Origin of the sequence: Tenacibaculum halocynthiae, from assembly GCF_964512825.1 — a bacterium.
In the GTDB taxonomy this organism is placed as follows: Bacteria; Bacteroidota; Bacteroidia; order Flavobacteriales; family Flavobacteriaceae; genus Polaribacter; species Polaribacter halocynthiae.
The window spans coordinates 115,344-171,964 of record NZ_CAZELG010000011.1 but is presented as its reverse complement, the minus strand read 5'-3'; the positions used below and the strand labels follow the sequence as shown (position 1 = coordinate 171,964).

General features: G+C 28.7%; 51 protein-coding genes (1 of these 51 only partly in view). 31 read left to right on the top strand and 20 right to left on the bottom strand.

The genetic code is table 11. The features are described from left to right. The 3 genes from ACKTTQ_RS03340 to ACKTTQ_RS03330 all read right to left on the bottom strand — a co-directional run. On the bottom strand, positions 1–2,397 hold a 2,397-nt coding region (locus ACKTTQ_RS03340; protein ID WP_408048386.1), incomplete at its 3' end, for a CshA/CshB family fibrillar adhesin-related protein. A 380-nt stretch (positions 2,398–2,777) separates the two neighbouring features. After that, positions 2,778–3,914, bottom strand: coding sequence for a cysteine desulfurase family protein (locus ACKTTQ_RS03335; RefSeq protein WP_408048385.1), 1,137 nt, complete (start codon positions 3,912–3,914; stop codon positions 2,778–2,780). A 15-nt stretch (positions 3,915–3,929) separates the two neighbouring features. Continuing rightward, a complete protein-coding gene (locus ACKTTQ_RS03330; protein WP_408048384.1) occupies positions 3,930–4,475 on the bottom strand; it encodes a Smr/MutS family protein in 546 nt (181 codons plus the stop codon). Positions 4,476–4,556: 81 nt separating this feature from the next. Here ACKTTQ_RS03330 and ACKTTQ_RS03325 point away from each other — a divergent pair, with 81 nt between their 5' ends. Further along, a complete protein-coding gene (locus ACKTTQ_RS03325) occupies positions 4,557–5,195 on the top strand; it encodes a low molecular weight phosphatase family protein (protein ID WP_113785720.1) in 639 nt (212 codons plus the stop codon). 25 nt (positions 5,196–5,220) lie between these two features. Here the strand turns inward: ACKTTQ_RS03325 and ppk2 (ACKTTQ_RS03320) are convergent, their stop codons facing one another. Further along, on the bottom strand, positions 5,221–6,003 hold the full coding sequence (gene ppk2, locus ACKTTQ_RS03320) for a polyphosphate kinase 2 (protein ID WP_093870725.1): 783 nt from the start codon (positions 6,001–6,003) through the stop codon (positions 5,221–5,223). A gap of 4 nt (positions 6,004–6,007) precedes the next feature. Then, complete coding sequence (ppk2, locus tag ACKTTQ_RS03315) at positions 6,008–6,865, bottom strand: polyphosphate kinase 2 (RefSeq protein ID WP_093870724.1); 858 nt, start codon at positions 6,863–6,865, stop codon at positions 6,008–6,010. A gap of 69 nt (positions 6,866–6,934) precedes the next feature. On the opposite strand from ppk2 (ACKTTQ_RS03315), the gene ACKTTQ_RS03310 reads away from it, so the two are divergent. Both ACKTTQ_RS03310 and dnaN read left to right on the top strand, forming a co-directional pair. Continuing rightward, positions 6,935–7,885 carry a lipid A deacylase LpxR family protein gene (locus ACKTTQ_RS03310; protein WP_299135818.1) on the top strand — a complete coding sequence of 317 codons (951 nt, stop codon included), beginning with the start codon at positions 6,935–6,937 and terminating at the stop codon, positions 7,883–7,885. Between the two features lie 71 nt (positions 7,886–7,956). After that, on the top strand, positions 7,957–9,075 hold the full coding sequence (gene dnaN / locus ACKTTQ_RS03305) for a DNA polymerase III subunit beta (RefSeq protein ID WP_093870723.1): 1,119 nt from the start codon (positions 7,957–7,959) through the stop codon (positions 9,073–9,075). 77 nt (positions 9,076–9,152) lie between these two features. On the opposite strand, the gene ACKTTQ_RS03300 is transcribed toward dnaN, so the two are convergent. Next, a complete protein-coding gene (locus ACKTTQ_RS03300) occupies positions 9,153–10,109 on the bottom strand; it encodes a hypothetical protein (RefSeq protein ID WP_408048383.1) in 957 nt (318 codons plus the stop codon). Between the two features lie 390 nt (positions 10,110–10,499). On the opposite strand from ACKTTQ_RS03300, the gene ACKTTQ_RS03295 reads away from it, so the two are divergent. The 7 genes from ACKTTQ_RS03295 to ACKTTQ_RS03265 all read left to right on the top strand — a co-directional run bounded on the left by ACKTTQ_RS03295 (position 10,500) and on the right by ACKTTQ_RS03265 (position 16,347). Next, positions 10,500–11,264 carry a ParA family protein gene (locus ACKTTQ_RS03295; RefSeq protein ID WP_093870721.1) on the top strand — a complete coding sequence of 255 codons (765 nt, stop codon included), beginning with the start codon at positions 10,500–10,502 and terminating at the stop codon, positions 11,262–11,264. A 7-nt stretch (positions 11,265–11,271) separates the two neighbouring features. Then, on the top strand, positions 11,272–12,159 hold the full coding sequence (locus ACKTTQ_RS03290; protein WP_093870720.1) for a ParB/RepB/Spo0J family partition protein: 888 nt from the start codon (positions 11,272–11,274) through the stop codon (positions 12,157–12,159). Beyond that, positions 12,160–12,741: a DUF5683 domain-containing protein gene (locus ACKTTQ_RS03285; RefSeq protein ID WP_093870719.1), complete on the top strand. Its 582-nt coding sequence runs from the start codon at positions 12,160–12,162 to the stop codon at positions 12,739–12,741. Between the two features lie 4 nt (positions 12,742–12,745). Beyond that, complete coding sequence (gene dapB, locus ACKTTQ_RS03280; protein ID WP_093870718.1) at positions 12,746–13,447, top strand: 4-hydroxy-tetrahydrodipicolinate reductase; 702 nt, start codon at positions 12,746–12,748, stop codon at positions 13,445–13,447. 74 nt (positions 13,448–13,521) lie between these two features. Next, on the top strand, positions 13,522–15,105 hold the full coding sequence (gene lepB / locus ACKTTQ_RS03275; RefSeq protein WP_408048382.1) for a signal peptidase I: 1,584 nt from the start codon (positions 13,522–13,524) through the stop codon (positions 15,103–15,105). Then, positions 15,105–15,722, top strand: coding sequence for a WbqC family protein (locus ACKTTQ_RS03270; protein ID WP_408048381.1), 618 nt, complete (start codon positions 15,105–15,107; stop codon positions 15,720–15,722). The genes lepB and ACKTTQ_RS03270 overlap by 1 nt, the downstream gene beginning before the upstream one ends. Positions 15,723–15,768: 46 nt before the next feature. Continuing rightward, a complete protein-coding gene (locus tag ACKTTQ_RS03265; RefSeq protein WP_143032784.1) occupies positions 15,769–16,347 on the top strand; it encodes a Crp/Fnr family transcriptional regulator in 579 nt (192 codons plus the stop codon). A gap of 135 nt (positions 16,348–16,482) precedes the next feature. Here the strand turns inward: ACKTTQ_RS03265 and ACKTTQ_RS03260 are convergent, their stop codons facing one another. The 4 genes from ACKTTQ_RS03260 to ACKTTQ_RS03245 are packed head-to-tail and all read right to left on the bottom strand — an operon-like array spanning position 16,483 to position 21,563. Beyond that, positions 16,483–17,982, bottom strand: a complete 1,500-nt coding sequence (locus ACKTTQ_RS03260) for a lipopolysaccharide biosynthesis protein (protein WP_093870714.1) — start codon at positions 17,980–17,982, stop codon at positions 16,483–16,485. A 1-nt stretch (position 17,983) separates the two neighbouring features. Beyond that, positions 17,984–19,069, bottom strand: coding sequence for a non-hydrolyzing UDP-N-acetylglucosamine 2-epimerase (gene wecB, locus ACKTTQ_RS03255; RefSeq protein WP_113785724.1), 1,086 nt, complete (start codon positions 19,067–19,069; stop codon positions 17,984–17,986). Next, the gene (locus ACKTTQ_RS03250) at positions 19,066–20,346 is read right to left on the bottom strand and encodes a glycosyltransferase family 4 protein (RefSeq protein WP_408048380.1); all 1,281 of its coding nucleotides are present in this window, start codon (positions 20,344–20,346) and stop codon (positions 19,066–19,068) included. Before ACKTTQ_RS03250 ends, wecB begins: the two co-directional genes overlap by 4 nt. Continuing rightward, complete coding sequence (locus ACKTTQ_RS03245) at positions 20,343–21,563, bottom strand: glycosyltransferase (RefSeq protein ID WP_408048379.1); 1,221 nt, start codon at positions 21,561–21,563, stop codon at positions 20,343–20,345. Before ACKTTQ_RS03245 ends, ACKTTQ_RS03250 begins: the two co-directional genes overlap by 4 nt. Before the next feature lie 445 nt (positions 21,564–22,008). Here ACKTTQ_RS03245 and ACKTTQ_RS03240 point away from each other — a divergent pair, with 445 nt between their 5' ends. Beyond that, complete coding sequence (locus ACKTTQ_RS03240) at positions 22,009–23,703, top strand: helix-turn-helix domain-containing protein (protein WP_408048378.1); 1,695 nt, start codon at positions 22,009–22,011, stop codon at positions 23,701–23,703. On the opposite strand, the gene ACKTTQ_RS03235 is transcribed toward ACKTTQ_RS03240, so the two are convergent. Further along, positions 23,700–26,108, bottom strand: a complete 2,409-nt coding sequence (locus ACKTTQ_RS03235; protein WP_408048377.1) for a YfhO family protein — start codon at positions 26,106–26,108, stop codon at positions 23,700–23,702. The genes ACKTTQ_RS03240 and ACKTTQ_RS03235 overlap by 4 nt on opposite strands. Positions 26,109–26,110: 2 nt before the next feature. Then, the gene (locus ACKTTQ_RS03230) at positions 26,111–26,386 is read right to left on the bottom strand and encodes a DUF4834 family protein (protein ID WP_233487098.1); all 276 of its coding nucleotides are present in this window, start codon (positions 26,384–26,386) and stop codon (positions 26,111–26,113) included. A gap of 144 nt (positions 26,387–26,530) precedes the next feature. Here ACKTTQ_RS03230 and ACKTTQ_RS03225 point away from each other — a divergent pair, with 144 nt between their 5' ends. The 7 genes from ACKTTQ_RS03225 to ACKTTQ_RS03195 all read left to right on the top strand — a co-directional run bounded on the left by ACKTTQ_RS03225 (position 26,531) and on the right by ACKTTQ_RS03195 (position 34,042). Then, on the top strand, positions 26,531–27,901 hold the full coding sequence (locus ACKTTQ_RS03225) for a transporter (protein ID WP_158530812.1): 1,371 nt from the start codon (positions 26,531–26,533) through the stop codon (positions 27,899–27,901). Between the two features lie 23 nt (positions 27,902–27,924). Then, positions 27,925–29,043, top strand: a complete 1,119-nt coding sequence (locus ACKTTQ_RS03220) for a GTP cyclohydrolase (RefSeq protein WP_408048376.1) — start codon at positions 27,925–27,927, stop codon at positions 29,041–29,043. Then, positions 29,043–29,753 (top strand): 16S rRNA (uracil(1498)-N(3))-methyltransferase, encoded by a 711-nt coding sequence (locus tag ACKTTQ_RS03215; RefSeq protein ID WP_408048375.1) that lies wholly within the window; start codon positions 29,043–29,045, stop codon positions 29,751–29,753. The genes ACKTTQ_RS03220 and ACKTTQ_RS03215 overlap by 1 nt, the downstream gene beginning before the upstream one ends. A gap of 142 nt (positions 29,754–29,895) precedes the next feature. Further along, on the top strand, positions 29,896–30,966 hold the full coding sequence (locus ACKTTQ_RS03210; protein WP_113785732.1) for a helix-turn-helix domain-containing protein: 1,071 nt from the start codon (positions 29,896–29,898) through the stop codon (positions 30,964–30,966). Between the two features lie 490 nt (positions 30,967–31,456). Then, positions 31,457–32,098, top strand: coding sequence for a DUF4159 domain-containing protein (locus tag ACKTTQ_RS03205; protein ID WP_113785733.1), 642 nt, complete (start codon positions 31,457–31,459; stop codon positions 32,096–32,098). Then, entirely contained in the window at positions 32,082–32,999 is a 918-nt protein-coding gene (locus ACKTTQ_RS03200) for a bile acid:sodium symporter family protein (RefSeq protein ID WP_408048374.1), read from the top strand. The genes ACKTTQ_RS03205 and ACKTTQ_RS03200 overlap by 17 nt, the downstream gene beginning before the upstream one ends. After that, complete coding sequence (locus tag ACKTTQ_RS03195; RefSeq protein ID WP_408048373.1) at positions 32,999–34,042, top strand: lysophospholipid acyltransferase family protein; 1,044 nt, start codon at positions 32,999–33,001, stop codon at positions 34,040–34,042. Before ACKTTQ_RS03200 ends, ACKTTQ_RS03195 begins: the two co-directional genes overlap by 1 nt. Here the strand turns inward: ACKTTQ_RS03195 and ACKTTQ_RS03190 are convergent. From ACKTTQ_RS03190 to ACKTTQ_RS03175, 4 genes are read right to left on the bottom strand one after another with little or no spacing between them, the layout of a single operon-like run. After that, positions 34,029–36,947 carry a glycoside hydrolase family 3 N-terminal domain-containing protein gene (locus tag ACKTTQ_RS03190; RefSeq protein ID WP_408048372.1) on the bottom strand — a complete coding sequence of 973 codons (2,919 nt, stop codon included), beginning with the start codon at positions 36,945–36,947 and terminating at the stop codon, positions 34,029–34,031. The genes ACKTTQ_RS03195 and ACKTTQ_RS03190 overlap by 14 nt on opposite strands. A 37-nt stretch (positions 36,948–36,984) precedes the next feature. Beyond that, positions 36,985–37,470 carry an ABC transporter ATPase gene (locus ACKTTQ_RS03185; RefSeq protein WP_408048371.1) on the bottom strand — a complete coding sequence of 162 codons (486 nt, stop codon included), beginning with the start codon at positions 37,468–37,470 and terminating at the stop codon, positions 36,985–36,987. A gap of 18 nt (positions 37,471–37,488) precedes the next feature. Further along, complete coding sequence (locus ACKTTQ_RS03180) at positions 37,489–38,316, bottom strand: exonuclease domain-containing protein (protein ID WP_408048370.1); 828 nt, start codon at positions 38,314–38,316, stop codon at positions 37,489–37,491. Positions 38,317–38,353: 37 nt separating this feature from the next. Then, positions 38,354–39,208 (bottom strand): PPK2 family polyphosphate kinase, encoded by an 855-nt coding sequence (locus ACKTTQ_RS03175; protein WP_299135794.1) that lies wholly within the window; start codon positions 39,206–39,208, stop codon positions 38,354–38,356. 146 nt (positions 39,209–39,354) lie between these two features. Between ACKTTQ_RS03175 and ACKTTQ_RS03170 the strand changes: the two genes are divergently transcribed. The 3 genes from ACKTTQ_RS03170 to ACKTTQ_RS03160 are packed head-to-tail and all read left to right on the top strand — an operon-like array spanning position 39,355 to position 40,756. Continuing rightward, positions 39,355–39,864, top strand: coding sequence for a flavodoxin family protein (locus tag ACKTTQ_RS03170; RefSeq protein WP_408048369.1), 510 nt, complete (start codon positions 39,355–39,357; stop codon positions 39,862–39,864). Positions 39,865–39,921: 57 nt separating this feature from the next. Further along, positions 39,922–40,251 (top strand): ArsR/SmtB family transcription factor, encoded by a 330-nt coding sequence (locus ACKTTQ_RS03165; protein WP_408048368.1) that lies wholly within the window; start codon positions 39,922–39,924, stop codon positions 40,249–40,251. Between the two features lie 31 nt (positions 40,252–40,282). Then, positions 40,283–40,756 (top strand): DUF6428 family protein, encoded by a 474-nt coding sequence (locus ACKTTQ_RS03160; RefSeq protein WP_113785740.1) that lies wholly within the window; start codon positions 40,283–40,285, stop codon positions 40,754–40,756. A gap of 57 nt (positions 40,757–40,813) precedes the next feature. On the opposite strand, the gene ACKTTQ_RS03155 is transcribed toward ACKTTQ_RS03160, so the two are convergent. The 3 genes from ACKTTQ_RS03155 to ACKTTQ_RS03145 form a co-directional block, all read right to left on the bottom strand. Continuing rightward, positions 40,814–41,740: an AraC family transcriptional regulator gene (locus tag ACKTTQ_RS03155; RefSeq protein ID WP_408048367.1), complete on the bottom strand. Its 927-nt coding sequence runs from the start codon at positions 41,738–41,740 to the stop codon at positions 40,814–40,816. Between the two features lie 349 nt (positions 41,741–42,089). Then, on the bottom strand, positions 42,090–42,401 hold the full coding sequence (locus ACKTTQ_RS03150) for a hypothetical protein (protein WP_408048366.1): 312 nt from the start codon (positions 42,399–42,401) through the stop codon (positions 42,090–42,092). Then, positions 42,394–43,698: an NAD(P)/FAD-dependent oxidoreductase gene (locus ACKTTQ_RS03145; protein ID WP_408048365.1), complete on the bottom strand. Its 1,305-nt coding sequence runs from the start codon at positions 43,696–43,698 to the stop codon at positions 42,394–42,396. Before ACKTTQ_RS03145 ends, ACKTTQ_RS03150 begins: the two co-directional genes overlap by 8 nt. Before the next feature lie 86 nt (positions 43,699–43,784). Here ACKTTQ_RS03145 and ACKTTQ_RS03140 point away from each other — a divergent pair, with 86 nt between their 5' ends. Continuing rightward, a complete protein-coding gene (locus ACKTTQ_RS03140; RefSeq protein ID WP_093870689.1) occupies positions 43,785–44,228 on the top strand; it encodes a DUF7738 domain-containing protein in 444 nt (147 codons plus the stop codon). 30 nt (positions 44,229–44,258) lie between these two features. Here the strand turns inward: ACKTTQ_RS03140 and ACKTTQ_RS03135 are convergent, their stop codons facing one another. Next, positions 44,259–45,014, bottom strand: coding sequence for a helix-turn-helix domain-containing protein (locus tag ACKTTQ_RS03135; RefSeq protein ID WP_408048364.1), 756 nt, complete (start codon positions 45,012–45,014; stop codon positions 44,259–44,261). A 241-nt stretch (positions 45,015–45,255) separates the two neighbouring features. Between ACKTTQ_RS03135 and ACKTTQ_RS03130 the strand changes: the two genes are divergently transcribed. The 9 genes from ACKTTQ_RS03130 to ACKTTQ_RS03090 form a co-directional block, all read left to right on the top strand. Then, on the top strand, positions 45,256–45,651 hold the full coding sequence (locus tag ACKTTQ_RS03130; RefSeq protein ID WP_093870684.1) for a type III secretion system chaperone family protein: 396 nt from the start codon (positions 45,256–45,258) through the stop codon (positions 45,649–45,651). Between the two features lie 12 nt (positions 45,652–45,663). Next, a complete protein-coding gene (locus tag ACKTTQ_RS03125) occupies positions 45,664–46,380 on the top strand; it encodes a PspA/IM30 family protein (protein WP_093870683.1) in 717 nt (238 codons plus the stop codon). A gap of 2 nt (positions 46,381–46,382) precedes the next feature. Beyond that, the gene (locus ACKTTQ_RS03120) at positions 46,383–47,081 is read left to right on the top strand and encodes a hypothetical protein (RefSeq protein WP_299135786.1); all 699 of its coding nucleotides are present in this window, start codon (positions 46,383–46,385) and stop codon (positions 47,079–47,081) included. A gap of 18 nt (positions 47,082–47,099) precedes the next feature. Then, positions 47,100–49,169, top strand: coding sequence for a flotillin family protein (locus tag ACKTTQ_RS03115; RefSeq protein ID WP_408048363.1), 2,070 nt, complete (start codon positions 47,100–47,102; stop codon positions 49,167–49,169). A gap of 118 nt (positions 49,170–49,287) precedes the next feature. After that, the gene (locus ACKTTQ_RS03110) at positions 49,288–54,144 is read left to right on the top strand and encodes a DNA repair ATPase (protein ID WP_408048362.1); all 4,857 of its coding nucleotides are present in this window, start codon (positions 49,288–49,290) and stop codon (positions 54,142–54,144) included. Positions 54,145–54,182: 38 nt separating this feature from the next. After that, the gene (locus ACKTTQ_RS03105; protein WP_408048361.1) at positions 54,183–54,737 is read left to right on the top strand and encodes a DUF4178 domain-containing protein; all 555 of its coding nucleotides are present in this window, start codon (positions 54,183–54,185) and stop codon (positions 54,735–54,737) included. Positions 54,738–54,739: 2 nt separating this feature from the next. Then, entirely contained in the window at positions 54,740–55,564 is an 825-nt protein-coding gene (locus tag ACKTTQ_RS03100) for a hypothetical protein (RefSeq protein WP_093870678.1), read from the top strand. A gap of 28 nt (positions 55,565–55,592) precedes the next feature. Next, positions 55,593–56,471: a DUF350 domain-containing protein gene (locus tag ACKTTQ_RS03095; protein ID WP_408048360.1), complete on the top strand. Its 879-nt coding sequence runs from the start codon at positions 55,593–55,595 to the stop codon at positions 56,469–56,471. Continuing rightward, a protein-coding gene (locus tag ACKTTQ_RS03090) for a polyamine aminopropyltransferase (RefSeq protein WP_113785752.1) crosses the window boundary here: on the top strand, positions 56,459–56,621 show its start. 1,400 nt of this gene lie beyond the right edge of the window; only the first 163 of its 1,563 coding nucleotides appear in the window; its start codon is at positions 56,459–56,461; its stop codon lies off the right edge, out of view. Before ACKTTQ_RS03095 ends, ACKTTQ_RS03090 begins: the two co-directional genes overlap by 13 nt.

Genomic DNA, 56,621 nt, shown 5'->3' with positions numbered 1-56,621 from the left:
ACTAATAATTTCAGTTCCATTAACTCCATTATAACCTCCTGTTCCTCCAGTTACTCGACCACTACTATCGAAACCAGTTCCGTCTAAAACTCCATCCTTAGTAGCGTCTGTTCCTCCAGATTCTACTGAATCAGGACACCCGTCATTATCACTATCTGTATCTCTTAAATTAGGGATTCCATCACTATCCGTATCACAAAGTAAACGAATACCAAAAGCAACACCTTCAAGCCCCCCTTGATTTATAGTAACATTTAAAACAGAAGCATTTTCAGAATAATAAATAGAATTATTACCTAACGTTGTTGATGTATCTATTAAAGTTTTTGAACCTGCACCAGAAAAAGAACCTCCAGTTCCAATTGATTCTAAAAGAGTCCAATCACCTCCATTCGTATTAAACTGAATTGACTCACTACCAGATGCTGTAGCTTCAGCATCTAATGCCAATAAATATAAAGGATAAGGATTACCAGATTTAGTTGCTGTAAACGTAACAGTGAAAGACACATCTGCTCCATTAACTGTTCCATAAAAAGCTTCAGTTGTTCCTGAAGTATTATACATATCCTTAAGGCTTGAACCACTCCATGTATTCATATCCGTTGGAATGAATGAACTTGTATTTCCAGTTGCATTTGAAAATGTAGCTGTTACAACTAAGCCATCCGGTAAATTAAATGTTTGAGAATCTCCATTTTGTATACCATTAGTAAAATCAGTTCCTGTCCAATTAAAAAAGTACAACTGATCTTGTAAAGTTCCCGAACCAGAAGTAGAATTAGCAACTAATGGTTGATCACAATATCCTTCAACAGCATCTAAAATACCGTCATTATCATCATCTAAATCACAACCATCTGGCACTGTATCTCCATCACTATTAATCGCATCATCATAACCATCACAAACATCAGAAGTATTAATTACTCCATCTCCATCATCATCACATTGGCCACCTGTTACACCAGAGTTTGTTGAACTAACATTAGTTTGACCAGCTCCAGCAGAACTAGGAATACCAGTAGAACCAACACCTCCAGTTAATCTACCATTACTATCAACACTTGATAATGTTAACCCTGTATTACTACCCTCTAAAGCATCAAAACAACCATCATTATCAGAATCTGTATCTAAATAGTTTGGTCTTCCGTCATTATCAGAATCTAAATGGGTGTTACAAAATGTAAAATTACTTAAACCTGTAAATTGAAATTGACTAGCTACAGGCGCTGTTGTTAAGTTTTTATATACAACTTCTAGTTTAATAATCCAGGCTTGAACCCCATTTATTACTACATCTCTATCACGACTAGCTGTTTGTCCTCTAAAAGCATTAGAAGCAAATGTTTGCCCATCTAATGTATATTCGGAAGCACTTAATGTATGAGTAGTACCGTCAGTTTTAGTTAAAATAAGTTCTACTTCATCAATAAAAGTTGTATTTGCACCACCTTCATCAACATCTATAAGAGTAAAACCTAAATTATACACTGGTTCATCAAACTCAAAACTATGTCTAGATTCTCCTCCGTTTTCTGCTTTTTGATATAAAGTATAAGAAGAACCCGAGCTCTCAAAATTATTAACTCTATACTCTTGTGTGGACAGCCCACCTCCATCTCTAGTTAACCTTACTCCTGTTCCATTAACAGTTAAATTAGCATTAGCAACAACTGGATCATCTCCTAAAGCAGGATCAGTTGTACTAGTACTCTCTGCATATAAATTATTCCAATTTAACGTAGAATTACTTGTTGCACAAATTCCTAATTCATTAATATCTAATATCCCATCATTATCATCATCGTAATCACAACCATCAGGTACTGTATCTCCATCAGCATTATTATTATCATCAAAACCATTACAAATATCAGAACCATCAGCTATTCCATCTCCATCTGTATCTGTTACAGGAGGAGTTGTACAAGAAACAGTTGATCGCCATCCTTGCCCAGTAACACTTCCATCCGAAGTAAAAACTACATGAAGAGAAGTACCTGAAGATGTTATTGTTGCAGGAGGGGTTGTACCACAATAACTATCTATTAAATTTGCAGGAATAGCACTTGTCCCATTATAAACAAACAAAGTATCGTAACACCCTCCAAAACCATCAACTTCAATATCCATAGCTGTGATATTTAAGATCACATTACCTCCATTATTTGAAGTAAACGTTACTGAATGATTTTCAAAGTTTGTGTAACCGCCAGTTGTACCACCTGAATCATAAAAAACCCCTGAACACGTAGTTATAGTAGTCCCACTAACTGCATCTATTTCATAAGTTTGCGCATATAAAACGTTTCCAAAAAACAACAATAACAAGAAAAAAAACTTATTAAACTTAGTTATTTCTTTTAAACATGAAAAGTAATACTTCTCCATATAAATTGAATTTAGTATATATTGTTACAACACTATATTTAGTGTTATTTTAATTTTAATAAATTACATGGAGGGCATAAAAAAGCCCCCAAAAAAATACATTTAGCCGATTGAACGACAAATCTATAGTTTGGGGGGACGTTTCTAATAAACGATGCAAATATAATTAACTTTTATTTACATTCTACATTTATTTAGAAACTTTTTATAAAAAAAAGCTACACTATAATGATAATGAAAAACTATAGTAACGAAATTTTACATATCTAAAAACTATTTAAACAGAACTCTTAAGACAACTCTAAGACCTTATTATGAAAAAACCAATAAGAAGTACCATTCACTTAAAAAAAACACCTTAAACACACCGTAATCGTGTTTTATTTTTTTAAAGCTTCAAAAAAACTTAAAACCGAAACTATATCTTCCTTTTTAGTGAATCTACTAAAAGAAAAACGCACTGAAGTTTTTTCAGCCTCATACTTATTCAAAAAATCATCCAAAACATGAGATCCTTTATCACTTCCACTTTGACAAGCACTTCCTCCAGAGACAGAAATCCCAAACAAATCTAAATTAAAAAGTAACAACTTATCTGTAAACGGAAACCTTACATTTAAAACAGTATACGTACTCTTATCCATATTACTAGATAATCCATTAAAATGAATTTCAGGAAATATTTTAATCAAGCCATCAATCAATTGTTTTTTAATTCCTTTAATATATATAGTATCTTTTTCAATTCTTCTCATCGCTATATCTAATCCCTTTTCCATTCCAAGAATTGAATGTACATTTTCTGTACTTGAGCGACTCCCTCTCTCTTGATCACCTCCATGGAACATAGGAAAAATACCAATATTTTTCTTCACATAAGCAAAACCAACTCCTTTAGGTCCATGAAATTTATGAGCGCTTGCCGTAATAAAATCTATAGGTACTTCCTTTAAATCCAATTCATAATGCCCAATCCCCTGAACAGTATCAGAATGAAATAACACTCCATTAATTTTACACAACTTAGCAACCTCTTTAATTGGCAACAAATTACCAATCTCATTATTCACCCACATTAAACTAACTAATGCTTTTGTATCTACACTCTCTAAAACACTCGCTAACTCATCTAAATCAACTCCACCATCATCATTCACTTTTAGATACACAACATCTACCCCATACTTACTTTCCAAAAATTCAATAGTATGTAAAACAGCATGATGTTCTATTTTAGTTGTAACAATAGTTTCTACTCCTAAATTAGCAACTGCATTTTGCAAAATTAAATTATCAGCTTCAGTACCTCCAGAGGTAAAAATAATTTCCCTTGCAGACACATTAAAGTGTTTCGCTATATTCTTTCTTGCTGTTTCAACAGAAACTTTTGCTGTTCTTCCAAACTGGTGTGTTGATGATGGGTTACCAAAATTAACACGCATTGAATCAGACATTAACTCTATCACCTCTGGCAACATAGGTGTAGTTGCTGCATTATCTAAATAAATTCTTTTCATTCTACAAAAGTAATACTAATTAGGGTTTTGATATACATAAACTTCAGTTGCTCCCATTCCATATTTTTGATAAGAAGCTTCATAATACTTGACTGGATACCTATTTAATAAATAATTCAATTCAGTTTTTAAAACTCCTTCACCAACACCATGAATAAATACAATTTTAGATATTTTCTTAGATAAACAATACTCTATTTTCTGCCTAGCCTTTTCTATCTGAAATGAAAGTATATCATAATTATCCATACCTTTTGTAGATTTTAATATTTTTTCAGCATGCAAATCAACCTCCATCACAACTTCATTTTTAGATTTAATAAAGTTATTTTTTTGGGGTTGCTCTTTACTTATCTTTTCTTTTAAAATAGTATTATTTATATTAAGATATTTACTTAACTCTTTTTGCTCTACTTCAATTTTTACTAACTCAGTTTTTAAAAACCGATACTCCATACCTTCTTCATCTTTCACCAAAACTAATTCATCCAGAAAACCAAAAACTTCTCCTCGTATAACATCATCTATAACAACTACTTTGTTTCCAATTTCAAAACACATAATTAACTATTATTTAATTTACCTTAACGCTTTAACTCTTATTTTTGGCGATATTTTAATTTGCAAAAGAACATTAAATAAATGATTAACACTAAAAACATAGACACAAAAATTTTCTTTGAAGAAGCAAAAAGAAATTTGGTTTTAAGTGACGAACGTAAAGAGCTATTGTTAAAAATTGCTGACACTATTATTGACGAGTATTTTGAACGCGATAAACTGAATCTAAATTTTATTTGCACTCACAACTCTAGAAGAAGTCAATTTGCTCAAGTATGGAGTTTTTTTGCTATTAATTATTTTTCAATTGAAAATATTTTTTCTTTCTCTGGCGGAACAGAAACTACTGCTTTTCATAGAAACACAGTAAGAGCTTTACAGAAAAATGGTTTTGAATTTAATGTTGATAATTTCTCACATCAAAACCCTAAATATTTAATTTCTTTTCATGGATGCAAAACACCTTTAATGGCTTTTTCAAAAGTTTTTGACAATTCACACAATGATTATCCTTATATTGCCATAACTACTTGTGACAGTGCTGATGAAAATTGCCCTTTTATTCCTGATGCAATTGAACGATTTCATTTACCCTTTACAGATCCAAAAATATCTGACGAAAGAGAAGATACTAAAGAAACCTATTTAGCATCTAGCAAACAAATAGCTGGAGAAATATTTTTCATTTTTGAAGAAGTAAAGAAAAACATAACAACCTAAAAATATTAAGGAATAAATTAATAGTTTATACCTTAATGTTTTTATCATAAGGAATACTTTTTAAAATGTGATTTATCACATTTACTCTTGCTATGGTTTTTCTATTAGCTCTAATTACCTTCCAAGGAGAAACCACCGTATTAGTTTTAGAGAACATTGTTCTTTTATACTCTGTATAATCATCCCAAAGCTCTTGTGCTTTTTCATCTACTGGTGTCATTTTCCATTGTTTCAATGGATCATTTTTAATATCATTAAATCTTTTTGCTTGTTCTCTTTTATTTATTGACATGTAAATTTTAACTAAACGAATACCTGACTCTAAAATCATTCGTTCAAAATCATTCACTTGATTCATAAACACTTCGTACTCTTTCTCTGTACAAAAACCATTTACTGGTTCAACCACCGCTCTGTTATACCAACTTCTATCAAAAAACACCATTTCGCCCGCCTTAGGAAATCGCTCTACATAACGCTGAAAATACCATTGAGTTCTTTCATCTTCATTTGGTTTGGGCAATGCAACTATTCGCATATGCCTAGGATTAATTCGTTCAGTAATCCTTCTAATAGCACCACCTTTTCCTGCAGCATCTCTACCTTCAAAAATAACTATAATACGTTCATCTTTCTCTATTGCCCAAGTTTGTAGCTTAATCAATTCTAACTGTAGCTTTTTTAACTTACGCTCATAATCCACATAACGAATTGCTCGCTCTATATTATAAGGTTCTTTTGACAAAATAGCTTTTAACCCTCTATTAGAATTAAGTTTATTAACGTCTTTCTGTGTTAAGTTTTCCATATAATTAATCTAAATGATTTACTGAACGGTAATAACGCATTACCACATTAGGGTCAGGGTTTAATATTGTATTAGCATCTTCTTTTCCTTCATAATTAAATTGAGACAATACATGACGCATACACTCTACTCTTGCTTTTTTCTTATCATTCGTTTTCACAACAATCCATGGACTATATGTTGTATGTGTTTTGCTAAACATCTGATCTTTATAAAACGTATACTTATCCCACAATTCTTGTCCTTTTTTATCTACAGGACTAAATTTCCACCTCTTTAGTGGATTTTTATTTCGAGAATCAAAACGCCTTAACTGTTCTTCTTTAGATATAGATAACCAAAATTTAATAATAGTAACTCCATCTTCATATAACATATGCTCAAATTCAGGAACCTGTACCAAGAATTTTTTATATTGATTTTCACTACAAAACCCCATAACTGGCTCTACTACTGCTCTATTATACCAACTTCTATCAAAAAAAACTATTTCACCAGGATTGGGTAGCTCCTTAATATACCTTTGAAAATACCACTGACCCTTCTCTACTTCTGTAGGTTTGTTCAATGCTACTAAACGCATAGATCTAGGATTTAAGTGCTCCATAAATCGACGAATACTTCCTCCTTTACCAGCAGCATCTCTACCTTCAAAAATTACAGCTACTCTTTTATTATTTTTAGCAACCCATTGCTGTAACTTAACCAGTTCTATTTGAAGTTTTTTAAGCTCATTCTCATAATTTATTTTAACATCAACCTTCTCAATAGAAACTCCTTTTTCTTTAATCAACTCCCTTAATTCATCATTCGTAGAAACACTTTGAAAATCTGTTATAGTCAATTTTGGTTTTTCTTCCATATATAATAAAAAAATATAATATTTGCAGTTAAATTGTAGTATTGCTAAAATAAGATGATATTTACTTTTATGAAAAAAATTATTGCTTTTTTATTGATCTTATCTTCTCTTACCTCATTTTCACAACGTAAGTATAAAAAAGAGTTTAGTTTTTCTAACGATAATGACCTTTATATATCTTTAAGTCAAGATAGGTATTATACCAATGGAATGTTTTTCACATACCGATACCTAAGTAACAAGACTAATAAAAAAGTAGAAAAAAAAATATATGAACTACAATTAGGCCATAAAATGTATACTCCTTTCAAAGCAACAGTGCAAACACACGGAGAGCATGACAGACCTTTTGCTTCATATTTATATGGTAATTTTGGGATTAATTATTTTCTTAAAAATAACAACATCTTAAAAACCTCATTAGAAATTGGTGTTGTGGGACCAGCTTCATTAGGACAAGAACTACAAGACTTCATACATGATATTTATGGTTTCAGAAAAGCTATTGGATGGAAATATCAAATAAAAAATGCCTTTGCTTTAAATTTTAATACAAGTTTTACCACACCTTTATTTAAAGACAAATCAAACTACTACGATATAAACTGGACGAATAATGCATCTATAGGTACAGTTTTTACTAACATGTCTTCTGGTTTTTATGGTAGAATTGGCTTAAAACCTTTACAAAAACTTGTTAATTCAATAGCTTTCAACAGTAACCTTAACGATAAAAACTCTAAATTCAATAATGAAATAGAATCTTTTATCTATATAAAACCAATGATTAATTACATTCTTTATGACGCTACAATTCAAGGTAGTTTCTTAAATACTGGTAGTCCAATAACATATTCAGTTATGCCTTTTATGTTTTCAACCGAAATTGGTATTCGTTTTACAGCAAATCGTTTTAATTTAGGATACACCATACATTACCACACAAAAAAACTAAAAAGCATTCAAGTACCATCAGGAAACTTTTACGGAAGCATCCAAATAAACTATCAATTTAATTAGTTTGTAAAATAAATTTTTAAAATCGTCAAATTAAGATATATTTGTAGTTCTAATCATTAGAAACTTAATCAATGAAATTTATCGTATCTAGCTCTCAATTATTAAAACAGTTACAAGTTTTAGGAGGAGTTATAAACAGCAATAATACGCTACCAATTTTAGATAATTTCCTATTTGAATTATCTGAAAATCAATTAAAAATATCATCATCAGATTTAGAAACTACAATGAGTGCCGTTGTAGAAGTTGAAAGTACCGATGCTGGAGCTATTGCAATTAATGCTCGTTTATTATTGGATACTTTAAAAACTTTTCCTGATCAACCCCTTACATTTAAAACTGAAGGTGATAGCACTATTGAAATTATTTCTGAGCAAGGAAAGTATGACATGGCTTATTTTAACGGAGAAGAATTTCCTAAAGCTGTTGAATTACCATCTCCAAGTAGCACTGAAATACCATCACATATTTTAGCTACAGCAATCACTAAAACTATATTTGCTGCTGGGAATGATGATTTAAGACCAGTAATGAGTGGTGTATTTTTTCAATTCAACTCAAAAGAATTAACTTTTGTTGCTACAGATGCTCACAAGCTTGTAAAATACACTCGTAAAGATGTTACTGCTGATAAATCTGCTGAGTTTATAATGCCAAAAAAGCCTTTAAACTTATTAAAAGGTATACTAGGTGGCTCAGAAGAAAATGTAACCATAGAGTATAATGACACTAATGCTAAATTTACATTTGATAATGTATTATTAATTTGTCGTTTAATTGATGGAAAATACCCAAATTACGAGGCTGTAATACCTAAAGAAAACCCAAATAAATTGACTGTTGACAGAGCTTCATTTTTAAACTCTGTACGTCGTGTTTCAATATTTTCTAGTAAAACAACTCATCAAATCCGCTTAAAAATGGCTGGTACTGAGTTAAATATTTCTGCTGAAGATTTAGACTATTCTAATAAAGCTGACGAACGTTTACTTTGTGATTATCAAGGAGATGACATGCAAATTGGATTTAACTCTCGTTTTTTAAGTGAAATGTTAAACAATTTAAACTCAAATGATGTATTAATTGAAATGAGTTTACCTAATAGAGCTGGGATTTTAACACCTATTGATGGTACAGAAGAAGGAGAGCAAGTTACTATGTTAGTAATGCCTGTTATGTTAAACAGCTAAACTTTCTAAAAATATAAATAAGAAAGACCGTTTAAGTAAGCTTAAACGGTCTTTCTTATTTATAAAACATACACTTCCTAGTAGTTTACAACCTTAAAAGCAGTATTTCCATACCACTCTGCCCAATGTTCAGTATAGCCTTCTACAGGTATATAATGGAACAACGCTGGATCACCTACACAAAATTCATAAATTTTCATCACTTCATTTGTATGATTTGATATATTATCAAATAAAGGGTTTCTGTTCATTCTGAAATTGGTTCCCACAATTCTTGCTTGATAAGCCACTCCAAACTTTAATCTATTGTTAGCTCTAACGGTTACCCAAGCATTCCAAAACCACACTTGTCTGTATTGTTCTGTTTTAGTTTTTGCTCCAATAGAACTATAAAAGTACCAATGTTGATCAAATTGTTCAAGTCTCATTCTTACACTTCTATCATTTAAAAATGGTTCATGATTAACAATTCCTCTTGAAAAATATTCTTTTTTATTATTACCATGCTTATATACTTTTAAGAATTTATTGTATGTAATCGTTTTTTGATCAGAAATTTTAACTTTACCTAACTTGTAATCTGCCAAGAATGATTCGATCCCATTTTCATTTCCACTTTTGTATGTATAAACAAACTCACCATCTATTCTATAAATAGATCCTTCAATACTAACTTCTCCATTTTTATTTAATAGATATAACAGCATGCTATCACTAGAACTCACTTCTGCTATTTCTTCTTTATTCAACTGATAATTTTTAGCCTCTTTAGCTTCAACGTTATACGCTAACAATAAAGAAACTCTACCATTTCTATCAAAATCTGATTTAGACAACTCTATCAAATCATTATTAGATTCAATACTTTCTTTAATAAAATACTCAAACTCTTTAAACGATGAAAAAGAAAGTATTCTACTATCTTCTTTAGAGATAACTTTAGTTTCGTTTTCTTTTTTTTCTTCTTTAATTTCTTCCTCTTGACAAGAAATAATCATGATACTTAACATGATTAGTGCAATAATTTTTTTCATAAAAAATAATATTTAATAGTTTTACCTACTCATACGCTTTTCGGCATCCGCGATAGATTTCAAGTTCAAACCTATCACTAACTAAAAATAATTACTTCAATAAGTTTCCGTAGTAAGCAGTTATATTTCCAAATGAACATTAAACAAACAAATTTTTGAAACACATAAGATATTTTTTATTTATGCTTTATTTTCGATAATACCTAATCATAAAAACATTATTAAATTTTAAAATAAAGCATTTTAAATAAAAAAATAATTTCATCTATTAACTCTTAAAACATCTTAAAATACAGTTAATAATGAGATTATTGTTTTTTGTTAACATCTTTCGCTTTAAAAAACCATAAATAATTGTAAATTTACCTCTTTCAAACTAGACAAATTACAATGGGTAGAATTATTGCAATAGCAAATCAAAAGGGTGGTGTTGGTAAAACAACAACCACTGTTAACTTAGCTGCAGCCTTAGGGGTTTTAGAAAATAAAGTACTATTAATTGATGCTGATCCGCAAGCAAACGCTACTTCTGGTTTAGGTATAGATGTAGAAAGTATTGAAAAGGGAACTTATCAAGTTTTAGAACTAACTGTTCCTCCAAAAGATACTATTATACAAACTACTTCTCCTAATGTAGATCTAATTCCTGCACATATTGATTTGGTTGCTATTGAAATAGAGCTTGTAGACAAACAAGAAAGAGAGTACATGCTAAAAAAAGCATTAGAAAGCATTAAAGATGAGTATGATTATATATTAATTGATTGCGCTCCTTCTTTGGGTTTAATAACTTTAAACTCTTTAGTTGCTGCAGATTCTGTAATTATACCAATACAATGTGAGTATTTTGCTCTTGAAGGTTTAGGTAAATTATTGAATACTATAAAAAGTGTTCAGAAAATTCATAATCAAGATCTAGATATTGAAGGCTTACTATTAACAATGTTCGATTCTCGTTTACGTCTTTCAAACCAAGTTGTTGAAGAAGTTCGTAAACACTTTAGTTCTATGGTTTTTGAAACAATAGTTCATAGAAACATCCGTTTAAGTGAAGCTCCAAGTTATGGTGAAAGCATAATTTCTTACGATGCAACCAGTAAAGGTGCCGTAAATTACTTAAATTTGGCGAACGAAATTTTAAATAAAAAGGCATAGTATAGTAATGGCAAAAGCAACAAAAAAACAAGCTCTAGGTAGAGGGTTATCAGCATTATTAAAAGAAACCGCAGAAGTAAACTCTGCTTCAGATAAAAATGCAGATAAATTAGTAGGAAGCATCGTTGAACTAGATATTAATTCTATTGATGTTAACCCTTATCAACCAAGAACTTATTTTGATGAGGAAGCTTTACGTGAGTTAGCTAGTTCAATTAAAGAGTTAGGTGTAATTCAACCAATTACTGTTCGTAAATTAGCTAGCGATAAATTCCAACTAGTTTCTGGTGAGCGTCGTTTTAGAGCTTCAAAATTAATAGGAAACAAAACTGTTCCTGCATACATTCGCTTAGCGAATGATCAAGAAATGCTAGAAATGGCTTTAGTTGAAAATATTCAACGTAAAAACCTTGATCCTATTGAAGTAGCTTTATCATACCAACGTTTAATTGATGAAATTCAATTAACACAAGAAGAACTTAGTACTAGAGTTGGAAAAAAACGTTCTACTGTAACGAATTATTTACGTTTACTAAAGTTAGACCCTATTATTCAAACTGGTATGCGTGATGGATTTATTTCTATGGGACATGGTAGAGCTTTAATTAACGTTGACAGTGCTACTGATCAGTTAAATATTTACGAAAAAATCCTTAGAGATAAACTATCTGTTCGTCAAACTGAAGAACTTGTTAAAAACTTAAAAGCAGGAACAGTTACTAAAGCGGCTAAGAAAAAAGCTTTACCAAAATATATTTCAGAAAGCGTTAATGACTTTAATGAATACTTTGGTAATAAAATAGACGTTACTGTTAATAATCGTGGAAGAGGAAAGATATCTATCCCTTTTACTTCTGAAGAAGACTTTAATCGTATAAAAAACTTATTAAAATAAGTGTTTCAAAAAAAAATTATACTAGTATTTTTAGGTTTCTTTTTATCGTATAACTCTTATGGTCAAAAGAAAGATACTTTGGCTATAAAAATAAAAAAATCTAAATTTACTACTAAAAAATACAACCCTCTATCACCATCAAAAGCAGCTTTTTATTCAGCTATTTTTCCTGGAGGAGGACAAATTTATAATAAAAAATACTGGAAAGCCCCTATTGTTTGGGGTGCAATTGGTGCTAGTATTTATTATTACACAACAAATAGTAATGAATATGATCGTTTTAGAAATGCTTTTAAATTAAGAAAACAAGGTTTAAAAGATGAATTTACTGACAGTAATGGTGATTATATAATATCTACTGCTGGTTTAGAAAACGCTCAAAAAGTACTTCGGAAAAATAGAGATTTATCCTTATTAACTGGAGTTTTACTTTATGTTTTACAAATAGTTGAAGCAAGTGTAAATGCACATTTACTTCAATTTAACACCGATGACAACTTATCTATAAATCCAACTATTTCAACTGATCCAATGCTTATTGAATCTCCAAAAGTTGGTTTAACATTTAAATATTCTTTTTAAAAAAATGAAAATAGCCTTACTTGGATATGGTAGAATGGGTAAAGAAATTGAAAAAATTGCTTTACAAAGAGGTCATGAAGTTGTAATTAAATACTCTGGTGAAGAAGATTATAATATCAAATTAGCAGATGTAGCTATTGATTTTAGTATTCCTGATGTAGCTTTTACTAATATTTCTAATTGCATTAACAACACAGTCCCTGTAGTGTCTGGAACCACTGGATGGTTAGATAAATATGAGGATATTGTGAATCTATGTGATGAAAAAAAAGGGGCTTTTATTTATGCTTCAAACTTTAGTTTAGGCGTTAATATCTTTTTTGAGCTAAATAAGCAGTTAGCTAAAATGATGAGTTCATTAGAGCAGTATAATATTACTATGGAAGAGATTCACCATACAAAAAAATTAGACGCTCCTAGTGGAACTGCTATTACGCTTGCTGAGGGTATTATTGAAAACACCCATAAAACATCTTGGGAATTAGATAAACAAGTTTCAGAAAATAGTATTCCAATAAAGGCCATCCGTACACCTGAAGTACCAGGAACACATACTGTTACTTATAAATCTGAAGTTGACTCTATAGATATTAAACATACGGCGCATAATAGACAAGGATTTGCTTTAGGTGCAGTTGTAGCTGCTGAATGGCTAGCAAATAAAACAGGGGTTTACACTATGAATGACGTGTTAAACTTAGGTTAAAAACGTAACTTTTTAACTATAAAAGCACTAATAAATTGACTTTTGCCCTAATAGGGAATAAAAAAATTTAAATTATGACATTTACTGAATGGTTTATCTTCTTTTTAATAATTCAAGCAATCCATTTTTTAGGAACTTGGAAATTATATGTAAAAGCAGGAAGGAAAGCATGGGAAGCTGCAGTACCAGTTTATAATGCTGTTATTTTAATGAAAATACTAAACCGTCCAAAATGGTGGGTTATTTTATTATTTGTTCCTATTGTTAACTTATTAATGTTTCCTATTGTTTGGGTAGAAACTTGTAGAAGTTTTGGTTTTAATAAAGGAAAAGACACCATTTTAGCAATTTTTACACTAGGTTTATATATCTACTATATAAACTATGCTACTAATAGCTCTCACATAAAAAATCGTAGTTTAAAACCACCAAATGTTGTAGATGAATGGTTAAGTTCTATTGCTTTTGCCGTAATTGCTGCTACTTTAGTGCATACTTATTTTATGCAACCATATACTATTCCAACTTCATCTTTAGAAAAAACATTATTAGTTGGTGATTATTTATTTGTTAGTAAATTTCATTATGGGGCACGTGTTCCAATGACTACTGTAGCTGCTCCGATGGCTCATGATACGATTCCTGGTTTGGGTGCTAAGTCATTTTTATCAGATGATAACCCTGAAAATAAAAATAGTTGGAAAAATAAATTATCATTACCATACATGCGTTTGCCTGCGCTTCAAAAAATTAAACGAAATGATATTGTTGTGTTTAGTTGGCCTGCAGATTCTTTAAAAGCAATGTGGGGAGATAATTCAGGAAAATTTACCTATAAACCTATAGACAAACGTACAAACTATGTAAAAAGATGTGTAGGTGTTGCTGGTGATAGTTTAGAAGTTAGAGATGGATATGTTTTTATTAATGGAAAGAAAACTATTTTACCAGACAGAGCTAAGCCTCAATGGTTTTTTGAGGTTGACACAGAAGGAAAAAACTTTAGTAGAGGTGCTGCTGAAAAATATAACATTCGAGAATGGGCTCCTAGAGATGGGAAATATATTTTAAATTTAACTGACGATGAAGCAGCTTTAATTAAAAAAGACCCAATAGTTAAAAGCATAACAAAAACATTAAGACCAAAAGGGCACTATGATAAATCTGTTTTCCCACACAGTCCTAAATACGCTTGGTCTTCAGATAATTTTGGACCTATTTATATTCCTAAAAAAGGAGTAACTGTTGAATTAAACGAAAATAGTATTCCTTTTTATGAGCAAATTATTAGAAGGTATGAAAATAACAATTTAACCATTTTTGGTAACAACATATACATTAACGGTAAAAAGGCAAAATCATACACTTTTAAGCAAGATTATTACTGGATGATGGGTGATAATCGTCAAAACTCTTTAGACGCCAGAAACTGGGGATATGTACCTTTTGATCACGTTGTTGGGAAACCTGTAATGGTTTGGTTAAGTTGGGACCCAAAAGCTAAAAGTTTTGGTGAAAAATTAAAATCAATTCGTTGGGATAGAATGTTTACAACTGTTGGAGGAAGTGGAAAACCAGTTTCTTATTTATGGGTTGTAATCGTATTGATTGCTGGTTATATTTTTTATAGTATCAGAAAAAGTAAAAAGAAAGCATAATGGCTCTTTTTATTCCTACTTATTTTGCTCCAATTGCTCAGTACTCTAAAATTTCACAATGTGATTCTGTTACATTTGAATTTGAAGATAATTTTCAAAAACAAACCTATAGAAATCGTTGTTATATATATGGCGCAAATGGGAAACTTTCTTTAAATATACCTGTAAAACACAAACAATCAGAAGGTAGAAAAAAAACAAAAGATGCTATGGTTGAAAATGAATTTCCATGGCAACAACAGCATTTTAAATCGTTACAATCTGCTTACCATACTTCTCCTTTTTTTGAGTTCTATGAAGACGATATTCATAAAATATTTAGTAAAAAGTATTCTTTTTTACATGATGTTGTTGTAGATACTCATTTATTTGTTGCTGATGCTTTACAAATAAGTGAATCTTACTCAAAAACTACTTGTTATGATGATACTGCTGAAGAAGATTTTAGAAGTTTAGCTATAGCTAAAAAGGGTATAAAAGTAGAAATGGATACTTATATTCAAATGTTTGATGATAAACATGGTTTTATCCCAAACCTTTCTATATTAGACCTATTATTTATGGAGGGACCAAATGCTATTAGTTTTTTAGAAAAAATTTCCTTAAATTTGAGATAAACGAATTATACTCTCCCCAAATATAATTGTTTCCTATTACATTTAAATGAATACAATAGAACAATTTTTATCGGAATACAAGAGCTCTTTATCAACTACTTCGAAAAATAAATTAGAAAGTGCTCTTACTTTAAAACATTATAAAAAAAGTGATATCATAGCTGGTAAAAACCAAAAAGAATCTAAGTTTTTTATTTTAAAAAAGGGAGTAGTCTGCTCATTTTTAGTGGATCAAAAGGGTAAAAATTATATTAGAACATTATTTACTCCTATTTCAGTTATAGCTCCTCATAAATCATTAATAAATGCACCTAATTTAAATGTAGATTATTACTGTTTATCTGATTCTATTATTTTAGAAACAAAATTAAACCTGTTCTTGTCTTTGACTGAAAAGAATCATGATATTTCAATATTATTTTCAAAAATATTAATGCAAGAATACCTAAAATTAATAACTCGAGTAACACAATTAACCACTTTAAACGCTACAGAAAGGTATTTAATGTTAAAAAAAACGGTTCCAGAAATTGAAAAACAAATTCCTTTACATCAAATAGCGTCTTATTTAAATGTTACTGCAGTACAATTAAGTCGAATTAGAAGAAAGTTATACTCAAGTTAACATGTAAACATATGTTAACAAAAACTCTTATTATAACCCCTAATTTTGTCGGTTCATAAAAATAATGAGAATTCTGAAAAATTCAGTCTCCCCACATTTATATAGAAAGGTTTATTTTAATTAATAAACCTTTTTTTATACGAATCTATTTAACAAACCATTGAACTGTGTTGATATCTTTAGTTTATATACTATAAATATATATATAGGAATTATCAAGATACTTTTTAAAACAATATTTATTATTGGGTGAATAGAAAAGTTTAATAATGACATTTCAGGTATAGAAAAATTCCAAAAATTAAAAATAAAATATAATAGAACAATTATAAAAATCATTATAATAGTTTTGAATGTAAAAGGGTTCATTTTTAATTTATTTTGAACAAACCATAATTTAAAACCTCCAAAGAAAAAAGTAATTATCAATGTAGCTAACGCTAAGCCATCGGTAGATAAATTTAAATTATAATAGAAATAATCATTTAAAAAATAAACACCTAATGCCATACCCAATCCAATAGGCAATACTATTCTATAAAATTTAGAATTGTTAATAATAGCTCCATTACTACCTAATAACATTAAAAATAGTTTAGCTGAAGAAATCATTAAAACAACTTTTTCACCTCCAGCATAACCATCACTAGGCATTATTTTAAACAACTCGGAAACATTCGTGTTTACCAATATAAAAAACAATCCTCCTATCAATAATAAGTTTATAGAACTCTTTTTATATAAACTTTCAACTTCCTTGCTATTATTTTCATTTATAGACTTTGACGTTAATGGCTGTAATATTTGGGTCATTGCTCTACTAGGCGCTTCAATGAACGACCCTATAAAAACAGCTACAGAGTAATAAGCAGCCATTGCAAATCCTTCTTTACCTGGTATCATAACCTTATCAATATCTAAAACAATGGCACCTGCACTACCTGCTAAAAGTATATATGAAGTGTATTTCAATACTTCTTTAAAATTAGAGGGTAATCCAAATGAAAATTTAGGTATATATAACTTAAACGCATACAGCATCATTAATATCGATCTTAAAACGTAAGCTAGGGCCATATAAAAAAGAAATTCTTGTTTTGTAATAACATCAAAAGAAACTGCAAAAAGCAAACTCATAACAGCTACTCTATTGTATAATTCTTTTAAAACATTACCAAATACCGATTGTAATTGTACTTTAGCCCAAGAATAAAACACTTCAAAATAAGCACAACAAACTGCAATTATATATATGTAAATTGTATAATTCTCAATAATCAAATTATCTTTTGAATTACTCTTTGAAACATAATTCATTATTAAATCATGAACAGAATCCCACAAAAAACCTACAGGTAAAGCTATAAATAGTGGTAAAAAAAGAACTAAATTCAAAAATTTATCTTTCTCTATTTTTGAAGTATAACTAGAAAAAAATTTGACAATAGTAAAATGAATTCCAAAAGCTATTATTGGCATTATAAGGTTTGAAGCTGCAAAAACATACGTGGCTAACCCATAATATTCTGAAGTTAAAAATCGGTCATATAAATAAACAGTGTTAACACCTCCAATTATAAATCCTAAGTAAATAACAAGAGTGTTTTTAAGCGATTGTTTTAATACTATTCCCAAATTATACTTGAATTAGTTTTTTTATTGATGTATAAATTTTCTCTCCAACATTAACACCATACAATTCTTTATCAAACAACTTAGTTGAAGTTAAAAAATAGTTGAAAGCTTCTATTATTTTTTTCTTTTCGAATCCTGTAATTAACGCATAATCATTATCAACTAATTCTACCCATTCAGTTTCTGTTCGAGCTATTACACAATGTTTTTTATTAAAGAAAGCTTCTTTTTGTAATCCTCCACTATCAGTTATAACCATAGTACAATTTTTTAATAACTCCAACATATCAAAATACCCTATAGGCTCTATTAAGGTAATTTTAGATTCTATTTCGAATTCTTTTAATTTAAGTGCTGTTCTTGGGTGCAATGGTAAAATTACTGGAGTATTTTTATTTATCTCTTCTAAAGCTTTAAAAATACTTTCAAGTGATTTTTTTGAATCTGTATTTTCTTGTCTATGAATAGTTGCTAAAACAAAATTGTTTTCAGCTAATTTTAATCTGTTAATTATAGTCGATTTCTCTTCTGAAAGCTTACTATAAAACTCAACAGCATCTTTCATAATATCACCATGCTTTTCAATTTTAATCGGTAAACTATCAAACCCTTCAATTTTTAAGTTTTTTAAAGAACTATTAGTTGGGCAACTCAACAAATCTGCAATCCTGTCAGTTACTATTCTATTCACTTCCTCTGGCATTTCCATATTAAATGACCGTAAACCAGCTTCAATATGCACAATCTTAATATTCATTTTTTTAGCAGTTAAAGCCCCTGCTAAAGTTGAATTAGTGTCTCCATAAACAATTACTGCGTCTGGTTGTTCTTTGTATAAAACCTCTTCTATTTTTTCCATCATTTGACCAGTCATAGCCCCATGATTTAACCCATTAATATTTAAATTATATTTAGGTTTTGGGATTTTCATTTCATCAAAAAAAACAGCACTCATATTAACATCATAATGCTGACCTGTGTGAACTATGATTTCCTGAAAATCATTATGTTCAACTATAATTCTACTTAACACAGCTCCTTTTACAAACTGTGGTCTTGCTCCTAATATGGTTACTATTTTTTTCAAGAATTATTAATTTCTTTAAGTATTTCTGTTAATTGCCTTGTCAATTCTTGTCTATGAAATTTACCAATATCTTTTGAATCAACAGTTAAATTTTGGGCTTTATAACTATTATACAGATTAGTTATTATTATTTTTAACTTTCTTTTATTATCAAAACTTACTATGTCGCCTGAATTAGTAACATTTAAAATTTCTGCTAAATCACCATTTTCTGGTCCAATTGCTAATATAGGTCGTTTTGCTTGTAAATATTCAAAAATTTTACCTGTTATAATACCTTTTGCACTTGGTACGTTATTTACAGCTAATAATAAAATTTGTGATTTTTTTTGATAGTTCAACACTTCATTATGTGGAACATAATTAATTTTTTTCACACCCTTAAAGGAATATTTCTCTAAAGTTTCATCAATTTCTTTGGCTACTTTACCTATTAGTTTTATTTCTAAATCATTTGAAAACTGAACATTTTCTTTACAAATTTCATCTAATACTTCCCATAAAATTTTAGGATTCCTATCGGCATTCATTAATCCTATATGAGTTATAGAAAATGTTTCGTCTAGATTAATCTTTTCTTTTTGGTCTTCTTCATTATCATATCCATTCGTTACTACATAAATTTTATTAGAATAGTCAGAATAATTTTCTTTCATAGTTTTGCCAATAACTAAAATTGCATCAGCTTTTTTTAAAACCTCTTTTTCTAATTTGTGGTGCTTTTTTATTGATTTTTTAGTTAATGGTAATTGATGAAAATAATCTATATCTGTCCAAGGATCTCTAAAATCAGCTGCCCACTTTATTCCTAATTCTTTCTTTAACTGTAAACCTATTAAATGCATACTATGAGGAGGCCCAGTAGTTATAAGTATATCTACAGTATTTTCTTTTAAATAATTTTTAAGTTTTTTAACTGACGGTTTAACCCAAAACTTCCTAGCATCAGGTATAAAATAATTTGCTCTTATATATTGTAATACTTTACCGAAAAAAGTAGGATTAGGGTTTAAAAATCCTGCGCTAGTTTGGGATCCTTTTTTCTTAAATCTTGATAATAAATTATTAGGTTCCAAAATAGGACTTTTAATAACCTCTATATTTTCAGGAACATCAATACTTAAAGAAGTATCTACAAGTGGATAGTTAGGATTTTCAACAGTATATATAACAGGCTCAATCCCAAAGCTTCTTAAATACTTTACAAATTTAAGCCAACGTTGCACACCTGAACCTCCAGCTGGCACCCAATAATATGTTACTATTAAAACTTTCAATCGCTTAACCTATCATATAATGCTATTAATTCTTTAGAAGTAAATTCCCAATTTAAATTACCTACCAAAGCTTCTTCATTACCTTTTTTAGCTTTATCAAGAGCCGCTTGATAATTCATTTGAATATTAAAAACTTTATCAGCAAAACTAATTGGGTTTTCTGCTTCAAAACAACTTCCAATTTCTTTTTCTTCAACAATTCTTTTCATTGGTGCACAATCAGAAACCAATAAAGGTTTACCAGACAATAAAATTTGAAAAAATTTATGTGGCATTGCACTTTCTGTTTGCTCATTAGAAATATGAGGTATAATATTTAATTGAGAACTTTTCATAATATTTACAACATTTTTGAAAGGTTCTTTGTCTTTGATAATAACAAAATCTTCTAATTTATGTTCTTTTATTAAATTTTGTAAATAAAGTCTCACATCATAGTTCGCAGGCCCTACTAAAACTAGTAAAGTATTTGGGAATTTTTCAATAATTTTGTTCATTCCTAAAATAGCTGTGTGAATTCCTCTATGTGGTCCAAAGCCTCCTACATAGGAAATAATAAATCGATCCTCTAATCCTGTAAAATAATTTGTGCTTTTTATATCAAAATTTTCTGCAAATTCTTTTTTTTCAGTGTTAGGAACAACTACTACTCTATTTTCATCTACTCCATACTGATTAATTAACCTTTGCTTCATTTCATCAACAACAGCTACCAATACATCATACTTTTTTATAATCCTTCTTTCAAAATTACTCCACCTTTTATACCCAAATAATAATTTATTTTTTACTCTAATTATAGGGTTTCTTCTCCAAGCAAACCAAGTAATCAAGGCCGCAGGGTAGTTTTCATGTAAATCTAATATTGATTTTAAATTATACTTCTCAGTAAAAATTAATGCTGTTTTTGCAAGTGGTAAATCATGCACATGTAAAGCTTCAATATTATTTTCTTTTATAAAAATTGGAGTTTTCTTTTTAAAATAGGGGTGTATAAAGTTTATGGATGTTAATACATCTATAATTCCTTCATGTGCTAAACTTTTATATTCTATTTTCCTAAAAACATGAACTCCATTTACAACTTCATAACTTTTCTCTTTTGAAATTCTTTTACATAAAATGAAAACATCATGATTTTCAGCTAACGTTTCAGCTTCTTTTCTAACTCTTATATCTGCGGGATAGCTCCCATTTAGCAACATTCCAATTCTCATACTTAAACTGTATAAAAAATATAATTTTGTTTTTGAAAGGATTTAGTATATAAAATTTTAAAATTTGTAATTACGTTTGAAGTAAAAAAAAATTTAATACTACTTATACATACTAATATTGGAAGCTGATTATACATTTATTTATTTTTAAGCAAATGTATCACTATTTTAGTTTTACTGGAAAAAACTATTAAGACTTTAAATAAAAAAAATCAAAACGTTTATTATACATTTTGATTTCTTAATAAAAACATAGTACTACTTTTTCTTTCAATCTTCCCTAAATGTTCGGACATTCATATAACAAACATATCAATCATTTTTAATTCAAAAAAAAACATATTCCTTTTTTTATAAAAAGCACACTCTAAATTAATATATATTTGCTTACAAATCTCGCTTTTTATAAAAAGCAAACATCTATAATCATTACTAGTTGCGCTTTATGAGGAAATCTATATTTTTTATTTTATTATTTTTAAACCTCTTCTCTTTTTCTCAAACTAAAACTAATTTTAATTCTAGTGACTCAATAAGTTTATACAATAAAAAATGTCTTTTCTTTATTAATAGAAATCAAGACAGTATAAAATATTACATACGTAAATTAAAAAACTTAAATAATGAATGTAGCTTATATCAAGCTTACACTTATGAAGCTAAACTGGCTTATCTAAATAGAAATTACAAGAAAACAGAATTGATTTGCAAAAAGGTACTCCTTAAAATTAAAAACAATGAAGATTTCTGTTTTAAAGCAATTAAAATCTCAATATATACTCGTTTATTTTGGTTAAAGAAAAAGTTAGGAGAGTATAATATTGCTTATAATTATTTAATGGAACAGGAAAAAGTTCTAAATAGTTTAGTTTTAAAAGATAAGTTTTATCATACTAATAAACTATCTTTCAAAAATCATTTGGCAATTATTAAATCTGAATTAGGATTTTATGATGAAGCTCTTAGAATACTAAAGCCTACATTACAACTTATTGATAAAGTTTATAGAAAAGACAAAATAGGCGCCTATCATTCATTAAAATTTAAGTCAAACATTTTAAACTCTATAGGTAATGTATATTTATCTTTAAGTAAAAAAAATCAAAATTTACATTATATAGATTCTGCCTCTTTTTATTATAAAAAAGGTTATAATGTAGCTAAAAAATTTAATCCTCCTCATAAAGATTCGGAGATAATATATAACTTCAAAAAAACAAAGATTTTAATAGCTAAAGAAGAATATTCTAATGCCTTAAAATCAATAAACAACTATAAAAATATACATAATGGATATAACTATAATCATTATGAATATTTTCAAAAAGCCATTTGTTATTACAATTTAAAAAATGCTGATTCTACAATTTTTTATTCAAATAAGCTTTTAAATAATAAAAAAACAACTTGTAGACGCAGTACGTTAATTGCTTTGTACGATATTTTATCTAATCAATATAATAATTTAAAAAAAATAGATAGTGCTTTTAAATATTCTAAGCTAACTATGCTTCAATACGAATTAGCTAAAAAGAACAAAGAAAAAACATTCCAATTATTATATGAAAATGATTTTAATAGAGTAATCAAACTTAATAAAGAAATAAAAAAACAAAGTAATAGAAACCAAAATTATCTAATCATTGTTTTTTCCTTTATAGTAATTCTAGTTTTTCTGTTAGGATACTTAAAATTAAAAAAAGAAAATAAAAAGAAAATATCTGCTATTAATAAACTTAATAGCAAAACTCAAGAAAAACAAACAATTAAGAAAGAATATAATATTGATATAGAACTTGAAAACCAAATACTCTCTGCAATAGAAAAAATTAATGGTTCAAATACTTTCTTAAAATCAGATTTTTCAGTTTCGTCAATCGCTGAAGAAATCAACACAAATTCAACATATATTTCTTTTGTATTTAACAAACATTATAAAAAGTCCTTTAAACAGTTTTACACTAAAAAAAGAATTAATTATATCATTGAAAAATTAAAAACTAATACTGAATACAAGAAATACTCAATACAAGCTTTAGGAGAAGAAATTGGTTATACAAATGCTTCTGCTTTCTCTAGAGCCTTTAAAAAACAAACAGGATTAACTCCATCTTCTTTTTTAAAAACTCTAGAGAATTAAGCCTTTTCTTCTTTTTTTCTATTTAAGAAAAACCAACCTATTGGAACTAATAGTAACAACACATAAGATAATAATGCAATCGTGCTTCCTGTTTTTATAACTTTTGGCTGAAATTTAAACTCAATAGTGTGATTTCCTTTTGGAACTAACATTCCTCTTAAAACGTAATTTACTCTATAATGTGGAACCAATTCCCCATCAATATACGCATTCCAACCATCTTTGTAATAAATCTCAGAAAACACAGCAAATTGCTCTTTTCTTGTTGTTGATTTATAAACTAATTCAGTTATAGCATTTTTAATTAGAGCAATTGTAGCAGTTGAATCTTTTTCCTTTGGAAAGTTTATTTTCGAATTCTCTAAACTCGATTTTCTCAACACAGCTACTTCATTTGTTTTTAAATTATCTAATGCCTTAATCTCTTCATCAGCTGAATTCACTAATTTAATATTATTCACAAACCATGCGTTTCCGTTTGCTTCAGGATTTTCTTGAAACTTATCTTCTCCTGCAATAAAATACTTCGTGTTTAACATGTTTAACACCTCCATATTATTTTTTGCTATTTGATAATCAAATAATTCTTGATAACGTTTCATTTTTGCTGCATGATACCCACCTATAGAATTATGAAAATAAGAAGTCCTTCCATCCATCATAGGGTTTGTAGCAAAATTAGCTACACGATAATAACTTTTATCTTTTAAAATTTCATTATTTGCTTTACTAGCAACAAATGGCTTTATCACTTTTCGCTTAGTTGTAAAATCTTCTTTGTTTACATAATTTATATCTACAGAGATTAAATCGAAAAGAATTAATACTGTTAATCCAATAATAACAGGTGTTTCTTTTAGTTTATTTTTTAGTAAAAACCATAATAATCCAGCTGATAACGTTACTAATATAAGTGAACGAATACCATCCATAAATAACATTGATTTTCTATCAGATTTTAATGCATCTATTAATTCTGGTAACTGTTGATATTGTGCATCTCTAATACCTTCAAAAGCAAATAAACTTGAACCAAAAACAGTAAAAACCAACAACAAACCACCAATAAGATATAATGCTTTTTTAAGAGCTTCTTTTTTCTCTTCACTAGACACTTTTGGTGAAAAGAACTCTTTTAAAGCTATAACTCCTAATAAAGGAACACATAGTTCAGCTATAACTTGAATAGAAGAAACTGCTCTAAATTTATTATAAAGAGGAACATAATCAATAAAAAAGTTAGTTAATACTTCAAAATTTTTACCCCAACTCATTAGTATTGAAAAAATCGTAGCAGAAACTAACCAGTACTTTAATCGGCCTCTTACTAAAAACACCCCAAGAAAAAATAAAAAGAAAAGTATAACTCCAATATAAGCAGGAGCTTCTACTATTGGCTGTTTCCCCCAATACGTTAATACTTGATTTGAATATTCTTTTGCTACACTTTTCCCTGCATTACTTTCTAAAGTTTGATAAAAATTAGAATCTTCACCTAACTTTTCAAAAGTTCCACCTCCCATGAAACGAGGCATTATTAAGTTGAAGGTTTCTGAAATTCCATAACTATATTCAGTAATATACTCTTTATCTAGCCCTGTTGATTTTTCTTTCGGCGTACCATCTGGATTTATTGTTAATTCAGATTTCCCTCTTGTGCTAAAATCAGCATATTGCTTCATTGACATCAATCGTGTAGCATTTACACTAACTCCAATAATTACAGCTACTACTAAAACTGACACCTGCTTAATAAAAACAGAAACTTCTTTAGTTTTTACAGCCTCTATTCCTTCAACAATAACTAAAATTAATAAACAAAAACCAAGATAATATGTCATTTGAGGATGGTTTGCATAAATTTCTAAAGCCATTGCTAAAGAAGTAACCACAAAACCAAGTAAATATCTTTTTTGAAATAAATATAGAACTCCTGCAATTACCATAGGCATATACCCAATTGCATGAGCCTTGGCATTATGACCAGCTCCAAAAATGATAATTAGATAAGTTGAGAATCCAAAGGACAAACTACCTAGTATTGCAAGTTTCCAGTCAACCTTTAAAGCAATTAACAATAAGAAGAATCCTAAAAAATATAAGAATAAATAATCAGCAGGCCTAGGTAAAAAACGTAATCCTTTATCAAGGTAACGTACAAAATCATTTGGATAATACGCACTAACCTGAAAAGCTGGCATACCGCTAAAAGCATTTCCTAACCAATAAGGTTCTTCTCCATTCTCAACTCTATAATCAACAACTTGCTTCGACATCCCTTTAAACTGAGTAATATCACTCTGTTTAATTTGTTTTCCGCTTAAAACTGGATTAAAATAAATCAATGAAGCTATTGTAAAAACTACAATAGCTATCACGTAAGGTAAAAACTTTTTAAAATTCATAATTAATCAATTTCTTCAAAATCAACATACTCTCCTACTGAGTTATTGCTTTCTTTAGAGTTATTAGGTTTTTTATCTATTATTGTTTCACCTTCTTTAACAGTAGAACTTTGTTTTTCACCATACTGCTGTTGTGCTTTTTTTTGAACCTTATCAACTGCTTTCTTTAATAAGTATGGGCCAAATAGTTTTGCTAAAAACTTAATAGCATAATAAACTAAAAGAATAATTAAAATAGTTCGTAAAAGAGTCATAGGTCCAGCTTGATGTATTATCATACAAATAAAAATATTCAAAAAAATTACCCAAAAATAACAATTTGAAACAAAAGGTAACGTTAAGAGTTTACAAAACTTATAATATAGAGTAATTCATATTTTTACTGTATGTTTGTATTACTCCTTAAATTTGATTTTTACAACATGATAAAAAGGCTTTTTTTGTTTTTTATTTTTTGTACAACAACCTTTGTACAAGCACAGTACACCACTGTTATAAACTCAAATAGACCTGGGTTATCAGAAAGCCCATATAGTGTAGGTTCTGGAGTTTATCAACTTGAATCAAGTCTTTTTTATAGAAAGGTTCCAATAACTGCAACATTTAGTAACCCTCAATCTATTGGTTTAAATTTATTTTTTAGAACAAGTTTCATTAATGAAAAGCTTGAATTGAATTTAAACACCTCTTTATCTAATGATAAAATAGCATTTAAAAATATTTTTGAATCGTCATATAACAAAACTGGTTTAAGTGAATTTACTATTGGTGCTAAATATTTGGTATATGCACCTAAATATGATGATAAAACTAAAGAAATTAGAAGTTGGAAAGCCAGACATTCTTTTGATTATAAACGATGGATTCCTCATGTTGGTGTTTATGCTGGACTTAGTTTTGGTAATTTTTTAAATGATTATCACGAGAAAGGTGGAATGAGCCCTAGAGTTGGTGTTTTACTTCAAAATGAATTTTCCGATAAATTAAATGTAGTTACTAATTTATTTTACAACAACATAGGTACTGAATTTTCTGAGTACTCATATGTTGTTACTGGTACCTATAATTTTAATGATTATTGGTCTGGTTTTGCTGAAATGCAAGGTGTTTTTGAAAAATATGAAAATAAAAGTAGTATTGGAGGTGGCGCTGCCTATTTATTTAACAAAAACCTTCAAATTAATGCTTCTGTAAGAGCTAACTTTGAAAGAAAAGAAATAGGTATCACTTCAACTATTGGTGTTTCATATAGGCTAGATAGGCATTTTGATACCTTTGCTGAAATTGACGAATTTGGAAATAAAATAGAAGAAGATAAGCCAATAAAATATGATGAAAATAGAGGTTTCTTTGGAAGGTTATTTAGTAAGATTAAAAGACTATTTAAAAAAGACAAAAAACGAGAACAGAAAGTTGATTTAGATATTTCTCCTAATAAAGATAATTCTACTATTAGAACAGAAAAACCTAGAAGGCAAAGAGAAAAATCGTTAATCGATATTATTTCTAAAGAAGACAAAAAGGATAAAAAGAAAGCAAGCAAAGCTGAAAAGAAAGCTGCAAAAAAGGCGGCAAAAAAAGTAGAAAAAGAAAAGAGACGTCAAGAAAAAGAAAAAGAAAAAGAAATTAAACGTAAAGAAAAGGAACGCTTAAAACTGGAAAAGGAAAAAATAAAAGAAGCTGAACGTAAAGCTAAAGAACGTTTAAAACTTGAAAAAGAAATAAAAGAACTAGAAGAAGAAATAAAAAAAGAGGAAGAAAAAGAAAAAAAGAAAGAAGAAGACGATAATTAAAAAACAGAAATCATACACTTTATATGATTACCATTAAAGAAATAAATACTAAAAAGGAAATGAAACAGTTTGTTAAATTTCCTTTTTCACTTTATAAAGATAATCCTTACTGGGTACCACCAATAATAAATGACGAAATAGCCAGTTTTGATAAAACAAAAAACCCAGTTTTTGAACATGCTAATGCTCAATTTTTTATTGCATTAAAAAACGAAAAAATAGTTGGACGAATTGTAGCTATTATTAATACTTATGAAGTAGGGAAACAAGGATTAAAAAAAATGCGATTTGGTTGGTATGATGTTATTGATGATGTCAATGTTAGCAAAGCTTTATTAGATAAAGTAAAAGAAATAGGATGTAAAAACAACCTTGAATACATAGAAGGCCCAATTGGCTTTAATAATCTTGACAAAACAGGTGTTTTGACAGAAGGTTTTAATCATATTGGTACTATGATCACATGGTATAATCATCCTTATTATAAAGTGCATTTAGAAGAATTAGGTTTTAAAAAAGAAAAAGAATATTTAGAAAATAAATTTCTTTTTAAAAATGTTGATGCAAAAAAATATAAAAGAATAAGTAACTTAATTCAAAATCGATATAATTTAAAACAACTAAATTTCACTTCTACTAAAAAAATAATGCCTTATGTAGATGAAATGTTTGATTTATTTGGTAAAACCTATTCAAAACTTTCAACCTACGTTCCTATTTCTGATGAACAAATAGCATATTTCAAAAAAAAATACATCAGTTTTATTAATCCTGAGTATATAAAATTTGTTATTGATAGTAATCATAAACTAGTTGGTTTTGCTATTGTAATGCCCTCTTTTTCTGAAGCCCTTCAAAAAGCAAAAGGTAAACTCTTTCCTTTTGGTCTTTTTCATTTACTAAACGCAAGAAAAAACTCTAAAGATGTTACTTTTTATTTAATTGGTGTACATCCTGACTATCAAAACAAAGGTGTTACTGCTATTTTATTTAGCCAATATTGTGAAACTTTTTCAGATAGAAATATTGAAAACTGTATTCGAACTCCTGAATTAGAAGAAAACGAAGCTATTCATAAAATTTGGAAAGATTTTAATCCAGAAACTCATAAAAGAAGAAGAACCTATAGAATTAATTTATAATGCAGTTATTTTACAATCAACATATTTCTGAAGACACAAAGCAATTCACTTTTGATAAAGATGAGAGCAGACATATAGTTCGTGTTTTACGTAAAAAAGAAGGTGATATACTTTACATAACAAATGGTAATCACTATTTATTTACTGTAGAAATAGTAATTGCCAGCGATAAAAAATGTATTGTAACTATTATTAAAAAAGAAGAAAAAAAAAGTTCACGAAATTATTATCTCCATGTTGCCATTGCTCCTACAAAAAACAACGACCGTTTAGAGTGGTTTCTTGAAAAGGCTACAGAAATTGGTATTGATGAAATTACACCTATTATTTGTAAAAATTCTGAAAGGAAAGTTGTAAAAACTGAAAGGTTAGCTAAAATAATACAAGCTGCAATGAAACAATCATTACAGTATAAATTACCTAAGCTAAATGAGCCTGTTAAATTTTCTGAATTTATTCAACAACAATTTTCAAGCCAATTATTTATAGCTCATTGTGAGGATGACACTAGAAAGAATACTTTAAAAGACGGTATAGATTTAGCTTCAAGTTATACAATACTAATTGGTCCTGAAGGTGATTTTTCCACAGATGAAATTAAAAAATCTTTATCTCAAAAATTCACTCCTATAACCCTAGGTAACACAAGATTAAGAACAGAAACAGCTGGATTAACAGCAGTACAACAAATTAGTTTTTTACATCAATAATTCTTTTTTGTATATTTAACTCGATTAAAAACTAACATTGAGTACATCAGATTTCTTTAATTTGTTCTTACTTATTAGCGCGTTACATGGGTTTGCGTTTAGTATAATTCTGTTTTCATCAAAAAACGGCAAGGATAAAAGTATGCTATACTTAAATTTACTTATCCTATCTATTTCTTTAAACAACATACAGTCATGGGCCCTAGAAAACAAGTTATTTCAACATAAGTTCGCTTTAGATTATATTCAAATACCTTGGCATTTTTTAGCTATGCCTTTTTTGTATATGTTTTTAATTAATTATTTAAAAATAACTTCTAAAACTTATAACTTACTTAAACTTATAATTCCTCTTTTCATCTCTTCAATAGTTGCACAAGTTAGTTTTGTGTTATATTATAGTGCTGTTAATTCAAATGAGCATCAAGATTTTATTTACGAACGCTATACTTCAATTGAAGAAATAATTAGTTTCTCAATATCTATTAGCCTTTTTATCTATTCGTTCTATATTCTTTACAGAAGAGAAAAATTATTTCCAAAAATATTATCATACGATAATTTAAAATGGATTAATACTTTTTTCAAACTTTCATCAGTTGGCTACATCTTATGGATTACTGCATTAGTAATTAAAGTAAGTATGAATTTCAAAGGGTTTATGTTTTCTTATTACCCTTTAAGAATATATACAACCGTATTAATTTATTGGTTAGGTTACCAAGGACTTAGACAACTTAGAGTTTTAAAAGAAAGACAACACCTAAGGGAAGTTCTTTTAACATACCCTATAATTTCAGAAACAAAACAGGAAGTTAATTTAAACTCAACTGAAACAGCAATTTCTAATGAACAACTTGAAAAATATAAAGAATATTTTTTCAAGATAGATAGTTTTATTAGAGCAGAAAAAAAATTTTTACTTACAAAATACACATTACAAAATCTTTCTGAGGATTTTGATTTTAGCCCAAGTACATTATCTCTTATTATTAATACAATAGCCAACAAGAGTTTTATTGATTATTTAAATGAAATGAGAATTGAACAAGCCAAAAACTTATTAATTAATTCTGAGTATCAAAATTACACAATTGCTTCGATTGGCTTAGAATCTGGCTTTAATTCAAAATCAACTTTTTTTACTGTTTTTAAAAAACATACAGGTTTAACTCCATTTAATTATCGAAACAAAGCTTCTTTAGCTATTTAAGATGATTTTAACACTTAATTAGTTCGAAAACACTTAATCTGGACGTTTTCGAACTCAATTTATAAATAGATACACTAAATTTGATTTAAGAGAAATAAATATTTAAAATACAAGAATTTTGAAGGGGTTTTTTATTATTAAATATAATTTCTAAAAGATATTGTTGAGTTAAGAGGCTCAACGATGAGAAAGAAAAGGTTTAAACCTTAAACACCAGCTATATATAGTTGGTGTTTTTTATTTAGATTAATTCGATGAATATTTAAAAAAAGCACAAGAAATTAGTTCGAAAACACCCATTCTGGACGTTTTCGAACTCTACAAATAAAAAAAACAATTATTATTGTAGTGAAATTAATTGAATTTTATATTTCTGAGATAGAAAGCTTTAATGATATTAAATTTCTTAAGGGGAAAAAAGAAAACACCAGTTATTATAGCTGGTGTTTTTTAATTATGTTTTATTATATTGTCAACTAAAATACTTTTAGTGAAAAGCAACATATTTATTTATTTATTCTTTTTTTCATTTTTTGTTAACGCTCAACAGATAGCAATTTTGAAATATCAAGGTGGTGGTGACTGGTATGCAAATCCAACAGCTTTACCAAATTTGATTACCTACACAAATACCTACACAAAAACATCAATTGACAAAGAACCGCAAACAGTTTCTTTAAATGATAATGCTTTATTTAATTATCCTATAATTTTTATAACTGGTCATGGTAATATCTTTTTTAATAGCGAAGATTCTGAAACCTTAAGAAACTATCTTACATCTGGTGGTTTTTTGCATATTTCAGATAATTATGGCTTAGATAAATATATCAGAAGGGAGTTAAAAAAAGTTTTTCCTACAAGTGAATTACAAGAAATACCTTTAAACCATCCTATTTACAATCAAACTTTTTCTTTTCCAAAAGGGCTTCCTAAAATACATGAGCATAACAAAAAAAAGCCACAAGGTTTTGGACTATTTCATAATGGCAGGTTGGTTTTGTTTTATGACTATGAAAGTGACTTAAATGATGGTTGGGAGGATTCTCCTGTACATAACAACCCAAAAGAAACAAGAGAAAAAGCTTTAAAAATGGGAGCTAATATTATTGAGTATGCTTTTAAACATTAAACTTTTTCAAATAGATTCTATTCAAATAAATTTTGACACAGAAGCACTCTGGATGCTAAATATAGCATTAGCTATCATTATGTTTGGTGTATCATTAGATATCTCTATAGACGATTTTAAAAGACTTTTTAAGAACCCGAAAATTATTTTAGTAGGAATACTATCACAATTCATTTTATTACCTTTATTTACATTTTTACTAGTTATTATTATAAAACCTCATCCTAGTTTTGCTTTAGGAATGATATTAATAGCCGCATGTCCAGTAGGTAATGTATCTAATTTTTTCAGTAAAATGGCAAAAGGGAATACTGCATTATCAATTAGCTTAACTGCTTTCGCTACTTTGGTTTGTATTGCTTTAACCCCTATTAACTTAAACTTATGGGGTAGTTTATACCCTCCCACTAAAGCTATTTTAAAAACAGTTAACCTTAACCCTTACGAATTAACAAAACTTGTTTTACTCATTTTAGGCATCCCTCTTTTGTTAGGAATGCTGGTTAACTATTATCACAAAGAAATGGCAAAAAAAATAAACATTGTTTTAAAACCGTTTTCAGTTTCCGTATTTCTCTTATTAATAATAATTGCATTATATGACAATGCTAATATTTTTAAAAACCATATACATTTAGTTTTATTCTTAGTAATTTTTCATAATCTATTTGCTTATTTCATTGGATACTCAACAGCTAAATTGTTTAAATTGTCGACCAAAGATTGTAAAACAATTTCAATAGAAACTGGAATACAAAATGGTGGCTTAGGATTGTTACTTATTTTTAGTTTTTTTGATGGCCTTGGAGGAATGGCCTTACTTGCTGCTTTTTGGGGAGTTTGGGACATCTTTTCAGGAATGTTATTAGCTACCTACTGGGGAAGAAAAAAGAAAACATAATGCGTACTATTTTATATTATACTTTTAAATTTTTTATTAAAACCGGTTTATTTTTTTATTCTAAAAAAATAAAAATAAATGGTAGTCAAAACATTCCCAAAGATGGAGCTGTTTTATTTACGGCTAATCATCCAAATGGATTAATAGACCCAATATTAATTGCAACACATATTAAACGTAAAACTCACTTTTTAGTAAGAGCTGCTGTATTTAAAAAACCTATTGTTGCATATTTTTTTGATCTATTAGGAATGATGCCAGTTTATAGAATTAGAGACGGCATTAAACAATTATCAAAAAATGAAGCCATTTTTAACAAGTGTGAGCAGTTATTATCAAAAAACAAAACACTTCTTATTTTTCCTGAAGGGAGTCATAATCGTAAAAGATCAATTAGGCCATTAAGTAAAGGTTTTACTCGAATTATATTTCAAACACTTGATAAACATCCAAAAACAAAGCTTTACGTAGTTCCAGTTGGTATTACTTATCAAAACTCTTCAAAATATCCCTCAAAAATTGCTTTAAGTTTTGGTATTCCTATTGAAACCAACTCATATATGAACGAAGTGAATAGGTTTGAAGTAACTAAAAACTTAAAAAAAGAGGTTCTTGAACAGCTTAAACAACTAACTGTTCATATTCCAGATGATGCTAATTATGAAAAAACACTTACTAAATTAAATAAAGCTAATGTTGATTTTACAGAAATTCATAAAATAAATAATTTAGATTATACTAATAATATTAACGATAATTCAAAAAGTACATTTAACTATTTAAAACCATTACTTTTCTTAGTTATATTAAATAGTATTATTCCATATACATTATGGAAAATTGCTTCTAAAAAAGTAGATGAAATTGAATTTTTAGATACGTTTCGTTTTGGTTTTAATATTATCTTATTTCCTTTTTTTTATATTTTTCAAAGCTTAATTATTAACTATATATTTAATAAAGAAATCGCTATAATTTATTTAATTATTAGTTTCTTTATTATTCTTGCATACGCAAAACTATCCCCTACTAATACAGAATAGCGTCTTGTATATCTTGCTGTATTTTTGTACGCATATTACTTCTTACAAGCCCTCTATTACGCATTGTTGGAAATATCCTATTAGATAAAAACACATACAAAATACCACTTTCAGGATCTGCCCAAGTATAAGTTCCTGTAAAACCACTATGTCCAAAACTTTTATCAGAAACACATCCACAAGTTGGCTTTTCTTGAGGTCTTATTTGTGGTTTATCAAACCCTAAACCTCTTCTTACTTTTTTATGGGCATAATATCTTTTATTAAACTTCTCAATTGTTTCTTCTTCAAAATATTTCTTACCCCCATAGCTTCCTTTCTGAAGGTACATTTGCATTATTTTAGCTACATCATTAGCGTTTGCAAATAAACCTGCATGACCACCAACACCACCTAACATAGCTGCTCCCATATCATGAACATAACCATGCACTAATTGATTTCTATAATAAGAGTCTTTTTCCGTAGGTACAATCTGGCTCTTTTTAAACTTTTTAAGTGGTAAATACGTCATTCTATATGCCCCTAAAGAACTATAAAACATTTCATTTGCTAATTTATTTAACGGTCTCTTATATTTTCTTTCAATAATCTCTTTAAATATGTAGTACCCTAAGTCACTATACTTATATCCAGGCCTTTCTCTTTGTTCTGAATCTACAATATGCTTATATATTGTATCTCTATAACTTTTTGCTAAATATAAGTTCTTTGCAACTTTTATATTAAACTCTTTAGACTTTCTTTTTCTATAATATTGTAATGAGTTTTCACCAGTAATTGAATCTTTAGTTTCTAAATAAAAAGGAATCCAAGAACGTAATCGTCCATAATGAGACAGTATTTCTTTTAACAATAATGTATCTTTGTTAGACTTAGAATACCTAGGCAATACATCTCCTAAACTAGAAAAAAGACTAATTTTCTTATCTTCTTCAGCCTTCATAATCATAGGTAACGATGCTAATATTTTTGTTAACGACGCTAAATCATATATATCGGTTTTCTTTACTTTTCTTTTTTTAGAAAGTGTATGGTAACCAAAACTTTTATGGTAAAAAACTTTTCCATTTCGAGCTATTAAAACTTGACCACCTGGTGCCATTCTTTTCTTTAAAATAGTATCTATTCTTTTATCAATAATCTTTAACTTCTCAGAAGAAACACCTACTTCTTCAGGAATAGTATACTCTAAAACATCTAGATCATTTACTACAATCCCTTCACCTACTTTAAAAGTATCATGAATACTCACTGGTAATTTACCTTGTGTTTTAAAAGCTCCAAATAAAGCTTGGGCTGTTAACTCTTGAGATAATTTACTGTTCTGATAAGAGACTACTACCGTTTTAATGTTTGTAAATGACTTTACCTTTAACAAGCTATAAGGACTCGCAAATACAGTTAATATTACATTATTATTACGAGAAATTTCTTGTAGCCATACTAACTCTTTGTTTGTAAATTTATACCCTTTCCATGGATGTTTATTTGATTTATGAAACCCTACTATTACTGTTGTGTATTTTTTCAATTTTTGATTCAAAACACTTAAATGTTTATCAGAAACTTGATCAACTTTAGCATAATTTTTAAGCATTTTAAAAAAGTCATTTCCTTTTGCATTTCCTAAAGAAACATATGCTATTTTTTTGGTTTCAAGGTTTTGTATAGGTAAGTTTTCAGTATCATTTTTTACAACAGTAATTGCTTTTTTTATTAATCTCCTATGCAAAACATTATCTTTTGGTCTATGCAAGTCTTGTTGTAAACTATCTATAGATATCGGTTTATAATTAGCTAATCCAGCTAAAAATTTTGCCTTTAAAATTTTACTTACAGAATGGTTAATTCTTTCTTCAGTTAGCTCATTTTTTAAAATAGCTTCTTTAAATAAATTTATGGTCCCTGGAATGTCTTGAGGAATCAACAACAAATCATTCCCCGCTAAAAAAGTAGCTAAATTTATTGAAGCTGGAGTATTGTAATTGGCTGCACCTTTCATATTTAAGCCATCAGTAATAACTAACCCCTTAAACCCTAATTTAGTTTGTAATAAATCGGTTACTATTGTTTTTGATAGCGAAGATGGTAATTCAATATTTTGCTCTAATTGAGGCATGCTTAAATGAGCAACCATAACACTAGAAACACCAGCTTTAAACATCTTTTTATACGGGTATAACTCAATAGAGTCTAAACGTTGCTCTGTAAAATTTACAGTTGGAAGTGTTTTATGCGAATCTGTAGCTGTATCACCATGCCCAGGAAAATGCTTTGCATTTGCTAACACACCAACACTTTGCATTCCTTTAGTAAATGCTATTGCTTTTTCTGTTACGTTTTCTTTACTTTCTCCAAATGAACGATTACCAATAATAGGATTATTTGGATTTGTATTTATATCAACAACTGGTGCGAAATTTATGTGAATACCTACTCTTTTACAATGCTCTCCTATCCTTTTACCTGTTTCTTCTAGTAACTTATTATCTGTTATTGCTCCTAAGGTCATATTCCAAGGAAAACGATACGCTTTTTTTAAACGCATATCTAATCCCCATTCACCATCAAAGCCTATCAATAAAGGTACTTTAGCTGTAGCCTGATATTTGTTATTTAGTAACACTTGTTTTTCAGGAGTTCCTTGCATAAAAATCAAATTACCAACATGATATTTTGTAAGCATATTTTTAATATACTTCTCATGCTCATCATTTCTATTGGAATACGCCTGAATCATAAATAGCTGCCCTATTTTTTCATCAATAGACATTGATTTCAATATACTATTTACCCAAATGGTTTGTGCTTCTTTATTTTTTGATTCTAATGGATCTAATTCTTGTCCATTTACCAAGTTTGCAATAATTACTAAAACAAATAAAACTACTTTTCTCTTCATACTTCAACTATAAATACTCTTTTATTAAACTCAATAGTTATACCAAAAATCGTTTATGCCAACTTTCGTTTGCAGGTACTTCCCATTTTGTTTCAAAATCTTCTTTTGTATTTATCATATTATTGAACACTATAGTATTTGAAGTTATTTTTTCATCGTCGACAAACTTCTTAAAATCAGACAACTTAACTATATTAATATTTTCTCCATCTTTAAAAGAAATATTCATTTTATCCATTAAATCAATATTTAATTCTTTTTCAATTTCTTGAACAAAATGTACAGAAGAATCTATAGAACATCCCGAAACGTTATTAAAACCTTCATCAACTGCTAGTACTAAAAACTGACTATATTTTATTGTAAACGATCCTTTTAAGTCATCTCCGTGTCGTGTCCAATTATCAATAAACAATAAAGCTTTAGCACTTATTAATTCTATTTCTTCTTGAGTAAACTCTCTATCTGCTTGATATATCCAAACTCTTGAATGGTCAGGTAAATTTTTATATTCTGTAAACATTTTCTTTGGTATTATTAATTACTTCATATTAAACTTTGCCTGTAATGCTTTTAATTTTTCATCATCAGACATTGTTTTAACAGGTGCAGTCATTCTTTCTTTTATTTGTCGTAAAACCTTTTTAGTGTATAAAGGAAAATCTGCATTTTGTATCCAGGAATTATATCCAGGATTTTCTTTTAACACATCCTCTACTAAACGCCCTTTGTATTTACCAAAAGAAAAAATTTCTTGCTTGTCGTCATTGAATAAAATAAAACCAGCAAAATCTGCACGTTGTGTATGAGAAGAAAACTCACTTAATTCTTCTACAGTGTTTCCTATATCATCATATTTACTTAGTTGCGCTAATAAAATTTCATAGGTTGCTAAGGTATCAGCTTCAGCAGAATGAGCACCTTTTAAATCTTTACCACAATAAAATTTATACCCTGCACTTAATGTTCTTTGTTCTTTTTTATGAAATATAACTTGAACATCAATAGCCTTTCTATTAGTCATATCAAAATCAATTCCAACTCTCATTAGCTCTTCAGCTAATAAAGGAATGTCAAATCGGTTAGAATTGAATCCTGCCAAATCACAACCTTCAATCATTTCGTTAATTTTTACAGATAAATCTTTAAAAGTTGGTTCAGTAACTACTTTCTCATTTGTAATTCCATGAATAGCGGTTGATGCTTCTGGTATTTCAATTTCTGGGTTTACCAACCATGTTTTACTTTCTTTATTTCCATTTGGAAAAACTTTTAATATTGATATTTCAACAATTCTATCTGTTGCAATACTTATTCCTGTAGTTTCTAAATCGAAAAATACAATTGGTTTTTTTAAATTTAATTCCATTTATTTTTATTGTGTTAAGCTTATAAAAGCTTTTTATTTATTCGTTATTTAATTGTGCCTTAAATTCATCAATTTGATCTATCACCTTTTGTGATAAAGTAGGCTCTTTAAAATTATATTGTTGTAGCTCTTCTAATAAAACTTTTGCTACAATATACCTTGCAGTTGGTTTATCATCAGCAGGAACAACATACCAAGGCGCATAATTTGTTGATGTTCTATTTAAAACATCTTCATAACACTCCTGATATTTATCCCATAATTTACGTTCTTTTAAATCTCCTGCAGAAAATTTCCAATTCTTTTCCGGAATATTTAAACGTCGTAATAACCTATTCTTTTGTTCATCTTTTGATAGATTTAAAAAGAATTTCAAAACTACAGTTCCATTTTCTTCTAAATGCTTTTCAAATTGATTTATTCTATCCATTCTTGAATGGTAAAAATCATCATTTAAATCTTCTAAATTCTTTACCGTAGGAATACTTTCTGAAAACACATACTCAGGATGTACTCTTGTAACCAATACATTTTCATAATGAGTACGATTAAATACACCTATTTTTCCTTTAGGTGGAAGTGCTATATAGTGCCTCCATAAAAAATCATGTTTTAACTCCAATTCAGTAGGTACTTTAAAACTATGTACCTCTACCCCTCGGGCATTAACATCTTTAAAAACTTCTCGTATTAAACTATCTTTTCCTGAAGTATCCATTCCTTGTAAACATATCAAAACACCATATTTACCTTCTGCATACATAGTATCCTGTAATTCACTAATTTTTTTTCGAAGTTTTTTAAGCTCCTTTTTAGCATCTTTTTTTACTTCTTTTGTACTTAAAGTACTTAATTTAATTTCTTTGGAAACCTTATAGTGTTCTACGTTCATAAAAAAAATAGTAATTATACTATAAATGTACTAAAATTACTGCGTTTAATGATTGATTTTATCTTGGTTTTTATCAATTAATTCAATTACTCTTATTATTATTTTTCGTTTTTATTCTTGAATTTTAACCATTCAAAACTTAACACATGAAAAAAACTATTATAATTCAAGGAAGTTCAAAAAGTTACGGTAATACTAATACAGTAATTAATTATTTAAACAAGGATGGAAATTTTGACATTATCGACCTAAAAACCAAAAACATAGGCCCATTTGATTACGAATTCAAAAACAAAGAAGATGATTTTATCCCTTTACTAGAAGATATTATTAATAAATACGACACTATTGTGTTTGCTACACCAGTATATTGGTACAGTATGAGTGGTATTTTAAAAGATTTTTTTGATAGGATGTCTGACCTTTTACATTATAAGAAAGAGTTAGGACGTAAAATGAGAGGTAAAAACATGGCTATGATTAGTAACTCTGGTGCTAACGACTTAAAGCAAGGTTTTACTATGCCTTTTATTGAAAGCGCAAATTATTTAGGTATGAACTACCTTGGAGACACGCATTCTTGGTTTACAGAAGATGGAACTAATATTACTATTGAAGCAAAAGATAACATCGACACTTTTAGAAAATTATTTTAATTAAAAATTTTAAAACACAATTATTAATCGTAATATCGCAATATAATAATCAATTAAATGGGCCTTACTAAATCTGAAATATTTACAGAAGAGCAAAATGATATTGCAAAAATCGCTAAAGTTTTAGGGCATCCAGCTCGAATAGCAATAATTCAACATATTTTAAAAATAAAATCATGTATTTGCGGGGATTTAGTAAACGAAATTGGCTTAGCTCAACCTACCATATCACAGCATTTAAAGGAACTGAAAAGTACAGGAATCATTAAAGGCAATATTGAAGGCACTAGTGTTTGCTATTGTATTGATCAAGAAAACTGGCCAATTATACAAGAAAAATTATTAAGTATTTTTTCACAAGAAAACAAAAATAACAATTGCTGTTAACAATAATAATTTAATAGAAAATCATAACACTATGAAACTTTCAGAAATAAAAAAACATCTTCAAAAATTAGAAACTATTGCGTTTGAATTACCTGATGGTAGCCTTGTTCCTTCTCACTTTCATGTTACTGAAGTAGGTAAAGTAAGTAAACACTTTATTGATTGCGGAGGAACTGTTAGAAAAGAAGAAGTTGTTAATTTTCAACTTTGGAACAAGGATGATTATGACCATCGTTTGCACCCAGAAAAATTAACTCACATTATTGAGTTATCAGAAAAAACTTTAGGTATTGAAGATTTAGAAATTGAAGTAGAATATCAAGGTGATACTATTGGTAAATATGCTTTAGACTTTAATAGTAAAAACTTTTTACTAGTTAATAAAGCAACAGCTTGTTTAGCTGAAGATCAATGTGGTATTACTTCCAATAAGAAACCTAAGGTTAACCTATCGGATTTAAACAAACAAACATCTTCTTGTGATCCAACTAGTGGTTGTTGCTAAATATAAAAATGCCGTTATTTTAAAATAAAATAACGGCATTTAAATTTTATTATCAATCTATTCAACGGGAATACACAAATCTACAATCCATTTCCCATTTGGATGCTCTTGCCCGTTATTATAATAAATCTCAAAAGGATCTCTTTCTGATTTTCTATACCCTTGTTCACTCATCCATACAAAACTACTTTCCCAAGCTTGTTGAAACTCTTTTGAAGTTACTTCAAAACGAGAAACAATACACTTTGTAGCAGGTAATGTTTTCAAATTTACTTGACCATCTGAAGTAACTTTTTGACTTAACACCACACAAGCACTCATTCTAATCTTATTTGGATCAGTTATTTTTGGACTGTCATGATAAATAGTCAACATTCTAACATTTTCTTGATTCATTACTCCTCTTGGAGTTGCCCATTTAATAAGTTCATTATAAGCGTTACCTATTAAATCCATTTTTCCTTGATAGCCTATATAAGCCAACTCCATATCAGGTATTGTTTTCACATCTGTTTTTATTGCATTCATTTTAATCCAGTTTAAAGCATTATTAATATTGTAAATATATTGCTCAAACCTTACCTCTATTTGACCATCTTTGCTTTTGGTTTTACAAATCTTGCTAAATTTACTTGGACTTTGTTTCTTAAATTCTTCTGGGGAAACTCCATAAAATTTTTTAAATCCTCTAGAAAAGGACGATAAACTAGTAAATCCTACTTTTTCAGACACTTCTGTTATTGTTTTTTCTTTTTGATGTAATAAAAAATGAGCCGCTTTTTCTATTCTTTTTCTAAAAACAAACTCATTAAGTGTTTCTTTAGTTACAATTTTAAAAAGTCTATGAAAATGATATGGAGAAAAATAAGCAGCTTTTGCTACCTCTTCTAAATTAAGTTTTCTATCTAAATTTTCTTCTACAAAATCAATTGCTCTACCTACTCTTATGATAGTTTTATTAGAAATAATATTGGGTGAACTCATGAATATTTTTTTTGAAGTTGATAAAATAAAAAACCACTAACAAAGTACAAAACTACATCTATAATATCCGATGTATACCTTATGTTAATTTGTGGTAAAAAAAACTCGAATACAAGTGAATAAAATAAAGAAATGTATAATACACCCCAAATAGGAATACAATATTTTTCATTTCCTTTACTCCATCTTAAAACATACAAACATATAGATAAAACTATTGGTACAATTAAAAAGTCATTTACATAAAAACGAACAAATCTAGGTAGTTCTATCTTATACAATGAAGCTAAATAAACAAAACTCCCAAGTAAACATGAAAAACAAAAATAGTATAACAACCCTTTCTTTTTCATCCAGCTGCCACCATAGCTATAAACCATGCTAAAAAAGCCCCTATTGCACTTACAACTAAAAAAACAGAATGTAATACCCAACCTGCAACTCTGTACCAAACAAAAGGATGTTTTATTAGTCTTTTTGCTAAATTTGGATTCTCTAATTCTTTTTTAACCTCTTCAATCTGCTCTTGCTTAAACTTAGCTACTTTTAATTCTTGTCTTTTTCTATGAGATATTAAATTTCCGCAACTTTTACAATAATCAGAATTTTCAGTAAAAACTCCACACTTCGAACATTTAATATTTGTTTTGATTTTAGACATTTTCTTTTTCGAATGAATATTTATTTTTCTTTTTATAAGGTCTAATAATCAGTCTAGTTTCTCTATCAAAACGAATATAGTTATACACCCAATTCATAAAAACAATTACTTTGTTTCTAAATCCTATTAATGAAAAAAGATGAACAAACATCCATACAAACCAAGCAAACACTCCTTGAAATTTCAGCTTTGGTAAATCTACTACTGCTTTATTTCTTCCAATGGTAGCCATTGAACCTTTATCATTATAAATAAAAGGCTTTAGTTTTTTTCCCTTTAATTCGAGAATAATATTTTTCGCCAATAACTTACCCTGCTGAATTGCAGGTTGAGCCATCATAGGATGTCCATAACTATAACCTTCAGTTTCCATACAAGCAACATCTCCTACAGCATATACATTTTCATAACCAAGTATTTTACTATACTTACTAACTTTAAATCTATTTGCTCTTTCAACTAAACAAGTACCTTCTAAACCTCCAATTACATCTCCTTTAACCCCAGCTGCCCATATTACTGTTTGCGCATCAAAATGATCTTCTCCATCAGTTTTAACAGTTACTCCATTATAATCTAAAACTCGTAAGCTTTTCCAAACATCAACCCCTAATTTGATTAAGAAATCTTCTGCTTTTTCAGAAGCTTTCTTACTCATTCCTTTTAACAATTCTCCAGAACTTTGAATTAGATTTATTTTCATTTGCCTTATATCTAAATCTGGATAATCTTTAGGTAAAATACCTTTTTTCATTTCAGCTAAAGCACCTGCTAACTCAACACCTGTTGGCCCTCCACCCACAATAACAAAATTCATTAGAGCCAAACGCTTCTCTAGATTCTTTTCTAGTAAAGCTTCTTCAAAATTTTCTAATACTAAACTACGGATGTTTAATGCCTGCGGAACAGACTTCATTTCCATTGCAAATTTTTTAATATTAGTATTTCCAAAAAAATTAGTTGTTGATCCAGTAGCTATAACCAATTTATCATACTCTAAATTTCCTATAGATGTTTCTATTACATTTCTTTTAGCGTTTACATTGGTAACCTCAGCTAAACGAAAATAAAAATTATCAACATCATTAAATCTTTTTCTAAGTGGAAAAGCAATACTATCTGGTTCTAAACCACCTGTAGCTACTTGATATAATAAAGGTTGAAATGTATGGTAATTATGTTTATCAATTAAAACTACTTGAAGCTCTTGATTTTCCAATCCTCTTGCAACTGCTAATCCAGCAAAACCTCCACCTACTATTATAACACGCGGAAAACTGGTTTGAGGTATATTCATATATCTTAGTAATTAAATATATTATTGTAAGAACAAATTTAGCTAAAAATTCTTCTTTATATTCAGTTTTTTTATAGCTTTATAAAATGAAAAATTTTGTACTACGTTTTTTCAGAAAAAATAAAAAACACATAATAGTTAGCTGTAAAACTGATGAAGTTATAATCAATGATCAGAAATTTACTTTCCCTACCAATTACAACTCTTTAGTAGCTATTTTTGGAGAGCCCAACAGAAATTTAAACAAAAGTAAAAATTATGTTTTTTGGGATTCATTAGGCGTTTTTTGTAGATATACCGATACCGAAGAAATTTTTTCTATTAACTTTTTTCAAAACAAAAAAGATAGAAGCGAATACAATACTAAAAAACAATTTAGTGGAGAATTATTTTTAAATGATGAAAATATTACTAATAATGAATTTGATAAAATTTCATTAGGAGATATTTCAATTCTAAGGCTGGGTAGTGAAAACGAAATCCGTTATGGTTTTAGTATTGGAGTAAACAAAAGCTATAAACTTTTATAGAATCACTCCAATACAATTAATCTAGACGAATCAAATTTTATTTTTAAGTTTAGCAAATTCTTTTTCTAAAAAAAGGAGCTTATCTTCTAAAGGATCACCCAGTTCTGGCAAACGTTTAAAAAACACATATCTAATACGCCACAACTCTTTTACATCTGCTAAATTAAAAGTCTTGTCATCTATATTTTTATGATCTGCCCTCAGAACAACTTCTTTTTTAGCCACATAAAAACGCCTTAATATCAACTCGTTTTTCACTAATACCAAAACTAAATCTCCATTATTTAATTTAGGTATAATAGCCGAAGGAACATATTCTCCTACAACAATATCTTTAGGGTATAAACCTTTGTCATGCATTGACATTTCAAGATTACTAACAGTAAAAGCTCTAAAGTTTTTTGATAAATTTAATGGTAATTGCATCATTGGCAAATCGTTTATAAAATTTTTCTTATCAAAATATTTTACATACTCACCACTATTTACATCAGTTATTAATGGTACACTTGCCAATTCTTCTTTTTCAACTTTTTCAGCCTGAAGCGTTAAATCATCTTTAAATTGTAATAATTTATTTACAGTTAATTCAGCCGTTAGCAAATCACCTATAGGAATGCTAAAAAAATTAGCAATCTTAATTAAAGTATCTATCTTAGGTTCACTCCTACCTTCCTCGTAAGCCCCTAAAGTAGCTCTCTTTAGATCAAACAACTCGGCAAAAGCCTGCTGACTTAACCCTTTAACTCCCCTTATTTTTTTTATATTTTTTCCGAAAAAAGACATTATTTGCTAATTTTATTTGCAATATTAAAAATATTGTGTACTTTTACACTAACAATATTAGCTAATACTTTTGGTTTTTGCTAAAATTTTTAGTCAAATTTCAAAAAAAAATTAAATTTACAACCTCAAAACTAAAAAAAATGGTATTAATAACTATCTATGTTACAAGTCTTATTTTAGGATCTTTTTTGTAATATTACACGTTTAAAGAAAACAATTAAATTAACTAACTCAATTGCTTATGATCAATCATTTCACTAAGACTAAAAACTTTTTACAAGAACTTAATTTTAACATCACAAAAGAAAACGAAGCTGATGGGGTTTTTGTCATTGAAAAGGAAAGTTTTGGTATAAAAAACTTAATTGTAGGTGTAGCATATCCTATAGTTATTATGGAACAATTTCTTTTTAAAGTAAATCAACCAAATGAAGAAATTTTCAAAAATCTTTTAAAGAAAAATAGAGATATAATTCACGGAGCTTTTGTTCTAGACGACAGTGGTGAACGCGTTATTTTTAGAGATACTTTACAATTAGAAAATTTAGATTTAAACGAATTAGAAGGAAGTTTAAACTCACTTAGTTTATTATTGAGTGAATACTCAGAACAAATTATAACATATTCAAAATATTAAAAAAAAATTATCATGAACATATTTAGAAGATTATTTAAAATAGGAAAAGCTGAAGCAAATTCTGCCATCGATAAAATGGAAGACCCAATTAAGATGACCGAACAAGGTATCAGAGATATGAAGCAAGATTTAGATAAAAGTCTTGAAGCTTTAGCACAAGTAAAAGCAATGGCAATTAGAGCCAACAATGAAAAAGAAGAGTATACTTCTAAAGCAGAAGATTACCAAAATAAAGCAATGCTTATTTTGAAAAAAGCTCAAAATGGTGATTTAGATGTTTCAGAAGCAGATCGTTTAGCTAAAGAGGCTTTAATTAAAAAGGAAGAAGCTACAAAACACATAGCTAGAACTTCTGAAGAGGCTGATAAATTTAACAAATCTGTTACTCAACTTGAAAAAAATGTTTCTGAAGTAAAATCAAACATTAGTAAATGGGAAAATGAATTAAAAACATTAAAAGCTAGAGTTAAAGTTAGTAATGCTACTAAAAACTTAAACAAACAAATGGCTGAAATTGATAGTTCTAGTACTGTAACAATGTTAGAACGAATGAAAGAAAAGGTGCAACAAGAAGAAGCTTTAGCTGAAGCTTATGGAGACATTGCAAACGAATCAAAAAGTATAGATGATGAGCTTGATGCTATTACTGACACTACAGAAGATAGCGCTTTAAGTGATTTAGAAAAATTAAAAGAAAAATTAGGTATTAATAACGATAAAGAAGCATAATATTGAATTCACTAACCGACATAATATTCTCTAATGTAAACATTACATTAACCATATTAGTTATTATACTAGTTATTTATTGGCTTGTAACTATGGTTTCTGGTATTGATTTTGACCTTGATGTGGACATCGATGTAGACGTTGATGTGGATGCAGGTATTGAAGGAGGAAATGTTGACTTTCATGATATTGCAAATACAGAAGTAAATAAAGAAGATGTAGTAGGTAAGAGACGAAAGCCATTAAAATGGTGGCAAGTAATCCTTATTTACTTCAACTTTGTTGGACTTCCATTTATGTTTACTTTTACCTCTTGGATATTCATTTGGTGGATTTGCACAACAGTTAGTACTACAATAACAAATAGCTTTAATACCACTTTTGGTTTCGTATTAATGCTTGCGGGATTCTTTCCTTCATTATTTATTACTAAAGTTTTCACATCGCCCTTTAAAAGTTTTTTCAAAAACTTAAATCAAGATGGTGATAAACCAATTGACATTACTGGTAGAACTGGTGTTTCATTATCAAAAATAACAGACAAAAAGTTAGGTTCTGCTGAAATAAAAGCAGAAGGAGTTACTCTTTCTATTAATATTAAGTCCTTAAATGGAGAGTTAATCGAATTTAGAGATCAAATATTAATCATAAAACAAAGCGCAGACAAAACATTTTATTACGCACAAAAATATATCAACTAAAAAAACTAATTAATTACTATGCTAGAAAATTTAATACAAATAGGATCTATTGCAATCGGGTTAATCTTATTCTTGGTAATTGCATACTTTGCAATCGTTGCAATGTTTTACAAAAAAGTACCCCAAGGACAAGCTTTGGTTCGTACAGGTTTTAAGGGAACCAAAGTTGCTACAGACAGAGGAATGTATGTAGTTCCTGTATTTCACCGTGTAGAAATCATGGATATTTCTGTTAAGAAAATTCAAATAGAACGTTTAGGTAACGATGGACTTGTTTGTAAAGATAACATGCGAGCTGATATTAAAGTAGCCTTTTTTGTTCGTGTTAATAATGAAGTAGAGTTTATAAAAAAAGTAGCACAAACAATTGGATGTGAAAGAGCATCACATCATACAACATTAGAAGAATTATTTGAAGCTAAGTTTTCTGAAGCATTAAAAACGGTTGGAAAGAAGTTTCAGTTTACAGAATTATATGAAGCTCGTCGTGAATTTAGAGATGAAATTGTTGATATTATTGGTACTGATTTAAATGGTTACACTTTAGAAGATTGTGCTATTGATTACTTAGAACAAACACCTGTTTCTTTCTTAAAAGCTGATAATATTTTAGATGCTCAGGGGATTAAAAAAATCACTGAATTAACAGCAGCACAAAACATTAAGTCTAACTTAATTATGCGTGATGAAGAAAAAGTAATTCGTAAACAAGATGTTGAAGCTCGTGAAGCAATTTTAGAGTTAGATAAGCAATTAGCAGAAAAAGAAGAACAACAAAAACGTGAAATTGCTAACATCAAGGCACGTGAACAAGCAGAAACTTTAAAAGTTTCTGAAGAAGAACGTTTAAAGTCAGAAACAGCAAGAATCGCAACCGAAGAAAAAGTACAAGTTGCAGAAGAGAATATGCAACGTCAAATTATTGTTGCTGCAAAAAACAAACAACGTACCGATGTTGTAGAATCTGAACGTGTAGAAAAAGACAGAATGCTAGAAGCTACAGAGCGTGAACGTATTGTTACTCTTGCTCAAATTGAAAAAGAAAAAGTAGTTGAAGTAGAAAAGAAAAATATTCAAGATGTTATTCGTGATCGTGTAACTTTAGAAAAAGGTGTGGTTGAAGAACAAGAAAACATGAAAGATATTGAAGCTTTTAAAACTGCCGATCGTAACAAACAAGTAAAAATTACAGTTGCTGAAGCAGATGCAGAAGAAGCTTTAATTAAAACAATAAAAGCTGCTGAAGCACAAAAAGAAGCTGCTAAGCAAAAAGCTGAAGAAATTAATATTGAAGCTCAAGCACAAAAAGAAGCTAGTGAAAAAGAAGCAGAGGCAAGAAAAACATTAGCAGAAGCTAAAGCTAAAGAAGAAGCTACTATAGGAATGTCTGAAGCACAAGTAATGCATGCAAAGGCAGATGCCAACGAACGTCAAGGACTTGTTGATGCAACTATTATTGAGAAAAAAGCGAAAGCGGAAGCTGCTGGAACTTTAGCAAAAGCAGAAGCTTTAAAAGAAGAAGGGATTGCTGAAGCTGAAGTTATTAAAGAAAAAGCATTAGCAGAAGCTACAGGAATTGAAGAAAAAGCGGAGGCAATGAAAAAACTTGATGGTGTTGGTAAAGAGCACGAAGAGTTTAAATTACGCTTAGAAAAAGAATTAAAAGTTGATTTAGCTCATATTAACGTTCAAAAAGATATTGCAGATGCACAAGCTCAAGTTATTGGAGATGCTTTAAAAGCTGCCAATATTGATATTGTAGGTGGAGAAACAATGTTCTTCGATCAAATAATTGGTCAAATTACTAAAGCTAAAGGAGTAGATAGACTTGTTAAGCACAGTACCAATATTCAAGATGTAAAAGATGCTATTTTGGGAAGTGATGATGTTAAGGGGAATTTACTAGAAAAAGTAAAAGATTTTGCTAACCAGTATGGAATTTCAACTGAGGATATTAAAAATTTAACGATTGCCAACCTTTTAATGGATTTAAAAGGAAAAGCAACAAATTCAGATGAAGAAAACTTATTTGGGAATCTATTTAATCTTGCAAAAGGTTTAGGATTATCTGATAATAAATTATCATAATACATAAACTATGAGGTTAATTTAAAACTAACCTCATAGTTTGTATCTCACAATACTTTACAAGAATAAAAGCTATAATTCCGAAAAAGAACTTCTTTCTTTACCTTATAAAAAACATATGGAAAACCAAAATACTACCCAACAATTAGACGGCGGAACTTATGAAATTATTCAAGGTAGATTGCAAAAACAAAAGCAAGATTTACAAGAACGATTGCATAAATTAAATGATGCTAGAAAACATGTTTTTGGCACCGTTGAAACCAAATTAATTGCTAATGATAGAATAAATACTGACAATAATTGTATTGCCAGAGATATTGTTTCTCTAGGTAACACTTCAATATTTGGATACAACGTACACTTTGGGTTACGAACCGATATAAAACTTTCAGATGTATTTAGTATTTATGAATTTAAAGACAATCACTTTCATCTACAATCATTGAACTTATTAAATGATGCTATTTTTACTGATGATTTCACCAATTTATATAAGTACTACAGAAACACTATTTTTTCAAAATTTGCTATTATTGGAAACTACCTATATATGGTTTTCCAATTAAGTGAAAATAAAAACGATATTAAAGCTTTTAAATGGCTTATTAAAGAAAACTCACTTCAATATATTGACAACAGAAGTGAACATGAATACAAGTTTCCCACCCAACATGAATTTAAATGGCAAGAAGCATCTAGAGATATGCATCGTTATGGTTCACACCCACATATTTCCATTTTAGATAAAATTTTTGTTGAAACTATTGGTGGTGACTTAACTATTAAAATTGAAGATAATACAGATGATGGAAAAGGTGTATTGTCAGAACCTGTTGAACATATTGATCAAACTTTAGACGATGGTCAGTTTCGTTATGGAAATCTAGGAAATTTAATTACTCTTGAAGTAAAACCATTCCAGGAAGACCCTAGATACTTTGTTTACAATCATAAGTTACAAGAAGTAAAAAAAATTGATAGTATAAAAGATACAGCTGTTCAATTGCCTGATGATCATGGTATTATTTTCCCTAACGGTTATTACCTTCAAACTGGAGAATACAAATTATTTGAAAGCGACACGAAAGATGTTAAATTTCAAGAAAAAATAATTTCACCAAATGGAGAAGATTTCTTATATGTATTTTACGCAACCATTCGTGGATTATACATATTAATGTCTTACAATATTATTGAACAGGAAGTAAAAACCCCAATAATATGTAATGGATTTACCGTTTTAGAAAATGGTGAACTTTGTTATTTTCGTACAGAAAACGAACAAACCAAACACCATGTTGTTCAAATTTGGCAAACACCATATTTAAAAGGCGATTTTATACCTTCTCAACATCAAGATAGTCTATTATACAAAATAGGGAATAAAGATATTGTTAGTGCAATGGCTGAATGCCATGAATTAATAAACCTTTTAAACAAAGAAGATAACTATACTGGTTTATACGATGATATTGCTCGAATATCAAAAAACATCAATGATGCTTACTACTGGATACCAGAACAAGAAACTCATCAATTAAACCTTCCTATTTCACAAATTAATGAAGCTGCAAATGCCGCTATTGATGAATTTGAAAAAGTAGTACAATTAAAAAAACAAGCAGAATCAGAAACCAAAATTATCAATCAAAAATCTGATGAACTTTTTAGTAAAATAAAAAGTACTTCCTTTAAATCTATTGATGATTTTGTAGTACTATTAAGTAAACTTAGAACTTTACGAGGTGAAGTTATTAGCCTTCATGATATTCGTTATATAAATATCGAATTATTAACTGATTTAGAAACTCAAGTTGCAGAACAAAATAACTTAATATCTAAACGATGTGTTCAGTTTTTACTTAATGATAAAGCATTAGCTCCATATCATAAAAGAGTTAATGAAAAACAAGAAGCCTTACCTACAATAAAAAAAGTAATTGACGCTAAATCACTTGAAAAAGAAGTAAATCAAATTACAGCTGATTTAGAAATGTTAATCGAAATTGTGACTAATTTAGAAATTGAAGACACCTCACAATCAACAAAAATAATAGATAATATATCTTTAATTTTTGCCAGTTTAAATCAATTAAAATCTGGTATAAAAAACACTATAAAAAGTTTAGGTAGTAAAGAAGCTAAAGCTGATTTTACAGCTCAATTAAAGTTAATTGATCAAAGTATCATTAATTATATTGACATGGCTACCACTCCTGAAAAATGTGATGAATTTCTTACTAAAACTGCTATTCAACTAGAAGAATTAGAAGGTAAATTTGCCGATTTCGAAGAGTTTATCACCCAAATAATTGAGAAAAGGGAAGAAATTCATAATGCGTTTGATAGTAGGAAAAATAGTTTAATTGAAAAACGAAATAAAAAAACAGTTGCATTACAAACTGCTTCTGAACGTATTTTAAAAGGAGTTAATAAAAAAGCTCAATCTTTTACCACAATCGAAGACATAAATGGCTATTTTGCAGCTGATTTAATGATTAATAAAGTTAGAGACATCATTAATCAATTAAAAGAACTTGATGATATAGGTAAAGCTGAAACCTTAGAAACACAATTAAAAGTTGCCAAAGAAGATTCTTTACGTAAGCTTAAAGACAAACAAGAACTTTATGAAGATGGTGAAAATGTAATTAGACTAGGAAAACATAAATTTGGTGTTAACAAACAATCATTAGACCTTACTATTGTTTATAAAAATGAAGGCCTTTTTTACCATTTAACTGGAACTAATTTTTATGAAGAAATCACGAATGAAACTCTTTTATCTTCCAAAAAATATTGGAACCAGGAATTAATATCTGAAAATGATACTGTTTATCGTTCTTCTTATTTAGCTTATAAATTATTTAGAAAATTCCCTGAGCAAGAACTGATTAATTTATCAGAAGAAAATTTACTAACTCTTGTTCAAAAAGAAAGTAGTAATTTATATTCTGAAGGCTATTTAAAAGGGGTTCACGATGTTGATGCTACAAAAATTTTATATACTTTAACTCACAAAAATCATGAACTAGGGCTACTCACCTATTCGTCAAATACAAGAGCATTTGCTCAATATTTTTGGCATCACTTAACTAAAAACCAACAAAACAGCTATAACACAACTATAAAAGCCTCAGGTGAAGTACTAAGTATTTTTCCAAACAGTACTTCTTACGATTTTATAATTAGTGAATTAGAAAACGCTATTCAAATATTCAATAAAGAATCACAATTATTAAATATTACTAATTGTAGAGAGGTAGCAGAATACATTTTTAAAGAATTTCAACAAAATAACACATTTCAAATTAGTACGGATGCTATAGATATTAAAAATCTATTTATTAAAACTTTAGACAAACAAGATGCTTTGCATAAGTTTAAATCTGGAATACAAAAACTTGAAAAATATACTGCTAAAATACAATTAGCAACACAATGGGTAACCTCTTTTATTAGCACAAAAAAGCCAGCTTTTAAAAACTATACTCATGAAGTAGTATGTTTACTTCTTTTTGAAACCCTTTCTAAATCAAACATTGTAAGTGTACATCCTAATACAAGTTTAAAAGATTTAAAAGGAAATCATTTAACCATAAATGATGGTGTTTTTAATTTCAATTACCATCAATTTATAACAGGCTTACAACAGTTTACTGAAATTGAAGTTCCTAATTTTGAAAAGTACAGAGAAGCAAAACATCAGATTACTGAAAATTTAAAAGAAGAATTAAAATTAGAAGAATTTAAACCAAGAGTACTTTCTTCTTTTGTTAGAAATAAATTGATAGATCAAGTTTATTTTCCATTAATTGGAGATAATTTAGCAAAACAGCTAGGAACTGTTGGCAATAATAAACGTACCGATAGGATGGGAATGTTATTATTAATTTCTCCTCCTGGATATGGTAAAACTACTTTAATGGAATATTTATCAAATCGTTTAGGTTTGGTATTTATGAAAATAAACGGCCCAGCTATTGGACATGAAGTCACTTCTGTTGATCCTATGTCTGCTAATAACTCAGCCTCTAGAGAAGAACTAAAGAAATTAAATCTTGCATTTGAGATGGGTGACAATGTTATGTTATATCTCGACGATATTCAACATTGTAATCCTGAATTTTTACAAAAATTTATTTCACTGTCTGATGGTACTCGTAAAATTGAAGGTGTTTATAATGGAAAACCTAAAACCTACGATTTACGTGGTAAAAAGTTTTGTGTAATAATGGCTGGAAACCCATATACTGAAAGTGGTGATAAGTTTCAAATACCAGATATGCTTGCCAATAGAGCTGACATATATAACTTAGGAGATATAATCGGAGATACTGAACATTTATTCAAGTTGAGTTTAATAGAGAACTCAATGACTTCAAACCCTGTACTGCATCAACTTAGTAGTAAATATTTTGAAGACGTATATACGCTTATCGATAAAGTTGAAAACAATACTCAAGAAATCAATTTAAAAGGAAATCATACAAAACAAGAAGTACAAGACTATACCGCTGTTTTAGAAAAAGTGATTACAGTTCGTGATACTATTTTAAAAGTAAATCAAACCTATATACAATCGGCAGCAATGGAAGATGCATATAGAACTGAACCTTCATTCAAATTACAAGGATCATATCGTGATATGAATAAATTGGTTGCAAAAATTGTACCTATAATGAATGATGATGAATTGCAACGATTACTATTATCTCATTATGAAAGTGAATCTCAAACGTTAACCTCATCGGCTGAAGCTAATTTATTAAAATACCGAGAATTAATAAATAATTTATCAAATGAAGAGTTAACTCGATGGGATAGCATCAAACAAATATTTATTAAAAATAATAAATTAAAAGGTTTTGGTGATAAAAATGAAATGGCTCAAATCTTAAGTCAAATGATGGCTTTTTCTGATAATTTAGAAGGAATTAAAGCTGTTTTAAAAAAAGGCTTAGATAAATAATATTATGTTTACATAAAAAACTAACTAAAACTAACACTATGGGATTTTTTGACCTATTCAAAAACAACAAAGAAAAAGAAGAAAAACATTACGACCCTACAAATATTAAAATAACGGATTTAGAAAAAGGATACTTACTAGATTACGACTTAGAAACCTGGACTGTTACTAAAATGTCTGAATATGATTGGGGTAATAATTTTTTCACTAGAGAATTTACTATAGAATCAAAAGGAAAAAAAAGATTTCTTCATATTGAGGATGATGATGAACTTATTATCACTCTTTCAGAAGAATTAAAATATAGAAAACTTGGTACAATCGTTACAACCTATATAGAAAATAACGGAAAACCACCTAAAGAAATTTCTTACCAAGATATTACCTATTATTTAGATGAAGAAGCTTCAGGATACTATAGAAATGTAGAAGCTGAAAACTGGGAAGAACTTATTTCTTTTGACTATTTAAATGAAGATGAAAATAAATGTTTAACTATAGAACAATGGGATGAAAATGATTTTGAAGCCAGCGTTGGAAAAACACTTAAAACATTTGAAATTAGTAATATTTTACCATCATATAACGAATAATTATGCGCCTTATTAAGTACTTTTTTCTATTAACTATATGCTTATTAATAAATGCATGTGGTGCAAGTAGAAAACCAAAATTTGTAAAATCACCTATTGATAATATAATTACAAAATATATTGATAAGAATAATTACAATGTCATATTAGCAGATATGGATTATAAAGAAGATACTGATAAGTATTTTCATAAATATCGAATTCTAATTGAAGAATCTAAACCTTTTTTAACAAAAGAAGAATTAAATGACACAATTAATAAACCTACAGATGTAAAAATTGTAAACACTGATTGGAAAGAGGTTTCTCCTATAACTTTTGACGAATACAAAAATGATTTAGGAATGACCATATTGAGTAAGAAAAATGGTAAACTCGATAAAAACTCAGCTCCAGCTGGTGTAAATAGTTACGTTGGAAACTCTAGATACGGTGAATGGAGAACTCATAGCAATGGTAGTTCTTTTTGGGCTTTTTACGGTCGTTATCGTTTATTCTCTGATTTATTTTATGGGTCTAGATATGGTTACGGATATGGCTACCCTAGAAATGATTGGAATGACTATAATAGAAATTATAGAAATAAAAAATCATACTATGGTAGTTCAAATAAATACGGAACGAAATATGGAAGTAACACCAATACTTCATGGAGTAAAAAACCACAAACATTTAAAAGCAGAGTAAATTCAAAGGTTAGTAAAAGTGCTTCTAGTTTAAAGTCTAGAGGATATACTTCTAGTAAAAGCTATAGTAAAACAAAAAGAAGTAGTTCAAGATATAGTAGATCATCCTCTCGTTCTAGAAGTGGCGGATTTGGTAAATAACAACGATTTAAAAAACTAAACAAAATAGATGGAAAATCTAACCGAATATATAAACATTAACAGCTTACTACATTCTTTGGGATATGTAGCAACTGCTTTTATAATTTTTTACTTAGGGAAAATAATTTATAAATTATTAAACCCTAAAATTAATATAACACACGAACTTATAGAAAAAGATAATTTTGCTTTTATCCTTTCATATGTTGGGTATTTTATCGGACTTATTACTATCCTTGGAGGAGCAATTGTAGGAGAAAGTGCTGGTTTTTATACTGACCTAATTCATATTGGAGTTTATGGAATAGCAGGGATCATTTTATTGCATATATCAATTTTAATTAGCGACAAGTTAATCCTTCCAAAATTCGACATTAAAAAAGAGATTATAGAAGATAAAAATGAAGGTACTGGAATTATAGAGGCTTGTATATATATCGCCAATGCATTGTTACTTCATGGAGCTCTTATTGGTGAATCTACTAGTTTACAAGAAGGACTTTTAACATTTATTAGCTATTGGACAATAGGAAACTTTATGCTCGTTATAGCAATAAAAATCTTTACTTTATGGATTAGTTTTGATGTACACAAGCACATTGAAAAGGATAATGTAGCGGTAGGTGTTAATTTTGGAGGAGCCATACTTGCTATTGGGATTATAATAATGAATGCATTAATTGATCCTTTTATTGATTGGACAACAACTCTTATCGATGTTAGCTTACAAACTATTTTAGGAATTATCTTGTTACCAATTATGCGCTTCTTAACAGACAAAATATTATTACCTGGAAGAAAATTAACTGATGAAATCATTAATCAAGAAAAACCAAATATCGGTGCAGGATTAATAGAAGCATTTGCTTATGTTGGTTCAGCTATATTAATTACATGGAGTATCTAAAAAACAATTCATTTATTCTAAAATCGGCCATTTTCGCTACAGGTTTTGCCGGAATTGTAGCTGAATATGTGCTATCAACTTTAGCTACATATTTTATTGGAAATTCAGTTTTTCAATGGACAATGATTGTTTCTTTAATGCTATTTTGTA

Coding starts and splice junctions, on each gene's coding strand:
- ACKTTQ_RS03335 (WP_408048385.1), bottom strand. CDS start 3,914: ATGAAAAGAATTTATTTAGATAATGCAGCAACTACACCTATGTTGCCA.
- ACKTTQ_RS03330 (WP_408048384.1), bottom strand. CDS start 4,475: ATGTGTTTTGAAATTGGAAACAAAGTAGTTGTTATAGATGATGTTATA.
- ACKTTQ_RS03325 (WP_113785720.1), top strand. CDS start 4,557: ATGATTAACACTAAAAACATAGACACAAAAATTTTCTTTGAAGAAGCA.
- ppk2 (WP_093870725.1), bottom strand. CDS start 6,003: ATGGAAAACTTAACACAGAAAGACGTTAATAAACTTAATTCTAATAGA.
- ppk2 (WP_093870724.1), bottom strand. CDS start 6,865: ATGGAAGAAAAACCAAAATTGACTATAACAGATTTTCAAAGTGTTTCT.
- ACKTTQ_RS03310 (WP_299135818.1), top strand. CDS start 6,935: ATGAAAAAAATTATTGCTTTTTTATTGATCTTATCTTCTCTTACCTCA.
- dnaN (WP_093870723.1), top strand. CDS start 7,957: ATGAAATTTATCGTATCTAGCTCTCAATTATTAAAACAGTTACAAGTT.
- ACKTTQ_RS03300 (WP_408048383.1), bottom strand. CDS start 10,109: ATGAAAAAAATTATTGCACTAATCATGTTAAGTATCATGATTATTTCT.
- ACKTTQ_RS03295 (WP_093870721.1), top strand. CDS start 10,500: ATGGGTAGAATTATTGCAATAGCAAATCAAAAGGGTGGTGTTGGTAAA.
- ACKTTQ_RS03290 (WP_093870720.1), top strand. CDS start 11,272: ATGGCAAAAGCAACAAAAAAACAAGCTCTAGGTAGAGGGTTATCAGCA.
- dapB (WP_093870718.1), top strand. CDS start 12,746: ATGAAAATAGCCTTACTTGGATATGGTAGAATGGGTAAAGAAATTGAA.
- lepB (WP_408048382.1), top strand. CDS start 13,522: ATGACATTTACTGAATGGTTTATCTTCTTTTTAATAATTCAAGCAATC.
- ACKTTQ_RS03270 (WP_408048381.1), top strand. CDS start 15,105: ATGGCTCTTTTTATTCCTACTTATTTTGCTCCAATTGCTCAGTACTCT.
- ACKTTQ_RS03265 (WP_143032784.1), top strand. CDS start 15,769: ATGAATACAATAGAACAATTTTTATCGGAATACAAGAGCTCTTTATCA.
- ACKTTQ_RS03245 (WP_408048379.1), bottom strand. CDS start 21,563: ATGAGAATTGGAATGTTGCTAAATGGGAGCTATCCCGCAGATATAAGA.
- ACKTTQ_RS03240 (WP_408048378.1), top strand. CDS start 22,009: ATGAGGAAATCTATATTTTTTATTTTATTATTTTTAAACCTCTTCTCT.
- ACKTTQ_RS03235 (WP_408048377.1), bottom strand. CDS start 26,108: ATGAATTTTAAAAAGTTTTTACCTTACGTGATAGCTATTGTAGTTTTT.
- ACKTTQ_RS03230 (WP_233487098.1), bottom strand. CDS start 26,386: ATGATAATACATCAAGCTGGACCTATGACTCTTTTACGAACTATTTTA.
- ACKTTQ_RS03225 (WP_158530812.1), top strand. CDS start 26,531: ATGATAAAAAGGCTTTTTTTGTTTTTTATTTTTTGTACAACAACCTTT.
- ACKTTQ_RS03220 (WP_408048376.1), top strand. CDS start 27,925: ATGATTACCATTAAAGAAATAAATACTAAAAAGGAAATGAAACAGTTT.
- ACKTTQ_RS03215 (WP_408048375.1), top strand. CDS start 29,043: ATGCAGTTATTTTACAATCAACATATTTCTGAAGACACAAAGCAATTC.
- ACKTTQ_RS03210 (WP_113785732.1), top strand. CDS start 29,896: ATGCTATACTTAAATTTACTTATCCTATCTATTTCTTTAAACAACATA.
- ACKTTQ_RS03200 (WP_408048374.1), top strand. CDS start 32,082: ATGCTTTTAAACATTAAACTTTTTCAAATAGATTCTATTCAAATAAAT.
- ACKTTQ_RS03195 (WP_408048373.1), top strand. CDS start 32,999: ATGCGTACTATTTTATATTATACTTTTAAATTTTTTATTAAAACCGGT.
- ACKTTQ_RS03190 (WP_408048372.1), bottom strand. CDS start 36,947: ATGAAGAGAAAAGTAGTTTTATTTGTTTTAGTAATTATTGCAAACTTG.
- ACKTTQ_RS03185 (WP_408048371.1), bottom strand. CDS start 37,470: ATGTTTACAGAATATAAAAATTTACCTGACCATTCAAGAGTTTGGATA.
- ACKTTQ_RS03180 (WP_408048370.1), bottom strand. CDS start 38,316: ATGGAATTAAATTTAAAAAAACCAATTGTATTTTTCGATTTAGAAACT.
- ACKTTQ_RS03175 (WP_299135794.1), bottom strand. CDS start 39,208: ATGAACGTAGAACACTATAAGGTTTCCAAAGAAATTAAATTAAGTACT.
- ACKTTQ_RS03170 (WP_408048369.1), top strand. CDS start 39,355: ATGAAAAAAACTATTATAATTCAAGGAAGTTCAAAAAGTTACGGTAAT.
- ACKTTQ_RS03165 (WP_408048368.1), top strand. CDS start 39,922: ATGGGCCTTACTAAATCTGAAATATTTACAGAAGAGCAAAATGATATT.
- ACKTTQ_RS03160 (WP_113785740.1), top strand. CDS start 40,283: ATGAAACTTTCAGAAATAAAAAAACATCTTCAAAAATTAGAAACTATT.
- ACKTTQ_RS03155 (WP_408048367.1), bottom strand. CDS start 41,740: ATGAGTTCACCCAATATTATTTCTAATAAAACTATCATAAGAGTAGGT.
- ACKTTQ_RS03150 (WP_408048366.1), bottom strand. CDS start 42,401: ATGTCTAAAATCAAAACAAATATTAAATGTTCGAAGTGTGGAGTTTTT.
- ACKTTQ_RS03145 (WP_408048365.1), bottom strand. CDS start 43,698: ATGAATATACCTCAAACCAGTTTTCCGCGTGTTATAATAGTAGGTGGA.
- ACKTTQ_RS03140 (WP_093870689.1), top strand. CDS start 43,785: ATGAAAAATTTTGTACTACGTTTTTTCAGAAAAAATAAAAAACACATA.
- ACKTTQ_RS03135 (WP_408048364.1), bottom strand. CDS start 45,014: ATGTCTTTTTTCGGAAAAAATATAAAAAAAATAAGGGGAGTTAAAGGG.
- ACKTTQ_RS03130 (WP_093870684.1), top strand. CDS start 45,256: ATGATCAATCATTTCACTAAGACTAAAAACTTTTTACAAGAACTTAAT.
- ACKTTQ_RS03125 (WP_093870683.1), top strand. CDS start 45,664: ATGAACATATTTAGAAGATTATTTAAAATAGGAAAAGCTGAAGCAAAT.
- ACKTTQ_RS03115 (WP_408048363.1), top strand. CDS start 47,100: ATGCTAGAAAATTTAATACAAATAGGATCTATTGCAATCGGGTTAATC.
- ACKTTQ_RS03110 (WP_408048362.1), top strand. CDS start 49,288: ATGGAAAACCAAAATACTACCCAACAATTAGACGGCGGAACTTATGAA.
- ACKTTQ_RS03105 (WP_408048361.1), top strand. CDS start 54,183: ATGGGATTTTTTGACCTATTCAAAAACAACAAAGAAAAAGAAGAAAAA.
- ACKTTQ_RS03100 (WP_093870678.1), top strand. CDS start 54,740: ATGCGCCTTATTAAGTACTTTTTTCTATTAACTATATGCTTATTAATA.
- ACKTTQ_RS03095 (WP_408048360.1), top strand. CDS start 55,593: ATGGAAAATCTAACCGAATATATAAACATTAACAGCTTACTACATTCT.